53 protein-coding genes and 1 pseudogene (2 of these 54 cut by a window edge) are annotated in these 57,671 nt (G+C 37.9%); 16 read left to right on the forward strand and 38 right to left on the reverse strand.

The annotated features are described in order from the left end of the window. From G626_RS0109545 to G626_RS0109585, 9 genes and pseudogenes are all read left to right on the forward strand, one after another. Nucleotides 1–1,005: the 3' portion of a response regulator gene (locus G626_RS0109545; protein ID WP_022932562.1), read on the forward strand. It extends 561 nt beyond the left edge of the window; the window shows 1,005 of its 1,566 coding nt (coding positions 562–1,566); its start codon lies off the left edge, out of view; it ends in the stop codon at nucleotides 1,003–1,005. Further along, a complete protein-coding gene (locus G626_RS0109550; protein WP_022932563.1) occupies nucleotides 1,005–2,132 on the forward strand; it encodes a substrate-binding domain-containing protein in 1,128 nt (375 codons plus the stop codon). Before G626_RS0109545 ends, G626_RS0109550 begins: the two co-directional genes overlap by 1 nt. Before the next feature lie 289 nt (nucleotides 2,133–2,421). After that, nucleotides 2,422–3,486, forward strand: a pseudogene (locus tag G626_RS17035) (substrate-binding domain-containing protein). A gap of 93 nt (nucleotides 3,487–3,579) precedes the next feature. Next, nucleotides 3,580–5,127, forward strand: a complete 1,548-nt coding sequence (mmsA, locus tag G626_RS0109560) for a multiple monosaccharide ABC transporter ATP-binding protein (protein WP_022932564.1) — start codon at nucleotides 3,580–3,582, stop codon at nucleotides 5,125–5,127. A 2-nt stretch (nucleotides 5,128–5,129) separates the two neighbouring features. Further along, a complete protein-coding gene (mmsB, locus tag G626_RS0109565) occupies nucleotides 5,130–6,371 on the forward strand; it encodes a multiple monosaccharide ABC transporter permease (protein WP_022932565.1) in 1,242 nt (413 codons plus the stop codon). A 100-nt stretch (nucleotides 6,372–6,471) separates the two neighbouring features. Further along, a complete protein-coding gene (locus tag G626_RS0109570; RefSeq protein WP_022932566.1) occupies nucleotides 6,472–7,281 on the forward strand; it encodes a hypothetical protein in 810 nt (269 codons plus the stop codon). Nucleotides 7,282–7,376: 95 nt separating this feature from the next. Then, complete coding sequence (locus G626_RS0109575) at nucleotides 7,377–7,664, forward strand: hypothetical protein (RefSeq protein WP_022932567.1); 288 nt, start codon at nucleotides 7,377–7,379, stop codon at nucleotides 7,662–7,664. A 93-nt stretch (nucleotides 7,665–7,757) separates the two neighbouring features. Further along, a complete protein-coding gene (locus G626_RS0109580; protein ID WP_022932568.1) occupies nucleotides 7,758–8,210 on the forward strand; it encodes an ASCH domain-containing protein in 453 nt (150 codons plus the stop codon). Nucleotides 8,211–8,227: 17 nt separating this feature from the next. Further along, the gene (locus G626_RS0109585; RefSeq protein ID WP_022932569.1) at nucleotides 8,228–8,800 is read left to right on the forward strand and encodes a hypothetical protein; all 573 of its coding nucleotides are present in this window, start codon (nucleotides 8,228–8,230) and stop codon (nucleotides 8,798–8,800) included. An 85-nt stretch (nucleotides 8,801–8,885) separates the two neighbouring features. Here the strand turns inward: G626_RS0109585 and rny are convergent, their stop codons facing one another. From rny to G626_RS0109610, 5 genes are all read right to left on the reverse strand, one after another. Beyond that, the gene (rny, locus tag G626_RS0109590) at nucleotides 8,886–10,415 is read right to left on the reverse strand and encodes a ribonuclease Y (protein ID WP_022932570.1); all 1,530 of its coding nucleotides are present in this window, start codon (nucleotides 10,413–10,415) and stop codon (nucleotides 8,886–8,888) included. Nucleotides 10,416–10,579: 164 nt separating this feature from the next. Continuing rightward, nucleotides 10,580–11,326, reverse strand: coding sequence for an LPS export ABC transporter ATP-binding protein (gene lptB, locus G626_RS0109595; RefSeq protein ID WP_022932571.1), 747 nt, complete (start codon nucleotides 11,324–11,326; stop codon nucleotides 10,580–10,582). Then, nucleotides 11,323–12,099, reverse strand: coding sequence for an LptA/OstA family protein (locus tag G626_RS16110; protein WP_022932572.1), 777 nt, complete (start codon nucleotides 12,097–12,099; stop codon nucleotides 11,323–11,325). Before G626_RS16110 ends, lptB begins: the two co-directional genes overlap by 4 nt. Continuing rightward, nucleotides 12,089–12,712 carry an LPS export ABC transporter periplasmic protein LptC gene (gene lptC / locus G626_RS0109605; protein ID WP_022932573.1) on the reverse strand — a complete coding sequence of 208 codons (624 nt, stop codon included), beginning with the start codon at nucleotides 12,710–12,712 and terminating at the stop codon, nucleotides 12,089–12,091. Before lptC ends, G626_RS16110 begins: the two co-directional genes overlap by 11 nt. Nucleotides 12,713–12,752: 40 nt before the next feature. Further along, nucleotides 12,753–14,465 carry an AMP-binding protein gene (locus tag G626_RS0109610; RefSeq protein ID WP_022932574.1) on the reverse strand — a complete coding sequence of 571 codons (1,713 nt, stop codon included), beginning with the start codon at nucleotides 14,463–14,465 and terminating at the stop codon, nucleotides 12,753–12,755. Between the two features lie 83 nt (nucleotides 14,466–14,548). Between G626_RS0109610 and G626_RS16115 the strand changes: the two genes are divergently transcribed. Together G626_RS16115 and G626_RS0109620 are read left to right on the forward strand one after the other, a co-directional pair. After that, nucleotides 14,549–15,277, forward strand: coding sequence for an alpha/beta hydrolase (locus tag G626_RS16115; protein WP_022932575.1), 729 nt, complete (start codon nucleotides 14,549–14,551; stop codon nucleotides 15,275–15,277). Next, nucleotides 15,259–15,957, forward strand: coding sequence for a tRNA-uridine aminocarboxypropyltransferase (locus tag G626_RS0109620; protein WP_231365112.1), 699 nt, complete (start codon nucleotides 15,259–15,261; stop codon nucleotides 15,955–15,957). The genes G626_RS16115 and G626_RS0109620 overlap by 19 nt, the downstream gene beginning before the upstream one ends. Before the next feature lie 90 nt (nucleotides 15,958–16,047). On the opposite strand, the gene G626_RS0109625 is transcribed toward G626_RS0109620, so the two are convergent. Both G626_RS0109625 and trxB read right to left on the reverse strand, forming a co-directional pair. Further along, nucleotides 16,048–17,727, reverse strand: coding sequence for a glycoside hydrolase family 3 protein (locus G626_RS0109625; protein ID WP_022932577.1), 1,680 nt, complete (start codon nucleotides 17,725–17,727; stop codon nucleotides 16,048–16,050). Beyond that, nucleotides 17,720–18,646 (reverse strand): thioredoxin-disulfide reductase, encoded by a 927-nt coding sequence (gene trxB, locus G626_RS0109630; protein ID WP_022932578.1) that lies wholly within the window; start codon nucleotides 18,644–18,646, stop codon nucleotides 17,720–17,722. Before trxB ends, G626_RS0109625 begins: the two co-directional genes overlap by 8 nt. A gap of 182 nt (nucleotides 18,647–18,828) precedes the next feature. On the opposite strand from trxB, the gene G626_RS0109635 reads away from it, so the two are divergent. Further along, complete coding sequence (locus G626_RS0109635) at nucleotides 18,829–19,920, forward strand: GGDEF domain-containing protein (protein ID WP_022932579.1); 1,092 nt, start codon at nucleotides 18,829–18,831, stop codon at nucleotides 19,918–19,920. Nucleotides 19,921–20,024: 104 nt separating this feature from the next. Continuing rightward, nucleotides 20,025–23,849 carry a glycoside hydrolase family 2 TIM barrel-domain containing protein gene (locus tag G626_RS0109640; protein WP_022932580.1) on the forward strand — a complete coding sequence of 1,275 codons (3,825 nt, stop codon included), beginning with the start codon at nucleotides 20,025–20,027 and terminating at the stop codon, nucleotides 23,847–23,849. Here G626_RS0109640 and G626_RS0109645 read toward each other — a convergent pair. The 4 genes from G626_RS0109645 to G626_RS16125 all read right to left on the reverse strand — a co-directional run bounded on the left by G626_RS0109645 (nucleotide 23,830) and on the right by G626_RS16125 (nucleotide 27,709). Next, nucleotides 23,830–25,035 carry an SLC13 family permease gene (locus tag G626_RS0109645; protein WP_022932581.1) on the reverse strand — a complete coding sequence of 402 codons (1,206 nt, stop codon included), beginning with the start codon at nucleotides 25,033–25,035 and terminating at the stop codon, nucleotides 23,830–23,832. The two genes, G626_RS0109640 and G626_RS0109645, sit on opposite strands and share 20 nt — an antisense overlap. A 6-nt stretch (nucleotides 25,036–25,041) precedes the next feature. Then, the gene (locus G626_RS0109650) at nucleotides 25,042–26,067 is read right to left on the reverse strand and encodes a type II TA system antitoxin MqsA family protein (RefSeq protein WP_022932582.1); all 1,026 of its coding nucleotides are present in this window, start codon (nucleotides 26,065–26,067) and stop codon (nucleotides 25,042–25,044) included. Nucleotides 26,068–26,199: 132 nt separating this feature from the next. Beyond that, the gene (locus G626_RS16120; RefSeq protein WP_022932583.1) at nucleotides 26,200–27,312 is read right to left on the reverse strand and encodes a mannose-1-phosphate guanylyltransferase/mannose-6-phosphate isomerase; all 1,113 of its coding nucleotides are present in this window, start codon (nucleotides 27,310–27,312) and stop codon (nucleotides 26,200–26,202) included. Between the two features lie 100 nt (nucleotides 27,313–27,412). Further along, on the reverse strand, nucleotides 27,413–27,709 hold the full coding sequence (locus G626_RS16125) for an STAS-like domain-containing protein (protein WP_022932584.1): 297 nt from the start codon (nucleotides 27,707–27,709) through the stop codon (nucleotides 27,413–27,415). Nucleotides 27,710–27,822: 113 nt separating this feature from the next. On the opposite strand from G626_RS16125, the gene G626_RS0109665 reads away from it, so the two are divergent. Further along, nucleotides 27,823–28,716, forward strand: coding sequence for an aldose epimerase family protein (locus tag G626_RS0109665; protein ID WP_022932585.1), 894 nt, complete (start codon nucleotides 27,823–27,825; stop codon nucleotides 28,714–28,716). Between the two features lie 230 nt (nucleotides 28,717–28,946). On the opposite strand, the gene G626_RS0109670 is transcribed toward G626_RS0109665, so the two are convergent. Together G626_RS0109670 and istA are read right to left on the reverse strand one after the other, a co-directional pair. After that, nucleotides 28,947–29,759, reverse strand: coding sequence for an ATP-binding protein (locus tag G626_RS0109670; protein ID WP_022932586.1), 813 nt, complete (start codon nucleotides 29,757–29,759; stop codon nucleotides 28,947–28,949). Between the two features lie 4 nt (nucleotides 29,760–29,763). Then, a complete protein-coding gene (gene istA, locus G626_RS0109675) occupies nucleotides 29,764–31,059 on the reverse strand; it encodes an IS21 family transposase (protein WP_022932587.1) in 1,296 nt (431 codons plus the stop codon). A gap of 193 nt (nucleotides 31,060–31,252) precedes the next feature. Between istA and G626_RS0109680 the strand changes: the two genes are divergently transcribed. Both G626_RS0109680 and G626_RS0109685 read left to right on the forward strand, forming a co-directional pair. Next, nucleotides 31,253–31,462 (forward strand): type II toxin-antitoxin system HicA family toxin, encoded by a 210-nt coding sequence (locus tag G626_RS0109680; protein ID WP_027727100.1) that lies wholly within the window; start codon nucleotides 31,253–31,255, stop codon nucleotides 31,460–31,462. Nucleotide 31,463: 1 nt separating this feature from the next. Then, complete coding sequence (locus tag G626_RS0109685; protein WP_022932589.1) at nucleotides 31,464–31,865, forward strand: type II toxin-antitoxin system HicB family antitoxin; 402 nt, start codon at nucleotides 31,464–31,466, stop codon at nucleotides 31,863–31,865. 230 nt (nucleotides 31,866–32,095) lie between these two features. On the opposite strand, the gene G626_RS16130 is transcribed toward G626_RS0109685, so the two are convergent. The 25 genes from G626_RS16130 to G626_RS0109810 all read right to left on the reverse strand — a co-directional run. Further along, nucleotides 32,096–33,154, reverse strand: a complete 1,059-nt coding sequence (locus G626_RS16130) for a mannose-1-phosphate guanylyltransferase/mannose-6-phosphate isomerase (protein WP_022932590.1) — start codon at nucleotides 33,152–33,154, stop codon at nucleotides 32,096–32,098. A 166-nt stretch (nucleotides 33,155–33,320) separates the two neighbouring features. After that, nucleotides 33,321–34,316 carry a hypothetical protein gene (locus G626_RS0109695; protein ID WP_022932591.1) on the reverse strand — a complete coding sequence of 332 codons (996 nt, stop codon included), beginning with the start codon at nucleotides 34,314–34,316 and terminating at the stop codon, nucleotides 33,321–33,323. After that, nucleotides 34,313–35,446 (reverse strand): NAD-dependent epimerase/dehydratase family protein, encoded by a 1,134-nt coding sequence (locus tag G626_RS0109700; RefSeq protein ID WP_022932592.1) that lies wholly within the window; start codon nucleotides 35,444–35,446, stop codon nucleotides 34,313–34,315. The genes G626_RS0109695 and G626_RS0109700 overlap by 4 nt, the downstream gene beginning before the upstream one ends. Then, nucleotides 35,447–36,283 (reverse strand): NAD-dependent epimerase/dehydratase family protein, encoded by an 837-nt coding sequence (locus G626_RS0109705; protein ID WP_022932593.1) that lies wholly within the window; start codon nucleotides 36,281–36,283, stop codon nucleotides 35,447–35,449. 318 nt (nucleotides 36,284–36,601) lie between these two features. Next, entirely contained in the window at nucleotides 36,602–37,708 is a 1,107-nt protein-coding gene (locus G626_RS0109710; RefSeq protein WP_022932594.1) for a glycosyltransferase, read from the reverse strand. 17 nt (nucleotides 37,709–37,725) lie between these two features. Continuing rightward, nucleotides 37,726–38,667 carry an acyltransferase family protein gene (locus G626_RS0109715; protein WP_022932595.1) on the reverse strand — a complete coding sequence of 314 codons (942 nt, stop codon included), beginning with the start codon at nucleotides 38,665–38,667 and terminating at the stop codon, nucleotides 37,726–37,728. Then, entirely contained in the window at nucleotides 38,664–40,001 is a 1,338-nt protein-coding gene (gmhB, locus tag G626_RS0109720) for a D-glycero-beta-D-manno-heptose 1,7-bisphosphate 7-phosphatase (RefSeq protein ID WP_022932596.1), read from the reverse strand. Before gmhB ends, G626_RS0109715 begins: the two co-directional genes overlap by 4 nt. Before the next feature lie 18 nt (nucleotides 40,002–40,019). Further along, entirely contained in the window at nucleotides 40,020–40,652 is a 633-nt protein-coding gene (locus G626_RS0109725; protein WP_022932597.1) for a D-sedoheptulose-7-phosphate isomerase, read from the reverse strand. Next, nucleotides 40,652–41,635 carry a GHMP family kinase ATP-binding protein gene (locus G626_RS0109730; RefSeq protein ID WP_022932598.1) on the reverse strand — a complete coding sequence of 328 codons (984 nt, stop codon included), beginning with the start codon at nucleotides 41,633–41,635 and terminating at the stop codon, nucleotides 40,652–40,654. Before G626_RS0109730 ends, G626_RS0109725 begins: the two co-directional genes overlap by 1 nt. Further along, the gene (locus G626_RS0109735; RefSeq protein ID WP_022932599.1) at nucleotides 41,629–42,600 is read right to left on the reverse strand and encodes a GDP-mannose 4,6-dehydratase; all 972 of its coding nucleotides are present in this window, start codon (nucleotides 42,598–42,600) and stop codon (nucleotides 41,629–41,631) included. Before G626_RS0109735 ends, G626_RS0109730 begins: the two co-directional genes overlap by 7 nt. 2 nt (nucleotides 42,601–42,602) lie before the next feature. Continuing rightward, nucleotides 42,603–43,664, reverse strand: a complete 1,062-nt coding sequence (locus tag G626_RS0109740) for a glycosyltransferase (protein WP_022932600.1) — start codon at nucleotides 43,662–43,664, stop codon at nucleotides 42,603–42,605. 100 nt (nucleotides 43,665–43,764) lie between these two features. Next, nucleotides 43,765–45,000 (reverse strand): oligosaccharide repeat unit polymerase, encoded by a 1,236-nt coding sequence (gene wzy, locus G626_RS0109745; RefSeq protein WP_022932601.1) that lies wholly within the window; start codon nucleotides 44,998–45,000, stop codon nucleotides 43,765–43,767. 41 nt (nucleotides 45,001–45,041) lie between these two features. Beyond that, nucleotides 45,042–45,935 (reverse strand): glycosyltransferase family 2 protein, encoded by an 894-nt coding sequence (locus G626_RS0109750; RefSeq protein WP_022932602.1) that lies wholly within the window; start codon nucleotides 45,933–45,935, stop codon nucleotides 45,042–45,044. A 21-nt stretch (nucleotides 45,936–45,956) separates the two neighbouring features. Next, nucleotides 45,957–47,069, reverse strand: coding sequence for a glycosyltransferase WbsX family protein (locus G626_RS0109755; protein WP_022932603.1), 1,113 nt, complete (start codon nucleotides 47,067–47,069; stop codon nucleotides 45,957–45,959). Then, the gene (locus tag G626_RS0109760) at nucleotides 47,059–48,156 is read right to left on the reverse strand and encodes an acyltransferase family protein (protein WP_022932604.1); all 1,098 of its coding nucleotides are present in this window, start codon (nucleotides 48,154–48,156) and stop codon (nucleotides 47,059–47,061) included. Before G626_RS0109760 ends, G626_RS0109755 begins: the two co-directional genes overlap by 11 nt. 3 nt (nucleotides 48,157–48,159) lie before the next feature. Continuing rightward, nucleotides 48,160–48,777: a CatB-related O-acetyltransferase gene (locus G626_RS18350; protein WP_022932605.1), complete on the reverse strand. Its 618-nt coding sequence runs from the start codon at nucleotides 48,775–48,777 to the stop codon at nucleotides 48,160–48,162. A 1-nt stretch (nucleotide 48,778) separates the two neighbouring features. Continuing rightward, a complete protein-coding gene (locus G626_RS0109770; RefSeq protein WP_022932606.1) occupies nucleotides 48,779–49,672 on the reverse strand; it encodes an alpha-1,2-fucosyltransferase in 894 nt (297 codons plus the stop codon). Next, complete coding sequence (locus G626_RS0109775; protein ID WP_022932607.1) at nucleotides 49,669–51,231, reverse strand: lipopolysaccharide biosynthesis protein; 1,563 nt, start codon at nucleotides 51,229–51,231, stop codon at nucleotides 49,669–49,671. Before G626_RS0109775 ends, G626_RS0109770 begins: the two co-directional genes overlap by 4 nt. A gap of 9 nt (nucleotides 51,232–51,240) precedes the next feature. After that, nucleotides 51,241–52,434, reverse strand: a complete 1,194-nt coding sequence (locus tag G626_RS0109780) for a DegT/DnrJ/EryC1/StrS family aminotransferase (protein ID WP_022932608.1) — start codon at nucleotides 52,432–52,434, stop codon at nucleotides 51,241–51,243. Nucleotides 52,435–52,450: 16 nt separating this feature from the next. Further along, the gene (locus G626_RS0109785) at nucleotides 52,451–53,383 is read right to left on the reverse strand and encodes a GDP-L-fucose synthase family protein (RefSeq protein WP_022932609.1); all 933 of its coding nucleotides are present in this window, start codon (nucleotides 53,381–53,383) and stop codon (nucleotides 52,451–52,453) included. Nucleotides 53,384–53,388: 5 nt separating this feature from the next. After that, on the reverse strand, nucleotides 53,389–54,405 hold the full coding sequence (locus tag G626_RS17525) for an NAD-dependent epimerase/dehydratase family protein (RefSeq protein ID WP_022932610.1): 1,017 nt from the start codon (nucleotides 54,403–54,405) through the stop codon (nucleotides 53,389–53,391). Between the two features lie 20 nt (nucleotides 54,406–54,425). After that, nucleotides 54,426–55,310, reverse strand: coding sequence for a transketolase family protein (locus G626_RS0109795; protein WP_051142221.1), 885 nt, complete (start codon nucleotides 55,308–55,310; stop codon nucleotides 54,426–54,428). A 2-nt stretch (nucleotides 55,311–55,312) separates the two neighbouring features. Then, the gene (locus G626_RS16140) at nucleotides 55,313–56,113 is read right to left on the reverse strand and encodes a transketolase (RefSeq protein ID WP_022932611.1); all 801 of its coding nucleotides are present in this window, start codon (nucleotides 56,111–56,113) and stop codon (nucleotides 55,313–55,315) included. Then, the gene (gene gmd, locus G626_RS0109805; protein ID WP_022932612.1) at nucleotides 56,106–57,152 is read right to left on the reverse strand and encodes a GDP-mannose 4,6-dehydratase; all 1,047 of its coding nucleotides are present in this window, start codon (nucleotides 57,150–57,152) and stop codon (nucleotides 56,106–56,108) included. Before gmd ends, G626_RS16140 begins: the two co-directional genes overlap by 8 nt. 216 nt (nucleotides 57,153–57,368) lie before the next feature. Then, on the reverse strand, nucleotides 57,369–57,671 hold the end of the coding sequence (locus tag G626_RS0109810) for a CotH kinase family protein (RefSeq protein ID WP_022932613.1). 1,413 nt of this gene lie beyond the right edge of the window; 303 of the gene's 1,716 nt are visible here — the last part of the coding sequence; its start codon lies off the right edge, out of view; its stop codon occupies nucleotides 57,369–57,371.

Raw genomic sequence — 57,671 nt, forward strand, 5'->3', positions numbered from 1 at the left:
AACATCAATTCAGAAAATCAATACAGCACCTATCTTAAGATTCATGAGCTTTTGAATACCGAACACCGCTGCCTTGTAAGTTCCTTTATGATGAACCGAATTGCAGTATTCTTTCCTATATTTTCTGCTACCCCGGATTATAACGAAATTCAGGAACAGATAAAAAAGCTCTACACCAGTCTCTGCTATAATATCACCGCAGGAATAAGGGCCGGCGTAAGTACAATCTTCAGCGATAAAACTCAGCTGCAGGCTTCCTATGCAGAATCGCTTTCTGCCCTTAACAAGGCAGGTTCCAGTGGTGGCCTGATTTTCTCTGATGGAATGAGCTATTCGGAAGAAGCTGATGTGGCTGCTAAAAAATCCGGTAAAGCTGAATTCAAAAATCAGATTATAAATAAACTCAGCGCCGGCGATACAAATGGGGTAAAATCCTTCCTTGAACTTTTTGCCTCCGAGCTTATTACTCAAAAGCTTGCTGCAGATAAAGTAAAAAATTCTTTCTTTGATTTGATAGTTACCGCTAACAACGCAACACGTGAGCTCAATAAAAACTTTACAAGCGATACCTTTGACAACGCCTTTTCAATTCTGAGTTCAGAAAATGACATAAAGCTTATAAAAGAGTTTGCCCAGAAATTTCTTATGGAATGTACTCATGCTGTTGCCAGCGTAAAGAAGGCAGAAGAAAATCCTATCATCAAAAAGGTATGCAGCTATGTAGAAGAAAATCTCGCTGATGATATTTCTCTGGAAACCGCAGCTGATTTTGCAGGTGTAAGTTCTTTCTATTTAAGTAAACTCTTCAAAGAAGAAAAAGGCGAAACCTTTATCAATTATATTTCCGACAAGCGCCTGGAAAAATCCCGTCAGCTGCTGGAACAGACTGAACTTTCAATTAAAGAAATTACGGCAGAGGTAGGCTACAACGATCAGAACTACTTCAGCCGAATATTTAAAAATAAATATGGACTTTCTCCAAAGGAATACAGAAAGGTAAAATAATGTTAAAAAAGTATTTTCATTCTGAACTCAAAAACCGTCATCCTGAACTTGTTTCAGGATCTATTGCAAAAAGATTCCGAAACAAGTTCGGAATGACAGTTATCTTATCTCTTATTCTTCTGTGTAACCTTTCCTGCAAAAAACAGGAAAGCACCACACAAAACCGCCCTGCCCGTACAACTTCTGCTGCCGCAGCCCGCCCTCTTACGATCGGCTTTTCAATCGATACCCTGGCCATTGAACGCTGGCAGCGCGATATGGATGTTTTTATTAACAAAGCCAAGGAAATGGGAGCCGACGTAATTGTACAGAACGCCGGTAATAATATAGAAGAACAGAACCGCCAGCTTATGTATCTGCTGGAAAGAAATGTAGATGCCGTTGTAGTACTTCCAAAAGACGCCTCTTCAATAACCGAAAGTGTACAGAAGCTGCGGGCAAAGGGAATCCCGGTTATTTCCTATGACCGTCTTGCACTTAATGCAGACATCAATCTTTACCTCACAATAGACAGCGAAAAAGTTGGCGAACAGATGGCTCAGGAAATGCTGCGCCGAACAAAAGGAATTAACTGGTATTGTATTCTTGGCCCTGAAGAAGATTACAACATGACCCTGATTATGGAAGGCGTTACCCGTATTCTAAGAACCAGTTCTGTCCGCCTGAATCATATTTTTTATACTGATGGCTGGAACTACGACCTTTCTTACCAGGAAATGGTCCGCATTCTAAAGAGCGACACCTTCCCGGATGCCATTATCTGCGGAAATGATGCGGTTGCCGCCAGTGTAATTGATGCAATCAGCCGATACTATCCGGATACTCATATCCCTGTCTGCGGCCAGGATGCAGATATTTCTGCCTGCCAGTATATTGTACAGGGAAAACAGGAATTTACTATTTATAAACCTATTATTCAACTGGCAGAGGTTGCCGCCGAGTGCACCGTAAAGCTTGCAAAACATGAAGAAATCTCCGAAGACCGCTACCGCATCAGTCCGATTAAGAACGGCTTTGGTGATATTCCTACAATCTGGCTGGAGCCTACCTATGTTGATAAATATAATATCGACAGAGTGATTATAGATTCCGGCTTTCATTCTGCGGCCTCGGTGTATAAAGACTAAAACCCGGTGGTTGAGTGCCGCGAAGCGGTATATCGAAACCACCGGATCCACTTCACATGTGGTTTCGATACGGCTTCGCCTACTCAACCACCATAACTTTAGCACAAAATCCACCACAAAAAAATCTAGATTTTCACACATTTCCTAGGGTGAATTCCCTACTCAAAATAAGAAAATAGCAAATTTTTGAAGAATTCAGGCGAATTTAGACCACTCCTTTGAGTTATACTTCAAACTGTAAAAAGAGCCGTTGGCTCTGTATAAAAAAATTTTAGGAGTGTTTTTTTCTATGAAAAAAATTATCGCAATTCTTTTGGCAGTTGCTTGTCTTTCATCAACTGCAGTATTTGCAAAAGCAAAGGCAAAGATTGGTGTATCTATGCCAACAAAGGACCTTCAGCGCTGGAACCAGGACGGTGCTAACATGAAGTCTCAGCTTGAAAAAGCAGGCTATGATGTTGACCTCCAGTACGCTGCAAATGATATCAACACACAGGTATCACAGATTGAAAACATGATTACAGGTAAATGTAAGGTACTCGTAATCGCTGCTATCGATGGTTCTTCACTTTCTAACGTTCTTGCAACAGCAAAGAAAAAGAAGATCCAGGTTATCGCTTATGACCGCCTTATCATGGACACAGATGCAGTATCTTACTATGCTACATTCGATAACTACAAAGTAGGTACTCTCTAGGGTGACTACCTTGTTGACAAGCTCGGACTTAAGACACGTTCAGCTTCTGATCCAGTTTACATGGAATTCTTCACTGGTGACCCAGGTGACAACAACATCAACTTCTTCTTTGGTGGTGCTATGGATGTTCTTAAGCCATATCTCGACAAGGGAGTTATCGTTTGTAAGTCAGGACAGACTGCAAAAGCACAGGCTGCTACTCTTGAATGGTCAACAGAAAGAGCTCAGAGCCGTATGGAAAACCTCATTACATCTAACAAGTATGGTCCAAAGGGACAGAAGCTCGACGCTGTATACTGCTCTAACGACTCTACAGCACAGGGTGTAACAAACGCTCTTATCTCTGCTGGTTATACAGCAGCTAACTTCCCAGTAATCACTGGACAGGACTGTGATATCACATCTGTTAAGAACATGATTAAGGGAACTCAGTCTATGTCTATCTTCAAGGATACACGTACTCTTGCTGCACAGGTAGTAAAGATGGTAGAAGCTATCGCTTCTGGAAAATCTGCTCCTGTAAATGATACAAAGACATACAACAACAACGTAAAAGTTGTTCCATCATATCTTTGTGATCCAGTATTCGGTGATATCAACAACTACAAAGCATTGCTCGTTGATTCAGGATACTACAAGGAATCTGAACTTAAGTAGTCTGATTTGACCTAGTCAAAAAAGAACCTTTAGTTTCGGCTAAAGGTTCTTTTTTAATAACAAATATTTATTAGTATTAAAAGAGGGGTTCCAATGGCTAAAACATTATTGGAAATGAAAAATATTACCAAGTTGTTTCCTGGCGTTAAGGCGCTTGATAACGTAAATCTTACTGTTGAAGAAGGTGAGATTCACGCCATCTGTGGTGAAAACGGAGCCGGAAAATCAACTTTGATGAATGTTCTGAGCGGTATTTATCCATATGGAACATATACCGGCGACATTGTTTACGACGGCGAAGTTTGTAAATTTCAGACAATCAGAGACAGCGAAGCTAAAGGTATTGTAATCATTCATCAGGAGCTCGCACTCGTTCCACTTCTCACAATTGGTGAGAACATGTTCCTCGGAAATGAAAGAGGATCTAAAGCTAAAATCAACTGGTCAGAGACCTTTGATAAAGCAGATGAACTTTTAAGAATGGTTGGTCTTAAAGATTCATCTAAAACCTTAATTAAGGATATTGGTGTAGGTAAACAGCAGCTTGTAGAAATTGCAAAAGCACTTGGAAAGAATGTAAGACTTCTTATCCTCGATGAACCTACAGCATCTTTGAACGATACAGAAGCAAAGCATCTGCTTGACCTTCTCCTTGAGTTCAAAAAACAGGGAATGACTTCAATCATCATTTCACATAAATTGAATGAAGTTTCATACGTTGCAGATAAAATTACTGTTATCCGCGATGGTACATCTATTACTTCCCTTGATAAAGCTAAAGATAATTTCACTGAAGATACAATTATTTCTGCCATGGTAGGACGCAGCCTTACAGACCGCTTCCCTAAACGAGAACCACATGTTGGTGAAGTTTGTTTTGAGGTAAAGAACTGGTGTGTAGACCATCCTGTATTTGACGGAATTAAAGTTTGCGATAACATCAACTTCAACCTGCGCAAGGGTGAGGTTCTTGGTATTTCAGGACTTATGGGTGCCGGCCGAACTGAGCTCGCAATGAGTATTTTCGGACACTCTTACGGAACAAACATCCACGGTCAGATTTTTATGAACGGTAAGGAAGTTTCTTTCCCTAATGTAAAATCTGCCATTAAAGCAGGTCTTGCATACGTTACAGAAGACCGTAAAGGTAATGGTTTGATTCTCACTGAATCAATCTGTAAAAACACAACTGCAGCAAAACCGGAAAAGATTTCTAAAAACTGGGTACTCGACTTTGATAAAGAGCGAATGTATTCAGAAGAAATGGCAAAAGAAATGCATACTAAATGTGCTACCGTAATGGAAGACGTTGGTAACCTTTCTGGTGGTAACATGCAGAAGGTTTTGCTTGGAAAATGGCTTTTTGCAGAACCAGATATTCTGATTCTCGATGAGCCTACCCGCGGTATCGATGTTGGTGCTAAGTATGAAATCTACTGTATCATCAACAAGATGGTTGCAGAAGGTAAATCTGTTATCATGATTTCTTCTGAAATGCCTGAGATTCTTGGTATGTGCGACCGCATTTACGTAATGAACGAAGGTAGAATGATTGCAGAAATGAATGGTAAAGATGCAACTCAGGAAAAAATCATGACTGAGATTATCAACTCAGGTAAGAATGAGACCATAGGAGAATAGAAATGGAAAACAAAAATAAGCTTGGTAATAGCGTAAAATCAGTGTTAAAAGGCAACACAATGATTTTTATTCTTGTAGGAGTTATGCTCTTGTTTGAAATTCTTATTAGAATTTCTGGACACGGCTCTCTCTTTGCTCCTGCAAATATCACAAACATTGTCCGCCAGAATGCTTACGTTGCAATTCTTGCAACAGGTATGCTTCTTTGTATTCTTACTGGTGGTAACATCGATTTGTCTGTTGGTTCTGTAGTAGCCCTTGTTGGTGCTCTTGCAGGTGTATTCATTGTAAATCTTGGAATGCCTGTATGGCTGGCAATCTGTCTCTGTCTTCTTATGGGTACATTGATTGGTGCCTTCCACGGTTTCTTTATTGCTTACATTCACATTCCGCCGTTCATCACTACCCTTGCAGGTATGCTTTTGTGGCGTGGTGTTGCAACAATTATTCTTGATGGTAGACCTATTGCTCCATTCCCAGAAAAGTATCTTAAGCTCTTCGAAAGTTTTATTCCAAATCCTAGCGATGCAACTATGGAAAAATGGGGTGAACTGGATCTTTTTGATGAATGGGTTGATAAGTATACTTTGATGGTAACTCTTATCATTACTCTTATCTGTATCCTTGCATTTGTTGTTATGGAAATAATCAGCCGCCGCAAGAAGATTAAGAATAACTATACAGTTTCTTCTAAGGGCTCTTTCATTGCAAAGCTTGTAGTACTTTCAATCGTAATCCTTATTATGGGACAGTTCCTTGCACGCGACCGTGGTCTTCCAGTTGTACTTATCCTTATGGGTGTAATCATTGCTGTATATTCTTACTTTACACAGAATACAGTTCCTGGCCGCTACCTCTACGCAATTGGTGGTAACGCAAAGGCTGCAAAGCTTTCTGGTGTAAATACAGATAACGTAATGTTCTTTGCTTACACAAACATGGGCTTCATTTCTGCAGTTGCAGCTCTTGTTACAATTGCACGTTTGAACTCTGCTCAGCCAACAGCTGGTCAGAACTACGAAATGGATGCTATCGCTTCCTGCTTCATCGGTGGTGCTTCGGCATACGGTGGAACTGGTACAGTTTCTGGAGCCGTTATCGGTGCTATCTTCATGGGTGTATTGAACAATGGTATGTCAATCCTCGGTGTAGATATGAACTGGCAGCGTGCCGTTAAGGGTATGGTACTCCTTGGTGCTGTAATCTTTGATGTCGTTTCAAAGAGAAAGAAAACCAGCAAATAGATAATTGCCTAAATAAAGTTTCATTTAGTCCTTCTTGTAAACTTTACTGCCGCAGTGTTAGACATAAGACACTGCGGCAGTTTTTTGTTATAATAGAGTTATGAATAAGTCTGAGTTATTTACTGAACTATATAAACGCTATGGCGCAGTGACCCGCGCGCGGGGATGCTTTTTATATACAAAAAAAGGAGTGCGCGTAACAGATTTGTACCAGGAAGCTGGCCGTGCAATTCTAGGTTGGGAAGGCGGATCTGCCTTTACCCTCTTCAAAAATGTATTATCCCGTGGCCAGACAGGAAGTTTCATTTGCGAAGAAGCCCCTGTTTCCCGCCTTCAAAAGGCTGTAAGCGAGCTGCTTGCAGGCGACAGAATTATTTTCTGCTTTTCTTCTCACAAAGACGCCTTTGAAGCAGGCCTTTCCCTCTTTCCTGATGAAACAAGCTTCTACCGTCCATGGAATGCTCAGAACGAAAAAATCAAAATAAACCGGCAGGCAGCTTTAATTCTTACACCTCCCCTGCCTTGGGCTGAAAACATTTTTATCCTTGCTTTAGATACAAAAAGAATTGAAGAAAATCCGGATAAACTGCTTTTCATACGCAATGCCATAAAACTGCCTTTTGCCCTTGAGGTTGCAATGACCCGCAGCATTTATAATCTTATAAAAGCCCTGCAGGAACGCCAGGAAAAGGACTGGTTTATTTACGACCCGGTTCTTACAAAGTACTGGAATCGCGAAGGCCCTTATCTTTTTCCAAAAGTACCTAAAGATAATTACACAGATTTTGCCCTCCACTGTCTGGACTGCGGTATAGTCATAAGCCCGGATTATAACCAGCCTTCAATCGTACCTTTTGGCGCAGACCGGGGAGTCTTTACAAAATTAAAAAACTCACCTTTTGAGTATTAACAGTCGAAAATTACAATATAAGTGTCATCCCGAACTTGTTTCGGGATCTATAAAAAAGACCCTGAAACAAGTTCAGGGTGACATCATGAGGTAATATGGAGCCTAAAATATTATTATTCATAATAAAGTTAGTTACAGGTGGCATTGTAGCATTCCTTGCCATTCTACTTATGTCCAAAAAGCGAACTGTTGCCTGGTCATTTATGGTTTCAGGATTTCTGCTCAATTATGCAGCACTTGTTTACGAATTATTAATAGAACTTGGAGTACTTACCGCAACTAAATACGGACTCTGGGGCATTCCGGTTTCTACTTTGATTTGTGCAGCATTACCTGCGCTATGTTATATAATTGCTTTTATTATAATGCTGTGTAAAAGATAAAGTGGTCTCGATACACCGCTTTCGCGGCACTCGACCACCGGTGGTTGAGTAGACACGAAGTGTCGTATCGAAACCACAATTACAGGAACTAAAATGAGTAATATTGACGAATACTGGAACAAATTTATAAAAGAAACAGGCCGCAGCGAAGAAGACCGCTGTGCGGGAGACCTTAATTTTGAAGCAAAAGGCTTTGTAGGTGATGAATTAATTACCCTTGTCCTTACAGACCGCAAAACCGCCTTCTTTACAAGCTGGGCAACCTACACAATAGACCAGGAACCACTTCCTGTTTCGGGAGAGTTGTATGTTGTCCTGGACCGGGCAAATAACCCACGCTGTGTAATAGAAACCCAGAGCGTAGAAATTGTTCCATTCAATGAAGTTACCTGGGAAATGGCCCGCCTTGAAGGTGAAGATGAAAACCTTGGAGAGTGGAAAGAAAGAAAACAGGAATATCTGGAAGATGAAGGTGCCATTCTCGGCTTTGAGTTTACACCGGATATAAAGCTGGTATTCCAGACTTTTAAGGTTGTCTACAGATAACAGTTTTGGAGCATATTATGAAAAAATCTTTATCATTTGTTTTTGTTATACTTTTTACCTGCACAGCCCTCTCTGCAAAAGAACGCCTTTTCAGTTTTTCTGCAGGCCTTTCTTCCGGAGTACCCATTTACAGTTCCGGATCTGTTGCATCCACAGGAACAGAAATCTCAGGAGCCAACCGCATTATTCTTGGTTTGAATGCATATGTAAATATCAATCCCATTAAACAGGTTTCTTTTTATTTTGGAAACGACACTCTCTGGGATTTAACCTGGAATTCTTCTGAGCATTCACATAAGACCCACGTTTCATTTCCGCTGGGAATAAAGGTTTACCCGGGCCTCGGAGGACTTAATGTAGGACTTGCCTACACACTTGGCTTCCGCGCAGATGCAATTAAAACAGATGAAGTAGAATACAACGGAGTTTCTTCCTGGGGTAACGGATTTAAGTTTCAGGTAGAGTATAACTTTGCACATGAAGGCGGCTCGCAGTACTACCCTTCAGTCGGCGGTTACTGGAACCTTATGCCTCGCGGCAATGATGCTTATGATAATTTGATTGTGCTGTATGTAGCAGCGAACTTTTAGCGTTAAAAAAAGATTCCCGGGTCAAGCCCGGGAATGACATATTTACGTTAGTGTCATTGTCCGGCTTGACCGGACAATCTAGACATTAGCGTGCATATTCCACGATTCGTGTCTCGCGGATCATTGTAAGTCTGATTCTTCCAGGATATCGCAAATCAGTTTCAATCTGCTTTGCAATATTACGTGCAAGTTCTTTTACATCGCCATCGGCAATCTTCTCGTTATTAACAAGAATGCGGAGCTCACGACCTGCCTGAATAGCATAGGCCTTTTCAACACCATTAAAGCCTTCGGCAATTGCCTCAAGGTTTTCAAGACGCTTAACATAGTTGTCAATTGTCTCGCGGCGGGCACCTGGACGTGCCGCAGAAATAGCATCTGCAATCTGAACAACAACAGCTTCGAGTGATTCTGTTGGAACGTCGTTGTGGTGAGCGGCAATTGCATTAACAATAACCGGACTCTCACCCATCTTACGTGCCATTTCAGCACCAACCTCTGCGTGGTTCTGATCGCTGTCTGTTTCAGCTCCCTTACCAATATCATGAAGAATTGCAGCACGCTTTGCAACTTCGCGGTCTGCACCAATTTCTGCCGCAATCATGCTGGCAGCCATTGCAACTTCTTTTGAATGGTAAAGAACGTTCTGACCATAACTTGTACGGAAGTAAAGGCGTCCAAGAGCACGAATTCCGTCGGTATTCATGTTGTGGATTCCCAGGTCGAAAAGGGCTCTTTCACCTTCTTCGTAAATCTTGTTCTGAATTTCGTGGGTAACCTTCTGAACAATTTCCTCGATTCTGGCCGGATGAATACGTCCGTCAGAAATAAGGCGTTCGAGAGATTCCTTTGCAATTTCCTTGCGAACCGGGTCAAAACAAGAAATAACTACAGCTTCCGGAGTATCATCAATGATGATGTCTACGCCAGTGAGAGTTTCGAGGGTACGGATGTTGCGGCCTTCACGACCGATAATGCGTCCTTTCATTTCGTCACTTGGAAGAGAAACTGTGGCTACTGTAATGTCGCTTGTTGTTTCCGGAGCAATACGTTGAATTGTGGTAACAAGAATGTCTTTTGCTTTCTTTTCTGCAGTAAGCTGAGCTTCCTGCTCGATTTTGTTGATAAGAGCCTGAGCGTCATGACGTGCGTCATTTTCAAGGTTCTTGATAATCAAATCTTTTGCTTCCTGCTGAGAAAGACCAGAGATTTTTTCAAGTTCCTGACGATAAAGCTCTTCCTGTTTAGAAAGTTCTTCTTCTCTTTTTACCATTGCAGCTTTTTTATCTGCAAGTTCTTTTTCGTTTTTTTCAAATTCCGCTGCACGCTGATCAAGGAGTTCTTCTTTTTTGTTTACCCTTGCCTCAAAGCGCTGCACTTCGGCTCTGCGTTCACGGTTCTCCCGCTCCTGCTGATTTCGTTCACGAATGAGCTCATCTTTTGCATTTAACAAAATTTCTTTTTTCTGTGCTTCTGCCTCGCGAATAGCGTCCTGTTTAACGCGCTCGGCTTTCTGTTCAGAAGCTGTTAATTGAAATCTGGCATAAATCCAGCGAATAATCCATCCAAGAACAATTCCAGCAACAGGGAGAACTATGTACAACACGATGTTCATACTTCACTCCTATTGTAAAATTTTTAGAATAGTTCAGATTCCATTCTACTATAAGAAGAGAGTGATGTCAAATTGATTTTCTACTATAAAATGTGGTTTCGATACGCCAGCTTCGCAGGCTACTCAACCACCGGTGATTGAGTAGGCCGAAGGCCGTATCGAAATCACATACTGAAATCTTTACCCAGGTAGATCTCGCGGGCTACTTCACTGTCCAGAATCTCTTGTTTTGAGCCCTGAATCATGATTGTTCCCTGGTTTACAATAATGGCTCGGTCTGTAATTTCCAGAGTATCGCGTACGTTATGGTCTGTAATAAGGATTCCTATGCCTCTTTTTGCCAGCAGACGTATCATGCTTTTGATATCAGCTACGGCAATAGGGTCAATTCCGGCAAAAGGCTCGTCCAGAAGCAGGAATTTTGGCTCCATTGCAAGGGAACGGGCAATTTCTGTACGACGGCGCTCACCACCGGAAAGAGTAAAGGCCTTCTGCTTGCGGATGCGGCCGATAGAAAACTCTTCTATAAGAGATTCCAGACGATATTTTTTTTCTTCTTTTGTAAGGTCACGGCGGGTTTCCAGAATAGACCAGATATTTTCTTCTACAGTGAACTTGCGGAATACAGAAGGCTCCTGCGGCAGGTAAGCAATGCCAAGGCGGGCTCTTTTATACATAGGAAGGCCGGTTAAACACTGGTCATCAAGAAAAACATCACCGGCAGTAGGTTTATAAAAGCCTACAACCATATAGAAAGTAGTTGTTTTTCCGGCTCCGTTTGGTCCAAGAAGGCCCAGAACCTCACCCATCTGCATTGAAAATTCAACACCACGTACAACCTTTTTATGACCAAACTGTTTGTAGAGGCTGGTTACGCGGAGAGTGTGTCCTGTATCAGTATTTTCCATCATTCTGCTGCCCCCTCTTTCTCAGCCTCTGCTGCACCAGTTGAATCTGCTGAATCTGCGGCGCCATCTTCTGCAGCCGCATCTTCTGCCGGGCCCTCAGTGTCCGCAGCTTCTTCTCCTTCCGCAGCTTCTTCTTCAGGCTCTTTAGTTTCTGTTACCTTACCCTTCACGTTTCCGCCAAGAGTAATATCCTGAGTATTCATATCCAGAGTAATGTTCTGGGCACGGAATACATCTTCCTTCTGTCTAACCTGAGCGTTGCCCGAAAGCTCCAGCATCTGTGTGTTTTTATAGTAAATTGCGTAAGAGCCGGAACAAATATTGTCTTTTTGTGTAAGACGAATCTGAATCTGAAGAATTGCAATTTCAGTATCCTGATTATATTCGATAATCTGAGATTCAGCCCTTACATCATTATCCTTATCATCAAGTTTAACGTTGCCTTTGAGAATGGCAATTTTTGTCGTGCGGTCGTACTCAAGAGCGTCGCAGGTAAAATCCATGTTAGACTTTGTATTTTTACCGGTAATGCTGCCGCTGGCCTTTATGTAGCGGTAATTGTCTCCCGAAAGCTCAACTTCATCTGCCTGAATTTCCATAGATTCAGTTTTGATATAGGCATTGCCCGAAAGATTTGTTGTTGTGTTAGAGTTGCCGGCCTGACCCGTCATACGGTTTGCAGAAAAGACAATTTTTTCGGCAAAAAGAGAACTGGCCGCAAAAAGTACAAAAAAGAGAGAAGTAAAAACTGTTTTAATATATTTTTTATTCAACATTTTCTAAATTATCTTTTTCGCCGGTTTCGCCATTTTCATCAGGCTGATTTTCTACAGGGGCATCTTCTTTTTCATCGTTTGTTTCTATAGTACCTGTAATATTACCGCGGAAAGAAAACTTTTTACTTATTCCGCTTGCAGAAAAACCGCTGCCTCTCATTATTGTATCATCTTTTTCGATTTTTACCATATCGCTGCGGCCGCTTGTAAGCTGTTCTGTAGCACCATCCCACTTAAGGACATTTGCAAAAAAGCGCATCTTTTCCGGCACGTTGTAAACATTTATATCATCATAAAGTTCGTAAACCTTTTTTCCGCTGTCTGCAAAAATGATTCCGCAGGAACCTTCGGTTTCGGTCTTGCCTTCTTTATCATAGGAAATAAAGGAGATATCTTTGCCGTAGCTTTCGTTGGTATCTTTATACTGTTCCAGGGTTGCGGCAGTAACCTCAAGACTTGGCTGCATATCTTCGTAGCGGATCATTTTTGTGTCCTCAAAAACAAATTCCGGAACACGGTCTTCTGCTTTTACCGTTTCGGAATATTTTAAAGAACAGGATGTAAGGAGGATAAATGAAATGAGAAGTATAGGATGCTGAAACAAGTTCAGCATGACACGAAAACTGTCATCCCGAACTTGTTTCGGGATCTTCTTAGAAATCCTGTTTAATTTTTTCAAGATCTTTACCCTTGTCTTTTTCGCGGATTTCTACGCGGCGGATTTTTCCACTTATAGTCTTTGGAAGTTCATCTACAAATTCATAAATTCGAGGAATCTTATACATGGCAGTATTTTCTTTTGCGAATGTAGAAATTTCAACTTCCATCTCTTTTTTGTCTTTGTCTGCATAAGCCGGAACAAGAACAATAGTTGCCTTTACAATCTGGCCGCGTTTTGCATCTTCAACACCGGTAACGGCGCATTCCATTACAGCCGGATGCTTCTGCAAAATTGATTCAACCTCAAAAGGAGAGATTCTGTAGCCGGAAGATTTAATGATGTCATCCTTGCGGCCGACGAACCAGATGTAGCCGTCGTCGTCGCGGTAAACATTATCACCTGTATGATAGAAACCGCCGTCAAATGCTTCGGCAGTAAGAGAAATGTCTTTGTGATAGCCGGTGAGCAGACCAAAAGGATGGCCCTGATCAACGTGAATGCAAAGCTCACCCACTTCTCCGTTTGGAACAGGCTTATCGTTAGGATTCAAAATTTCAACATCGTAAGCAGGACTTGGGCGGCCCATAGAACCAGGCTTTACAGGAGAATCTGCAAAGTCCATAAAGTTTCCGCAGATTACAGCAGATTCAGACTGACCGTAGCCTTCGTAAATGCGCTTGCCTGTCTGCTCCAGCCACTTGTCGTAAACTTCATCATTCAAAGCTTCGCCGGCTGTAGAGAAGCGGCGGCACTTGCTCAAATCATACTTTGAAAGATCCTGACGAACCAGGAAGCGGTAAACTGTAGGAGGAGCACAGAAGGTTGTAAGACCGTACTTAGAAATCAGGGTCAGCATCTTATCCGGCTTGAGCATGTTCATATCGTAAACAAACTGAGCTGTACCGCAGATCCACTGACCGTAAATCTTACCCCAGCTGGCCTTAGCCCATCCGGTTTCTGCAATTGTAAGGTGAAGGCCGTCATCAACAACACCGTGCCAGTACTTGGCAGTAATAATGTGACCGATCGGATAAGTAAAATCATGCAGAACCATTTTAGGATAGCCCGAAGTACCTGATGTAAAATACATGAGCATAGGATCTGAATTATGAGTTGCAGCCTCTCCTACAGGGCGAGGGAACTCAGGATCAATCTGTTCGTATTCTTTATGGAAGTTAATCCAGCCGGTGCGGTCAGGACCTACAGTAACAAGATATTTTACAGTAGGAGACTTTACCATAGCCTTTTCAATTTCTTCCTGAACGTGTGGATTATCGTAAGAAATAATCATCTTAACGTCTGCAGCATTTGTTCGGTATTCAATATCAGATTTTAAAAGCTGGTCAGAAGCGGCAATTGCAACTGCACCAATTCTGTGAAGGGCAGGCAAAAGGAACCACCACTCGTAACGGCGGCGCAGCATAAGCATAACCATGTCGCCCTTTTTGATTCCCTTGAGGGTAAGCCAGTAAGCGGCACGCTTTGATTCGCGGGAAATATCAGCGAAGGTAAAAACCTTTGCCTCATTTGAATTATCATCAATCCATACAAGAGCGCGCTTATCCGGACATTCGCGGGCATAGCGGTCTACAATGTCATAGGCAAAGTTGAAGTTTTCTGGAGCCTGAAGGCGGCAATTAGCCTTAAGATCCTCATAAGAAGTATACTCTCTGTAATCCTTTATATATTCATGGGCAAAATTCATGTGCCACCCCTTTTTGTTCTCCGTGTGTTCAGTATATTATGACATTATAGAATTTTTTGTCAACATATACTATAATAGAAGAAATGAAACATTCGGCTCTGGCGGCTTTTTTTGCCGTCCTTTTTTTTACAATAACACTTTCCGCCTGCAAAAGTTACCCGGCTGCTTTTGAAGTTGCAAAATTCATAAATCAAAATGAAAATGGCGTTACTTATATAGAAGGAGATTCATTTTTTGTAGTAATGCCGGAAGAAATCACCGACACCCCCGGAATCATCTTTTATCCGGGCGGACTGGTTGAATATCAGGCCTACCTCCCCCTTATGGAAAAACTTGCCCGCAAGGGAGCCTTCTGCATTCTTGTAAAAATGCCTTTTGATTTTGCTTTTTTTGATTTTGGAGCAGCGGGAAGGTATATGAAGCTTTATCCGCAGATTGATAGATGGTACATGGCCGGCCACTCCCTGGGCGGTGCAATGGCAGCATCTTATATTTCTCGTCATGAGGAAGATTTTGAAGGACTGATTCTTCTGGCCGCTTATTCAACTCACGACATCTCCGAAGAAAAACTCAAGGTACTTTCGATTTACGGCAGCAATGACGGGGTTTTGAATAAATCACATTATCAGAAATACCGCAGAAACCTGCCTGCTGTTGGCAAGGGACTTACAGAAATTATAATCGAAGGCGGAAACCATGCTCAGTTTGCAAGCTACGGAGCTCAGAAGGGAGACTACATGTCGGAAATTACTCCGGACGAGCAGCAGGAAAAAACTGCAGAAGAAATTGCAGAATGGATTGGCTTAAAATGAGTGAAATGTGTTACAAATGCTTCAAGCCAAAATCAGCCTGCCTCTGCTCCTACACAAAGGAGATTGACCCGGGCATTAAGTTTGTGCTTTTGATGCACCATAAGGAAGCAAAAAGACAGAGAACTGGAACCGGTCACATTGCAAAGATTTCCCTTAAAGACGCAGAGATTCTTGTAGGCTTTGAGTTTGAACATAACAAAAGACTTCAGGAGCTTCTGGCAGACCCTCAGTATTTTCCGGTGATGATGTACCCCGGAGAAGATGCGTGGACGGCTAAACGGGAAGGCTTTGGCCAGGCACTGGCCGGCAAAAAACTGCTGGTTTTGATTTTGGACTCCACCTGGTTTTGTGCCCGAAAATTGATTGAGCATAATCCTTTTTTGCTTAAGCTGCCACGGTTGTCGTTTTACGGCGACTACCGTTCCATTTTTACCTTTAAGCACGAACCGCGCCCCGAATATATTTCTACAGTTGAATCCTGTTATTATCTGATTAAAGAGCTGCAGAGTGCCGGCCTGTGCGATGCCAGCGTAGATCCCGAGCCCATGATGAACGCCTTTAAGCAGATGATTAAGTTTCAGCTGCAGGCGGAAAACGAGCGGATTCTGGGGATTCGGCCTAATAGTCATAGCTACGACGCTAAGTATAATAAGATTAGAGAGATTCCAACTTTTGAATAACGGTGGTTTCGATACGATGCTTCGCATCACTCAACCACCGCATCGCAGTACGATGGTTGAGTAGCCCGAAGGGCGTATCGAAACCACCTGCTAATTATACGGCTTTGTGCCCTGCGGTACGAACTCGCCGTTAACGGCGCCTAACATTGCTTTAAGAGAATAGTCGCAGCGCCAGCTGTAGCCCAAAAGAATTGAGTCTGCCCACTGCAGGCGCTCGGTCAGGGTCGGTGTCATATTGCAGAGAATCACTACCCGCTTGCCAGACCCCTTAAAATATTCCGCAATCTTCACATGATTTTCACTGGAAACACAGATTATGATAGTGTCGTATCCCGGAGCAACAGACGGCAGGTTGTCTAAAACCCACTGGGTTTCGTTAGGACCCGTTTCGTAAGTGTAATGGAATTCGCCGGCGCCCGGATAGCGCTGGTGGCCCGCTTTGAAGAAACTGGTGAGCGAGCCCATCAGTAAGACGCGGCCGGCTTTATCAGCGGTCAGCGGCAGGCTGCCCTGCTTTTCTACAGTCACAGACCGGCAGGCCTGTTCCAGGAAAAATTTTTCGCCTTCGCGGTCCGGAATGTGAGAATCAATTGCATCAGCATCCGGATAAAGAGGAGCTGCATTGCCGCTCTTAAAATAATCAAGCTTTGCTTTAATAACACGGCGGGCCGCATCCTTAACACGGTCGCGGAAACTTCCATCAAGAGTCATCAGCTCAAGGTTTTTATACCAGAGAGCTTCGTTCAATTTTGCAGTAGTAGAAGAAAGAATAATGTCGTTACCGGCCTCAAGAGCCATCTTAAAGGAATTAGACATAGTGCCCGCATAAACGGTGGCACCAACCATCATCATATCATCAGTTATAATAAGGCCCTGATAACCAAGCTGATTCCTAAGCAGGTCTGTGAGAAAGTAATATGAAAGCGAAGCCGGAGCTCCTGAAGTTTCAATCAGAGGGAAGCTGAGATGGCCCGACATAATTGCCGGTACCTTTTCTTTTATGAGGTAGAGGTAAGGAGTAAGCTCGCGGTTCTTAAAAGTGTCAAAATCAATATTGATTACAGGAAGCTTGCCGTGAGAGTCCAGGCTGGTATCGCCATGGCCGGGAAAGTGCTTTGCGGTAGAAAGCACGCCTGCAGCCTCAGAACCCGAAACAAAGGCAGCCCCAAGCACACCGGTTTTATCAGGATCATCACCAAAAGAACGCGTACCTATAATAGAAGAATCGTGATCTGTAAAAAGGTCTACGGTAGGCGCAAAGTTCATGTTGATTCCAAGCGCCTTAATTTCGCGGCTGATGTAATAGGCAGTCTTCCAGGAATCTACCGGGTAGCCGCCGGCACCAATTGCCATGTTTCCCGGAGTAATGGAAGTGTCACCCTTAACGTGGCGAATCCAGCCACCTTCCTGGTCTGTTGCAACAAAAAGAGGAATCTGAAAACGTCCCTCGGCAGCCTGCTTCTGCAAGCCGGAAATAGATTTTGCAACAAGGTAAATATCGTCGGTATTCCAGCCAAAAACTTTTACGCTGCCAAGGCCCCGCTCTACCCACTGGTACAAAAGCTCGGGAGGTTCTGCACCGGCCCAGCCAAACATAAAGGTCTGGGAAAGGAGCTCGGCGTCTGTCATTTCGTCGCTAATGCGCTGGGCAAGCTCGTCGTTAGGAAGCTTGCTCCAGAAGTTAACAGTGTTCTGAGCCACCTGGGACCAGAGAAAAGAAGAGGCAGAAAGTGCAGCAGCAAGAAGTAAGGCAGGAAGACGTTTAAGCATTTCTGATTCTTTCGCTTGCTATGTGAGCAGCGATTGCTCCATCTGAAACTGCAGTAACAACCTGGCGGAAAGGCTTGCTGCGAACATCACCGGCGGCAAAAAGGCCTGGCACTGAAGTTTCCATATTTTCGTCTGTAAGAATATAGCCGGCAGGATCTTTAGGAAGCATATCAACAAGGTCTGTCTGAGGAAGCATTCCTGTAAAGATGAAAACTGCATCTGTAGTAAGCTCAGTCTGTTCGCCGGTTTTCACATTTTCTACGATAACTGATTCTACCTTTGCTCCACCCTTAATCTCTTTAACAACAGAGTCATATACAGGCTTAACACCGGCAGCCAGCATCTTATCAATTACGGCCTGCTGAGCACGGAACTTGTTGCGTCTGTGAATAATGCTTACATCACTTGAAAGGGTTGAAAGATAAATAGCTTCGCTGCAGGCAGAATCACCTCCACCTACAACTACAATTTTTTTGTTACGGAAGAAAGGACCATCGCAGGTAGCACAGTAAGAAACGCCGCGGCCGGAAAATTCCTTTTCGCCTGGAACTTCGAGGTTGCGGTGAATGGCACCTGTTGCAAGACAAAGGCAGGTTGCCTCATAAGCGGCTTTCTTAGTTTTAATCATAAAGCTGCCGCCAGTCTTATCTATAGAAAGAACCTGAGCCTGAATAACTTTTGCACCAAAGGCTTCTGCCTGCTTCTGCATAGTCATCATATATGTAGCGCCATCTACAGCAGGAAAAACTCCGGGATAATTTTCCAGTTCAGAAATCTGGAGTACCTGTCCGCCGGCACCTGCTACATCAAGCACGAGAACAGAAAGTCCGCCGCGGGCAGCATACTGAGCCGAAGCAAGGCCCGCACAACCCGCACCAATTACAACATAATCGAATTTTTCAGTTTCTAAGTTTTCCATAGGATACTCCAATTGTAACAAATTTTATGCTATTACTCTAGCATTTTTCTGACCAGTCGTTTTGGAGTATAGTGACAAGTTAGAAGAGTGTCAATAGATTGTATACAATTAAATTGTATTTACATTTTTCATAATTGAATAAAAACGTTTTACTTGAAAAAAAATCATGATATAATAGAAGAATGCGACAATTTTTCAGAATCATACACAATTACTTTTTCTACTGCGGCATTGAAAAGGAAGAATACAATGCTGTGAAAAAAAATGTGTATGTTTCGAATTTCGTAACCTGGCGCAGCCTGCATATTTTTATGGCTGTTGTTTTTGGACTTCTCTTCTTTGCCTCTATTCTCATTGATTTTATCAGCTTTAACCGGGCTCTGTATTTCGGTGTATTTTTTTATTCAATACTGGCAATTTCTTTTTTCTATTTTTTTGAAAAAGATTCCATCTGGCCTCAGATTTTAATTTATGTTTCAATTTCGCTGCTTTTTATTTTCAGCTGTCTTCTTACCAAGAACAATCCAACTGCACCGGGCACTACCTTTATTGTTCTCCTGCTGATTACCCCTATTTTTATGATAGACAAGCCCTTCTGGATGACGATTGAGCTTGTTATGGCAGCCCTGGTTTACCTGACCTGGATGCATGGAGTAAAACCACACAACATCTGGGCCACAGATCTGGTAAATGTAAGTATTTTTACGATTGTCGGAACTTTCCTCAACATCATTGCAAACTCTATCCGCATCCGCGAATTTATTCTGACCCGCGAAATCAATATCCAGAAAGATACAGATGATATGACCGGCCTCAAAAACAAGGGTGCTATTACACGTGAAATAAACAGCTTTCTCGCAGATAAGACCTGCAGCAAGGGCTTTATGTTTATGATGGATATTGACCGCTTTAAGGCTATTAACGATACCTGGGGACATGATGTAGGCGACTGCGTTATTATTCAACTGGGAAATTATCTTCACAGCAAAGTAAAGAGCGACGAGATTCTAGGCCGTTTTGGCGGCGACGAGTTTATTCTGGTTGTAAAAAATACTGATGATGAAAGGGCTGCAGTAAAGCTTGCTGATGAAATTGTCCGCGGTGCTTCAGAAAATATTAACATTGGCAAAACTGATGAAAAAGTGAGCCTTAGTATTGGCATTGCAATCTACCGGGGCGAAGAAAAAAATTATTCCGAACTTTTTAAAAAAGCTGATATTGCCCTCTACGAAGCCAAGGCAGATCCTGACAATCGCTTTTATATTTACGAATAATCAGTTGATTTAGCCTCGGCTTCATAGCATCGCCGTTTTGCCGCCCCGCCATCGGCTGTTTTTCTTATTCACAGACGCTGATTTCCATATTATACTTTTTGATTATGAGAACTCTTTTTAATGACGGCTGGACCTTTGCGGAGCTGGCTCTTGATGAAAACACAATGTTTAAAACTGGCGAGGATGGGGCTTCTAAGATGCCTGTTCTTTTTACTCCTGACCAGTTTTTGAAAGAAGCTGATGCCCAGGCTTACAGGCCGGTAAAGGTGCCACACGACTGGCAGATTTATCATGTGCAGGATTTGTACAAAAACAGCGTGGGCTTTTATAAGAAGAGTTTTGACATTAAAGATGGTGACATCGCCGAGGGGGGCGGCTCCGAGGTTTCCGGCCGCTACATCGCACTGGCCTTTGAAGGCGTTTACATGAATAGCGCCGTCTGGGTTAATGGCAAAAAAGCGGGAGAATGGAAATACGGATATTCGGCTTTTGAGTTTGATATAAGTTCGCTGGTAAAGGCGGGGCAGAACGAGGTTCTTGTGATTGCTGTTTACCAGCACTGTAATACAAGGTGGTATTCGGGAGCGGGAATCTTCCGCGATGTAAAGCTGATTAATTGCCCGGCCCAGCACCTGGTTAGCGATGGAGTTTACTTTAGCGCGGTGCCTTGTGACGAGAGTCGGCTTGATGGCGAGTGGAAGATTTCTTTGAGTTCTGAGGTGGTTTCGATACGTCCTTCGGACTACTCAACCACCGGCATCACAGACCACGCGGTGGTTGAGTGCTCGCGCAGCGAGTGTATCGAAACCACCGGCGACGCTGTGTCATTGTCGGGCTCGACCCGACAATCCAGACATACCAGTGATGCCAAGATCCCCGGGTCAAGCCCGAGGATGACAAGAGACGACATAACAGTAAAGCATACCCTTACCAGGCCCGACGGTACTGTCTTCGCCACCTTCTCCGGCGACGGCGAGTACACAGTAAAGGCCCCTACCCTCTGGGACATCAGCTCGCCAAATTATTATATTCTCACCACCAGATTGCTTGCGGCGGATGGCACCCTGCTCGACGAAATCAGCCAGCACTGCGGCTTTAAGCATGCCGTGTTCACAGCCAGCGAGGGCTTTTTCCTCAACGGCCGCCATGTAAAAATCCAGGGAGCCTGTCACCACCACGATCACGGAGCTCTGGGAGCCGCCTTTAATGCCGCAGCCCTGCGCCGTCAGTTTACAAAGCTTAAAGAGATGGGCGTAAATGCAGTACGGTGCTCACATAATCCGCCACCACAGGCCTGGCTGGACCTTTGCGACGAAATGGGGCTTCTCGTAGATGACGAGATTTTTGATATGTGGGAAAAGCCGAAAACTCAGTTTGATTACGGCAACTACTTTAACGACTGGTGCGAGCGGGATGTGGCCAACTGGGTACGCCGCGACAGGAATCATCCAAGCCTTATTATGTGGTCTGTTGGAAACGAGATTTACGACACCCACATGGGTAATGGTCTTGAAATTACAAAACGACTTTATGCGGCAGTGGAAAAGCACGACCCAAACAAGAACGCACAGATCACAATCGCTTCAAATTATATGATGACGGATGGGGCGCAGAAATGCGCAGAAAATATTGATGTGGTTGGCTACAATTATCTGGAGCGCCTTTACGATGAGCATCACAAAAAATATCCAACCTGGAAGATTTACGGAAGCGAAACCGGTTCAACAGTACAGAGCCGGGGAATCTATCACTTTCCGGATTCACTGCAGCTGGTAACCTTCAGCGACGGCCAGTGCTCTACACTCGGAAACTGCACTACCCCATGGGGCTGCAAGAACACACAGACCGTAATTGCAAACGACCGCGACTGTCCTTTCAGCGCAGGCCAGTTTATCTGGACCGGCTGGGACTACATCGGTGAGCCTACACCTTATCACACAAAGTCTTCTTTCTTTGGTCAGATTGATACAGCAGGATTTCCAAAGGACACATACTTTTTATATAAGTCTGAGTGGGCAGGAAAAAGCGTTGCGCCATTTGTACACCTGCTCCCTTACTGGGACTGGAATGAAGGTCAGCTGATTGATGTAAAGGCTTATACTAACGCAAATTCTGTGGAACTCTTTTTTAACGAACGTTCGTTAGGAAGACAGGAGATAAATCACAAGAACGGAGAGACGCCCTTTGGCCAGTGGCAGCTCGAATATCACAAAGGAGAGATTCGTGCCGTGGCTTATGATGCGGATGGAAATGTGATTGCAGAAGATGTGAAGAGGTCTTTTGGCGACCCTGCGCAGATACTTTTGAGACCTGAGATTGACTATAACAATGGATTGCCACGTCGCTCCGCTCCTCGCAATGACGGAGACGAAGCAATCCATTTCATCCAAGTCATGACTGCCGACGCCGCCGGCACCCTGGTAGAAAACGCCCGCAACTACATCACAATTAACGTAGCCGGCGACGCAGAATTGTTAGGCATGGATAACGGCGACTCAACCGATTACGAAGAATACAAACCAGAAGGAAGCCGCAGCCACACAAGAAGGCTTTTTGCAAACAGACTGATTGCGATTGTGCGTAGCAAGAAAAAGTCCTCTTCATTTGTAGTAACCGCGGCCAGCGCAGGCCTGCCGAATGTTTCAATTAAGTACAACGGCAGTACCCCAGAAGGCCAGGAAAAATGGAGCGAAGTTGCACCATATCTTGCAATCAGGCCGGAAAAAGATTTTGTTCCAACCCGCAAAATAGAACTGATTGCAAACGGCTCCACAAAGTTAGACGCCGCTAACCGCCAGATCCATGTTACCGCAAAGGTGCTGCCGGAAAACGCAAGCATAAAAGAAATCAGCTGGAACCCTGTTTTTAAGGAATGTATTTCCAGCGATAACATCACAGTAAGTCCGGTGGTTGCGGACGAACATGCGGTGGTTGAGTGCCCGCAAAGCGGGCGTATCGAAACCACCTCCGCTACCCGCACCATCACCGCCGCCGGCGACGGCGAATGCATTCTCCGCTGCACAGCCCAGAACGGCACAAAGTACGACGAAGTAATCAGCGACCTACCCTTTACTGTGAGCGGAATCGGCAGCTGCCGCCTTAATCCATATCAGCTGATAGAAGCCTGCCGCTTCACAGGCTGGGACCAGACGAGTGGCAAAGCAAAGCCTGAAATGTCACTCGAAAGCGGAATCTCTAACCGCAAATGCGGCCCTACCTGGGTAAGCTTTGATAAGGTTGATTTTGGGGTAGACGGAGCCGACACAATCCATCTGCCGATTTTCAGTTTTGCTACGAAACTGGAGATTAAGATATGGGACGGCGAAGGCATCGGGGAGGCTAACGGCAGCAAGGAGGCATCTGAAAATCTCGGCAGCTTCACCTACCGCCACGAATCAATTTATAACACCTACAGCGAAAATGTCTTTACGCTAAAGCACCGGCTTTTCGGAGTACATACAATCACAATCAGCTTTGAGACAGACCTCTACCTGCACGGCTTCTATTTTGACAAGACGCCAAAGGCTTATGCAAAGCTTCGTGCCCTGGACGCAAACCTGATTGCCGGCGACACCTTTACCCGCACAGCAGATGCAGTAGAAGGAATCGGCAATAACGTAAATCTTGATTTTTCGGACATGGATTTTAGCGCGGGAGCCGACGGGACAGCAGACGGGGTTCCAGGCAAGGCAACCTCCATCACAATCTGCGGCAAGTCCAACACAGAGAACAACACAATCAACATCAAGTTCTTTGCCGAGGACGGTTCAAGCACAACCCAGGTAATCGAGTTCGCCCACACAAACGGCTACGAAGAAAAGACCTTCGCGCTGGCCCCGATAACCGGCCGCCAGAAAATCAGCTTCGTCTTCCTGCCAGGCAGCAACTTCGACTTTAAGTGGTTCAGGTTTAAAGCAGATAAACAATAATGCCCAGCACCGCCAGCAGCACCACGTTGTAGGCGGTGAAGACGGCGAAGTAGCTATGGCCGTGCCGGCCGGTGGTTTCGATACGCCCGCCTTGCGGGCACTCAACCACCGCAGCCTCTGCGCTGTAGAGCTTAAAGGAAATCACACTTGCCATGCTTGCAATCAAAGTGCCAAGGCCGCCCACGTTCACGGCCAGCAGCAGCATGGCGCCGTTATCTGTAAAGCCACTGAGCAGCAGGGCGGCCGGCACGTTGCTTATAATCTGGCTGGCAGCAATGCCGGTAAGGTAAGTCTTAAGCGGCGACGACAGCAGGGATTTTATAAAATCAGAAAAGGCCGGCACCGTAGAAAGCGTCTTCGTAAAAATGAAAAAGCCCACAAAGGTCAAAAGCAGACTGTAATCAACTTTTTTAAAAAGGCGCCAGTTACAAAAAGCCATCACGACAACAGTTGCGCACAGCATAATCAGATAATTTACCGTGTGAAAAACCGCCAGCAGACAGAGGACAAAATCGGCAACATAAAAGACGGTACGAAAATCAACTTTAAGCCGCACAACCTGAGACTGCAGCACATTGCCCGCAAGAGTCTGAGGCTGCTCATAGCCACCATGGTCCGCAAGCCGCCGCCTTGTCAAAAAGAGGACAATAGCAGTCAAAAGCAAAAAGGCCGGAACTGCAATCTTAGCCGTCAAAGCAAAAAACTCAAGTGCCCCAAAACCATAGTAAGAAAAAAGGTAGAGATTCTGCGGATTCCCCATAGGAGTGATGCAGGAGCCAAGATTCGCCGCCAGAGTTTCCAGCACAACAATGTGCAGAGCCGGCAGATTAATCCGCTTAAAAATCAAAAGAGAGATTGGTACAAAGGTCAAAAGCGCCACATCGTTTGTAACAAACATAGAGCTGAAAAAGACCAGGTAAGTCAAAAGAAAATAAAGGGAGCGCCGGGTCTTGCAAAGCCTCAAAAGCCTGGCCGCCACAAAGTCCAGAAAGTTCTGACTCTGAAAAGCCTTAATCACAATCATCAGCGAAAACAAAATAGCCAGGGTCCGAAAATCAATCGCCTGCAGACAAAGCTCCACCCCAGGCCGCAGCAGGCACACCGCCCCCACCGCCAGCAGCAAAGCCGCAAACAATACAGGCTCACGTTTTATAAAGTTTTTAAAAGATACAAGAAGAGTTTTCATTTCAAATTACCACTCAATAAATTCTGCATAAGCATAGGAAATAATATCACCTTGTTTTGTTTCTTTATAGCCTCGCTCATTATGCGAATAGTCTGCAATCTGTTTAGATCCGAATAAAGCAAACTTTTTTAAGACCTCATCCAGAACAGCCAACTCCTGCGGAGTAAGCATAGACTCAATAGTAGATTTTCCAGCCTTAAGAACATGCTTCTCGTAACCATTCTCGAGCTGTTCAAACTCAGAAACAACAATTCCTCTTTTTTCCAGCATTCCATATAAAATTGAATATTGATCTGGAACCGGACCATACGGAAGATGCACATAACGCGTTCCTGTCAGCGAAACCCCGTTCTGCTTGAAAAAAAGCATATCTGTATAATTAAGGAGTTTATTTAATTTTACAATAAGCAGTTCAGGTAGCTTATCAATAAAATACAAGACACATGAGGCGAACTTGTCAAAATCGAACTCTTTATAACCATTATCCAATGACAATTCAGCAGGAAAGAGAGTAGAAATATAACCATAATCAAAATCGTCTGAATTATCATTATTCAGTAAGGCAATACGCTGCTTCAAGTTTTTTAATTGATTTTCATCAAGCATAATCTCGTTTTGTTTTAAAAACTCACTCATATTCTGAGGATGCTGCAGAAACAATAAAAGACTATTGTGTGCTCGACTTTGCACAGAACCAGCCTCGTATCGGCGAATAGTTTTATCTCCCCAGTCAAGAAGTTTTGCAAAGGCACGCTGACTTAAACCATATTGTTCTCGTATTTCAATTATTTGTTTAGCTGTCAGTAATTTATGTTTCTTTCTATACAGATTCTGAGCCATTAAAAGATTTTTAGAATCAAGTTCTTCATTAAATAACTCGGTTCCACAGTTTTTACATACAGCCACAGAAGCCTGTATTTCCACCTGCTCTCCATATACCGGGAATAATTCTGTTTTTTTTACAACATCATAGTCGGCCATTACATTACAATGTTCACAAAAGCATTTCAATGAATTGAGTTTACCAGGCACAAGTATTACTCCTTTTGCAAAGAAGATTATAAATCATAATATTACACTTGTCAAATATATGCGGTAATATTACCGCATATATTTAGTAAAAAAAAACTCTCGAAAAAAAACGAGAGTCTTTTATACAGGTAATTAATTATTCCGGCTTTTAATAATCTCAGCAATCTTCTTCACATCCTGGATTTTGCCTTTGGCTGCGACAAGAAGAGCGTCGTCGCTGTCTACGATTACAAGATCATCAAGGCCTATAGTGGCAATGGTGCGCTTGCCGCCTCTTATGTAGGAAGAGGTGGTATCGAGAGTAATTACATCGGCCCCTTTTATAACATTCTGATTTTCGTCTTTTTTGCTGATGTCATAAAGAGCAGACCAGGAACCAACGTCATCCCAGCCGGCGTTGAGTTTTACTACCCGGCCTTTTGTAGTTTTTTCCATAACGGCATAGTCGATTGAATCGCCTTTAATTTTTCCAAAGGCTTCTGCATTAAGACGGATAAAATCTGTATCAACAGCAGCCTTTTCAAAAGCTTCTATCGAGAGCGCTGCCATTTCAGGATTATATTTTTTCAGTTCTTCAAGGAAAGTTGAAGCCTTAAAAACAAACATACCGCTGTTCCAGGCATATTCGCCGCTGGCAAGATATTCCTGAGCCTTTTCAAGACAAGGTTTTTCTACAAACTTTTCAAGAGTAAAAGCACCGTCAACACAACCGGTCTCTGAGCCTGTCGAAGAGGCAGCCTTTACATAGCCATAACCAGTAGCAGGGAAAGTCGGTACAATACCAAAGGTAACAAGATAACCTTTTTCTGCATTAGCAGCCGCAGCCTTAACAGCATTTTGAAAAGCCTGTACATCAGCAATTACATGGTCACTAGGAAGGACAATTACTACCGCATCCGGATCCTGTTTCATCGCCGCACAGCAGGCAGCCGCAATAGCCGGCGCCGTATTCTTAGCCATAGGCTCAAGAAGAATGACCGGCTTTCCAGTGTCATTCTCCGGCTTGACCGGGGAATCCATCTCATCTAAAACCTCCCCAATCTGCTGAGCAACCATAAAGCGGTGCCCTTCTCCGCAGGAAATTACAGGAGAACCCAGCTCAAGCCCTTTAAGGCGCAGAAGAGTCTCCTGAATCATAGTTCTATCAGAAACCAAAGGCAAAAACTGTTTCGGATGATCGCCCCAGCTCAAAGGCCAGAGACGAGTTCCGGCTCCACCGGATAAAATAATTGGAATTAGTGTCATAATATAATCTCCATAAAGGGAGGAGCCCCTCCCTCGCTCGCACTACGTTGCTCGCTACCCACCCAACGGGGAGATCCCCGTAACGCCCCCGGGCAGTAAACTAGTCTCTTCTATACTTACTTACATCCACAGGTTCAAGGACCGTTTTTAGAGAAGCTTTAACGGATGGGTTTTCTGTATTGATAAAAGACAAAGAATTCTTATGCAGATTTTTGAAGCCACTTATAAACTCATCAGCCCAGGAAGGAGCCAGAACTTTTACATCTGCAAAATCAAAAATAACTTCTTCTGCCTCATTAAGAGAATTAAACAAATGCGACTCTGCAAGCAAGAATGCATCTTTACCAGCGGGCCGGCCCATTAACATATCACCAAATTTGATTATCTGAACAGTCATAGAATCATACTAACATTATTTAAGTAAATAATACAGTATTATTACTATGACAGCCTCTTTCCTTGCCCAACCCTCGCATACAAACTATAATATGTTCATCAGGAGTAAAACCAATGACCATAAAACTCGAAAATCCAACCTTCACAGCAGAAATAAACACAAAAGGCGCAGAGCTGCAGAACCTTGTGCGCAAGAGCGATAAGAAAGATATAATCTGGCAGGGAGATAAAAGTGTGTGGGGAAATCACGCGCCAATACTCTTTCCTTTTGTAGCAAGATGCCTTGGCGGCTACTTTATAATAGACGGGAAAAAGTGCGAATACAACCGCAACCACGGCTTTGCCCGCGACCTGGAATGGCAGTGTACAGCACAAAGCAAAGACAGCGCCACCTTCGAGCTTACACAAAGCGACGAAACACTTTACCGCTTTCCATATTCCTTCATTTTGAAAACAGAATACAAACTCACAGACAAAGGAATAGACTGGAAGATTAGCGTAAAAAACACAGACACAAAAGCCTTCAAATTCAGTACAGGTACCCACGCCGCATTCAGCCTCAACGGCAGCCCGGCAGAAGACTTTGTAATCGAGTTCGAAAAGAAAGAGCCACTAACAGCAGTAGTCTGCACACCGGAATGCTACCTGCAGACAGATAAAGAAGGAAAAGCCCCTCTAACAAAAAGCTACGGAGAAAAAGAAGCCGGCATCATCCCGGTAACAAGCGCAGGCTTTGGCAACGGCCACCTTTTTACAAATACAAACTCAGACTGGGTAGGCCTAAGAAATCTCAAAGACAATTCAATTATCAAAATCCAGACAAAAGGCTTCCCATATTGCATGATCTGGCAGAACACCTCCGGCAGCCCACAGTTCGTATGCCTCGAACCATGGCATGGCCTCACAGACGCAGAAAACACAGACCATAACTGGAATAACAAAATTGGACTGATCGATTTAGCAGCAGGAAAAGAATTCAGCTGCGAACAGAATATTTGGGTGGAATAGACAGAAAATAATTTTAAGGGAGGCGCCCCTCCCTACGCGCCCACTTCGTTGGTCGCTACCCACCCTGCGGGGGACACCCCCGCAACGCCCCCGAGACATATTTCGTTAAAAAAATTAGCTCCCGACGCTAACTCTTATTAGAGTTCACCGAAATTAGCCATCAAAAGTCCAGCAAAAATAACCAATAAAAAGTTCAAGAGAAAAGACCAGAAACTCAATCTCTCTAATACTTATTTTACTGCTGGCAGTTCAGCATTGGTAGCCTTTCCGCGAATAGTTGTTAGTGAATAAGATTCACATTCCTTTCCGCGGTAACTGTTTCCTCTCAAATTGAAAATCAGAGCATCATCAAAGATTCTGTCCAATGCACAAAGCAAGGAATCATCTTCACTAAAATTCTGTTTCCATTGAGAGGGCTGCTTGTTGCTAGTAAAAATCATTGTGTAAGGGCCTTCTTTGTTATACCTGCGGTCAATCAGGTCAAAGAACATTCTTGTGTTTTCTTTATCAAAAACACAATGGCCAACTTCATCAATAATCAAACAGGAAGGCTTTACAAGATTTGTTATAACTCTTCCGGTTCTACCATATGCACGAGCCTGGGTGAACATGTCATTCAACTCAGACATTTTTATAAAATACGTCTTGAGTTTATGCTGACAGCATTCATATCCATAAGCCATAGCTATATGAGTTTTACCAGTTCCGGCAGGTCCAATTAATGCAACATTCTTATGCGAGTACAATGTAGAAAGTGACTGCAGTCCTTCAAGCTGACTGACATTCTTCCCATGGACCTGTGAGAAATCAAAGTTAGCAAATGTCCTCGGAGATTTCAGAGGAAGTTTACTTAATCTTAGCATCATTTGAATTGAAGCTTCATTATTTCGCTTTTCAAGAAAAGCAAACATCCTTAATACGGCATCAATATCCTTGTTTGAGAATTCATTATCAAGCATATAAGCCGATAATTCTTCTTCTGTCATTTTTACTTTAAGACTGGTAAAGCAGTTCATAATTAAGTTAAGTTTAGTATCATTCATATCATCACTCGAAATTAAATTTATTGAATCCGTCAGCAGCTTCTTCTTCAATAGCCTGCTGAACAATTGCCTTTACAGGTGCTGTAGGGAACTCTTCCGGCTGCATATCTGTTACATACTGATCTTTACAGAAGGAATCCTTGCGGCTCCATGTAACATTGTGTGTAACAAGACATTTTGTCATATCATCAGAATAAATAGAAAGAATTCTGTCTGTCCTATTTACCCTTACAATACTTTGTCCGTAAGAATAAGGAACTCCGAATCTTCGTCCTTCATAAGTAACGAAGCCGTCAAAACTTATTCTGCGTTCCGGGAACAGATACAGAAGGATCGCCGGCTCTTTTTTCAAGGGCAAACAAACTTTCCGGCATTTATCCTGATGTGTTACCACAGGGAAACCTTCAATTTCCTTTCTGTAAATGCTGTTCTTATCATTACACCATTGCAGTGCCTGTTCATTAAGGTCTGTAACGTTTACAAACTGGCGGCCTGCTATAAAGTTTTCCTTTACAAATCTCACAAGCCTTTCCACTTTGCCTTTTGTAAATGGATGCCGCGGCTTGCAGAGTTTTGTTTCAAAACCGATAGCTTTCATAAATGATTCATAATCATGATTCCATACAGGCTTGCCTTCAAAATCCCTTTTTATAACTACAGATTTCATGTTATCTGTAAGGACTTTTTGAGGAATTCCCATATATTGAAATGCATGAATCATTCCAATGAAAAGATTTTCCTGTTTTGCATTAGGAAAGAACTCTATATATTTCATTCCACAGTGATGACAGATAATTGCAAAGCATGCAGTTTGGTATTCAAAGCCTGAATAATCCCGCACTTTTATAAATCCCCAATCCATTTGAAAAGATTCGCCAGGATTTGTAAAATACCTTAACCCACGACTTCCTTGCGGCTGAATAGCATACCTTACTGGTGGCAGAAGCGTTTTGTTTGCATTTATATAACGCTTTACTCCACTAAGGCTGCCTTTATAGCCGACTTCCTGAAGTCTTTCAAAAATGACTGATGAGTTTTTGACTCCCTGTCGTAACAGATTGTTTGCAACTGACTCATAACCTGTCATTACTGTTTTTACAGACTTTCGGCCGGTTAGTGCATGGGGCATGTCTTTGAAATTGTTTGATTTTAATCTTCGGAGTTTTGCCCGGCTGATTCCGGTTCTCCGTTGTAACTCTGCAAGATTTATAGCTGATGGATCAAATTCTTCACCTTGTTCCATCTTCATATCTTGCAGCGCTTGTGCTAAACTGACATGTAAGTCATTATCATTTTTCATATTCCTCCCTGACTGAGTTTCTGGTCGAATATCAGTTTAGAGAGTTTTCTTGAATTTGATAATGGCTTTTTTATTTGAACTAAATATTGGCGATTTTCACTGGACTTAGGTGTGGCTGAAATCAGCGAACTCTAACACTCTATTATTTTTCTTAAAATTTGACAACACAATATAAATGTTGTATATTTTTTTTATGGGATATACGGCAAAGCAAATAATGAAGATTCTTAAAGCTAACGGTTGGAAGAAGGTAAGAATCGAAAGTTCTCATCATATTTTTGAAAAGAGAGGCTTTGACCGTCCAGTTCCTGTTCCATTACATGGAAATAAAGATTTAGGTATTTTTGGAAATAAAATACTTAAAGAAGCAGGAATCAATCCTAAAACTCTTAAGGAGGAATAAAATGACTTATAACTGTACAATCGAAAAACAGGAAGATGGTATTTATGTTGCGCAGTTTCCTGATATGACTAATATTTTAACCTGTGGGTATTCTCATGAAGAAGCGTTAAAAATGGCTGAAGAAGCCTTGAATGGAGTGTTATCTGTTGATTTAGATCACGGGCACCCTATTGCCGAACCCAAATATACAGGCGGATACCCAATAGAAGTTTCTCCTAAAGTTGCATTTGCAATTGAACTCCGTAAGGCACGGGCAAATAAAACTCAAAAAGAGGTGGCTGAAAAAGCAGGAATGAGCTATCAGCAGTATCAACGTTTGGAGAATCCTCATAAAACAAATCCAACACTTGAAACACTTTATAAGCTGCAGAAAGTGTTTAACAGACCATTTTTGGCACTTTAAAATTGCAAAACTCCATCAGATAACCGATGGAGTTTGTTTTGATTTTGTCGAAAAACAACTTTTTGTTGGTCTTATATACTTGAAAAATTAATTTCCGCATACCCTTTGAAAACTGCTTTGCCATAATTATTCGGTAGAATAAAATGGTTACCTTTTGTAAAGGTATGATTATCAAGGTTAGAGTTCGACGATTTCAACCTGTGGCTAATTCAGGCGAGCTCTAATTCTACTTAGTTTGTTCGACTTTTAATAATCTCAGCCACCTTTTTTACATCCTGAATCTTGCCCTTTGCGGCAATAAGAAGTGAGTCATCGCTATCAACAATTACGACATCATCAAGACCAATAGTTACAATTGTGCGTTTACCGCCTCTGATGTAAGAGCTTGTTGTATCAAGTGTAATTACATCATCTCCCTTTATAACATTCTGATTTTCATCCTTCTTGCTGATATCGTAGAGTGCGCTCCAGGAACCTACATCATCCCAGCCGGCATTCAGTTTTACAACCTTACCCTTTGTGGTCTTTTCCATAACGGCATAGTCAATTGAGTCGCCTTTGATTTTTCCAAAGGCTTCCTTGTTTAGGCGGATAAAGTCAGTATCAACTACAGCTTTTTCAAAGGCTTCTATTGAAAGAGCGGCCATTTCAGGACTGTGAGTCTTAAGTTCATCAAGGAAAGTGCCTGCCTTAAACACAAACATACCACTGTTCCATGCATATTCACCGCTGGCAAGATATTCCTGAGCTTTTTCAAGACAAGGTTTTTCTACAAAGCGTTCCAAAGTATATGCTCCATCTGTTTCGGCACCAGCAGCCTTAACATAACCGTATCCTGTTGCCGGGAAAGTAGGAACAATACCAAATGTAACGAGCTCACCTTTTTCTGCATTGAAGGCAGCTGCTTTTACAGCATTCTGGAAGGCTGGAACATCTGCAATAACGTGGTCGCTTGGAAGAACTACAACAACAGCATCCTTATCCTGCTTCATTGCAGCACAACATGCAGCGGCAATTGCAGGAGCAGTATTTTTAGCCATCGGTTCAAGAATGATTGTCGGCTTTTTGTCACTAACTTCACCAATCTGCTGAGCGACCATAAAACGATGGCCCTCTCCACAAGAAATAATAGGACTTCCGAGATCAAGCCCCTTAAGACGAAGTAAAGTTTCCTGAATCATAGTACGCTCACTTACGAGCGGTAAAAACTGTTTTGGATGATCGCCCCAGGAAAGAGGCCAGAGACGAGTTCCAGCCCCGCCACTTAAAATAATTGGAATGATTGTCATAATAAAATCCTTACAAAAAAGGCTGTCCTATGAAACAGCCTAAATTCCTCTAAAAGTGAGATTTAATTCGTATAGGTTTGGTTCTTATCGTTTATCAAAAATTCACTTTTTCCGACTATCGCTGCCAAAAATGAGTATTTTTTACCAAACACTACCAACAGATACATTAAATATTATTAAACACCTCTTTTATCCATTCAGAAAGCATATACTTTTTATATATTTCTTCTGAAACTGGTTCAAAATTCTCATTTACAAGACTTTTATCAACACAAACCTTTTTTCTATCTATTATTATTTGATTTCTTGGATTATAGAAATCATATTCCTCTATATTTTCATTTGTTGTTAGTATTTTTTTATGAGCCCCTAACATTTCTATGGTTCTCATTGTTAAACCCCTTTGTTTTGGGTGATTGATATCTATTATATATTTTGAGTTTCCTACAATTGAAGTTATTTTTTCTTTAGTTAGTGATTCTGTATGTACTAATCCAAATTTTCGTAATCTTCGAAAATTAAAATCAGTAATTGTTCTAAGGAACAACATTAATTTCCCAGGAACATAAACATAATAATAGTATTTCAAATTCTTTAAATTAAACTCAACTCGTAGTTTATTTAAGATTTTAGCACGATCACTATGTGCAGTTCCAATAAATGTGAAATCAAATTCTTTTTTTTCTGGTGCAAGATTTTTTTCAAAAGACTTAATGAAAAAAAGAGGCCGAAAAATGAATCCATATTTTTTACAATCTACATGATCAAACGAAAGTTTTTTATCAAATAAATAAAGTATTGTTTTTATTTTTTTATTTTCTAAAGAATCCCACATATACAGGATTAATTTTGCCATTGGATATATCTTTCTCAAATAGAGAATGGCATTCTTTGTTACAGCTTCTGGATTTACAAATAAAATATAGTCTGGATAAAAGTTATTATTTTCTTTAGCAACATGTGTATAATAACGATAAATTCGATTTGCCATTAAAAAATGAGCTTTTCTGAGTAAGACTTTTTCTATAGAAGAAGGGTTATTACGTTCATCATATAAATGAACGATAGCCCCTTGCTTTTCCATTTCCTCTTTTATTGAAATTTCATAATTGAAGAATTTTGGAGCAAAGAAGAGAACTTTCTTTCCTTCTAATGAACTCATTTATATAACCCCTTCTTCTTCATTTCATCAAGAGATTTTTTATAATTATCCTCTTCTATCGGCTGTGTCAATACCCATTCACAGAATTTCTTCAACCCTTCCTCAAAACTAAACTTTGGCTCATATCCCAAAATGTTTTGAGCAAGAGAAATATCTGCGTAATTATGACGGATATCCCCTAACCTAAAGTTTCCTGAAACATTGATATTACTTTCAGAGTTATAAAACTCTTTTAAATATTTAGCAACAGTCATTACGTCAACAGCCTTACCAGTTCCTACATTAAAGGCTTTATATGCACATTTGTCATTTTCAATAGCAAGAATAGTTGCATCAGCGACATCGTCTATGTAAACGAAATCACGACTTTCAGTTCCGTCCTCAAAGATATTAATGTCATGATTCTGACGAAGACTGTTACTAAAAATTGAAAGAATTCCTGTATACGGATTCTTAAGACTTTGACCTGGTCCATATACATTCTGGTAACGGAAACTTACAGAAGGTATTCCAAGAGATTTACATACAGTATGAACAAGTTCTCCTTGTACCTGTTTTGTAATTCCATAAACAGAAGTAGGATGAATTAAACAATCTTCGCTTGTCTTTACAAGTTCTGCATTTGCACCACATTTCGGACACTTAACATTAAAGTCCCCTGAAAGCATATCTTTTTCTTCACGAGCAATAGGATATACAGTTCCACATTTAGGACAGTTATAAGTTCCTTCTCCATAAATTGCACGACTTTCAGCAACAATGACTTTCTTTATGTTATGCTTTTCATTTGCAAGGATATCAAGAAGCAGCGCTGTTCCCCCAATGTTTGTATTACAATATTTGTAAATCTCATACATCGACTGACCAGTCCCTGTTTCTGCAGCCAAATGAATAACAGCATCCTGTTCTAAAAGTGCTTTTTGCCAATCTTCTCGACTTGTTACTGTTCCACGTATAAAGTTTACTTTTCCCTTTATTCTATTATACAATTCTGATTCATCAGGATTTTTTCCGTGAATTTGTTCAGTAAGACAATCTAGAACAGTTACATTATAACCTTGTTCCAAAAGTTTCAACGCAATAGTACTACCGATAAAACCTGCACCACCAGTTATAAGAATATTTTTCATTTATTTACCTTCGTTTTGCTCTAAAATTTTCTGAATTTTTGAATTATCTCCCCAAACAGCAAGAGAATCATAAGGTCTATCAGGAAATGCTCCATAGTTCAGTTTAATCTTATAATTATTATCTTTTATAAAACGCTCTACTCGACTAGCCAAAGATTCTGGAATACCAGAGCAACAGTTAATAATACCAAGGACTTCATTGTTGATTATGACATTAGCAATCTGTTTACAGAACTCATCATAATCAATAAAATCATATTGGTTTCTACCAGTTGTAAATGGAAACTCTGTCTTCCCTTCTTTTTCCGCTGCTGTTATCTTTGAAAATATCGACGCACCTTTTTCAGAGTTTCCAACTATATAGTAACCACGGATCCACTGAAACATTGTGTTTTTCTGTTTACATACAAGTTCCAATGCTTCCCGAAGTGCATTCTTAGAAATACCATAAAGAGACATCGGATTACAAGGAGTATCTTCTCTTATTCGACCTTCCCAGAATCCAATTTCATGCATAGACCCAAGAGCAACAATTTTCTTTACACCAGATTCTGCCATTTTGGAAAGGAACTTATAATGATTTGGAAGATCTTCTAAATGTGTATCAGAGTTGTGCACAAAACCATTTCTCCATGCCAAATGAAGTACTACATCGGGCTCTTCAAAATATTCAAAAGGTTTTTCAAGTCCAAAAATATCTCCAGCGATTGTTTTTGATCTTGTATCAATACCATCAACAATAAAATCTGTGGCAATTACATCTTGTTTTAATTGCAATAATGCCTTTACCACACCTGTCCCAATATAGCCATTAGCTCCAGTTACAAGAATTTTCATTTTCAACTCTTTAAATAGATTTAATTATAATATACGTATATAACGTTATTTTTTTCTTACATAATAACGTCTGCATAGTTTATGTTTCTTATGATTTACAAAATTGAGTTTTTAAGCAAAACATTTTGAACCCATCTTATAAAACGCTACAATTATACATAAAAACATCGCTTTTAAATAAACAAATTTTTATTTAATACTTTCAATAGTTAAAAGCATATATATTTTTCCAGTGCAAAGAAGATCTATTTTCTTTTCCACTATACACTTTAACTTCGTAATATATGTGAATTTTTTTTCAGGTTTTATGAAATACAATTATAAAATTTTTTTGAATAATTCTTTCCATGAAGAACAAAAGGGCTCATCACATTCCAGTTTAGGAATTGCAGTAAAATGTTTTGAATTATCATTTCTAATAACAGATTCCATTATAGCTGCAAGTTGTTTTGAATCTCTAGGATCAAAAAAAATTACCTTTTCAGCCCCATTTGCCGCTTCACGAGCATATGGCAAGTCTGAAAGGATCATCTTCTTATTATATAGCTTGAATTCTGAAATTGGTAAGCCCCAAGTTTCTAAAAGACTTGGAAAAATAAGTACTTCTGAAGTTTGGTAGTATTCTTCACACTTTTCTCTGGAAATAAGTCCTATAAAATGTAAATGTGAATTATACCTAAACTTTTGAACAACTTTTTGACTATAAGAATTTTCCGTTCCATCTATTGTTAGATATATATTCCAGTTATTATCAGGTAATTTATTACTTAAAATCTCAGCAGCTTCACATATAACTTCAAAATTCTTAAATTCACGCGGAAATGCATTATAAAAAAATTGATTTTTTCTTAATTCATTCTCACTGAAAATTTCTTTTTTTTCGAATTCTGGATACGCAACAATAATTTTACTTTTACTTACTCTACATAGTTTTGAAATTTTTTCTCTAAACCAATACTGTTGTACAATTACAGCCGTATTTCTATGTACATTAATCTTATATATGTATTTATAAAACAGAACAAAAAGCTGAAACTTCAAACTTAATTGCATTCCTTCCTTTTTTTTTTGAAAAAATGGTGATGGATTATGCATATAAACATATTGTTTTTTTGTTATAACAAAAGGAGTCATATCTTGTAAAGAAATCCAAATACAAGGTTTCAATTTCAAAGAAATAAAATAAAAATAAAAATATTCATACATTATTCTGAATATCCAACTTTTCTTAGATAATGGATATGCTATATATTCAATATTACTATATTTAGGTAATAGGTCCATTGAATGCACTAATACTTTTATTTTATATTTTTCAGTAAAATTATTTAAAGAAAGTTCTTGTACACATTTCTTTAATATAGACAAAGTTCCTCCCTCGACAAGATTTATAGCGGATATAACTATTGTATTTGTATAATTCATATTTTTCCTTTTTTACCCTAATTTCCAAACAAAAATATATATACCATTATTATAGGGTAGTGAATTAGATATAACCAATAAGAAAAATCATAACATTCAGTAAAAATATATAACGGCCTAGCTTTCAAGGCTACCCACATAATAATAACACCAAGGGTTATTGGTTCAAAAATAGCACAACAATAGTTATTTCTTAAAAGATAACAAACACAAAAAATGGGAATCGCTATTATGACAACTTTATTAATAACACAAAGTATCTTCTCATAATAGAAAAAGAAAAGCATTCCTGTTGCAAAATAACTCATAAAAGCAGGAAGTTGATTTTCTATACTTGAGGGTAGATGATATTTGTCAACCAAGATTGGAATCAAAACAACATATGAAACTGAGAGTAAATACACAATGGATAAAATCATTAAACATCTATATTTTTCTAAATTAACTTCTTCAGTTTTACCAAAACATAAAAACAATATAAAAGGAAGAATAATATAAAAACCAAGTTCTATCTTTATGGTCCATAAGGAACCGTTTACAGGCGCCCCCTTAAATACACCAGGTAAATCTGGATGAATAAAATTCAATGTTGATATGTTTGCAATAAGATATTTAAGAAAACCAGAATCTGTAAAATAAGAAATTGTATCAAGAGAACTCATAAAAACCAACAATATTGCTGTTACAAAAACGACAGTCAAATAGGCTGGAAATATTTTTTTAATTCTTTTATTATAAAACTCAAAAATAGACTTTGATGTAAAAAAACTTCTGGTTACCCAAAAGCCACTAAGAAAGAAGAAAATATTTACTGCTATCCCCCTTAGTTCAAGACATGGCAAAGCATAATTTGTTAGAACAACAAAATGTTCATAAACAACAATTAGAGCAGAGATTATACGTATTGCAGTAAATGCGTTCTTTCTAGGAATGTTTGGTAACGATATATTATAATTCATTTTAAGATATTATTTACTACTTCATTCAAAGAAGTATTCTGATTTATAAGAATACTTCTTTTACAAGAAATATTTTCCCCTGCCTTCACATCATTCTCACTATCACCAATCATATAGCTCTGTGTAAGGTCAATATTAAAGTCTATCGATGCCTGTAAAAATAAGCCAGTCTTTGGCTTTCTACAGATACAGTCACATTTATATTCAGGGCGTTCTCCTGGAAAGCCTTTATCTGTATGATGAGGGCAGAAATAAAGACCATCTATAAAGGCTCCTTCTTTTCCAAGTTCTGTCTCCATTTTTGTATGAATTTCTGCAAGTTCTTCAAATGTACAATCACCGCGAGCAATTACAGGCTGGTTTGTAACAACAATTGCAAGATAGCCTGATTTATTAATTTTTTTTATCGCATCTGCAACACCAGGAATCAATTCAAATTGTTCTGGTTTTGTAATAAAACCATTTGACTTATTGATTGTACCATCTCGATCCAAGAAGATTGCCTTCTGTTTCTGGCTGAGGTTTCTTGCATGAACCTTACCGCTTTTAATGTCTGCTTCAGTTTCATAATAGCGATCTGGAGTTCCCATGTCCTTGATGTATTCAGGAGTTTCGTATGCAAAGATCTTTCCAGATTTGATATTGGGTTTTAGAACATCACGATCAAGATCGATTTTATCTGGAGTTTCAGGATGACGTGGAACAAAGTTTTTCATTGTTTCACGCAATAACTCTGGCGAGATAAGTTGAAGACCTGCATTTACTAGATTTTTGTAATAAAGTCGTTCATCTTCCTTTGCCATCCACTTTATAACACGATTTGTTTTTACAGGCATTCCCCCATTTTCCGCAGGTGGTAAAACTTCAGTTACTAAAACTGATGAGTCATAAGGATGTCCGTTAGGATGAGCCATAAGGCTTGCCCAAGATTTATGTTCTTTATGGAAGGCAATAAATCGATTAAAGTCTATGTCAAAAATTACATCACCGCACAAAAGAAGAAAGTCATCATCTAGTACAGTTGTAGTCTGGATATCATCGCAGGCACGCCCATCAAGCATTTTGAAAAGTGCGCCGGCAGTTCCAAGCGGATGATCTTCTGTAAAATAATTGATATTTACACCGAACCTTGAACCGTCACCAAAATATTCTTTGATTACATGTCCAAGGTGGCCGACACCAATTGTAATGTCGGTAAGTCCGCAGGCTTTGAGATTTTCAATCTGATACTGCAGAATCGGTTTTCCGCAAATTTCAATCATGGGCTTGGGAACATCGGCACGAACCGACTGAATACGAGTTCCCATTCCACCAGCCATTATTACTACTTTCATTGTAAAGATTCCACTAAATTATTCAGCCCAAAAGGCTTCTTCAATTTCAAGGCACAGTGCATGATACACAGGAAGGTGAAGTTCCTGAATCATAAAGGTTTCGTTCTGAGGAACGATGATACAGATATCTGCCAATCCCTTAAGTTTTCCGCCGGTCTTTCCTGTAAGGGCAATTGTTTTAAGGCCCTTTGCTTTTGCAACAACTGTAGGATAAACGATGTCCTTTGAGTTTCCTGAAGTTGAAATACCGAGGAACACATCGCCTTTTACACCGTAGCCGTTTACCTGTTGGGCAAACATAACGTTTCCGTCAACATCGTTCAAGCTTGCTGTCATAAGTGCAGTATTATTTGTAAGAGCAATGGCTGGAAGAGAGCCCTGAAGTTTGTCTGCAAGGTAGGCACCGGTATCTGCATCTATTGCTCTAAGCTGATTAATAAACTCTTCAGACGGAGTTCGTTTTTTACAGAAAGATTTCAAAAGCTCACCAGTTATGTGGTCGCTGTCTGCACAGGAACCACCGTTACCTGCAACTAAAAGTTTTCCGCCGTTTTTGAATGTTTCAATCATTGCTTTTGCAGCATCTTCGATATCTTTCTTACAAACGCTAAGACTTGGATAGCGTTCAATTAATTGATCAATATATTTCATTATTCTTCTCCATAATAAATTACTTTAGTACCTTCATTTTCAAACTTAAAAGGAACATATTTCTGACCTTCCAGAGCTTTACGTACATTATCCTGTTTTTCTTTTGGTACATAGAACAAGAGGAATCCACCGCCACCGGCACCTAAAAGTTTTCCGCCAAGAGCTCCGGCCCTAATTGCCTTGTCATACTGTTCATCAATTGAATCTGTAGAAATCCCTGACGAAATTCCTCTTTTAAGCTTCCATGTATAATCCAAAAGCTTTCCAAACTCGTCAAGAGACGTATTTTTGTCAGTCAAAATTTTTTCTGCATCATCAACAAGATGATACATTTCAAGCAATTGCTGAGTTTTATCTTTCATGGATTTTTCTGTACCTTTCTGAATATCAGAACTGAAACGGCTGAAACCTGTAAAGAAAAGCATAAGATGATCATTAAGTTCCTTTTTGCGTTCAGATGAAATAATTACGGGATTTACGCTGTAGCCATCGCGATTAAAATTAATTCTATTAAAGCCACCGAAAGAAGCCGCTATCTGGTCTTGGATACCACCAGCTTCTTTACAAAGTTCTCGCTCAAGATAAATTGCATCGTCTGCAAGCTTTCGTTTATCGGCATACTGGCCTTTTAACGCATAAAAAGCAGAAAGCATGCCGACTGCAAAAGAAGAAGAAGTCCCAAGCCCTGATCGAGCAGGCAGATCTGCTTCATAAGTCATACGAATTTCATGCATATCCAGCCATTCCATAGCATTACGGATAGCGGGATGCATAATTTCTGAATTCTCATTTACCTTTTCTTCTTTGGAATATGTAATCTGTGTTTTAAAATCAAAAAACTGCGGTAAATGACGTACTGTTACATATGCATATTTATCAAATGTAGTGCTGAGTACAGCTCCGCCATATTCATTAAAAAATACATTAAAATCTGTTCCACCGCCAAAAAAACTCATTCTAAAAGGAGTTTGTGTTATTACCATTTTTGTCTCCAATAGTTTAACATATCAGCTATTGTTTGCTCCATAGATATTTCTTGTTTCCAACCAGTATCTCTTTTTAGTTTTGTTATATCACCCACAATTATTTTTTCATCTGTAGGTCTTAACAATTTAGGGTCGACAATCAATTTCAATTCATGTTTAATATTTTTTTCGATTAATTTTATTAAATCACTTATTTCATAAATAAATTCAGAAGAAATGTTATATACATCTCCTGGAGTACCTTTATCCGACAATAATATAAGAGCATTGACTAAATCTCTCTGATCCATTATTGCTCTTTTTGTTTTGATATTTCCAACTGTCAACTCATAGCAATTTGTTCGTTCCGCAATTACAGCTCGATGAGTAAAATCTGATGTTACATCATTAACTTTTCTTGTACCAGTAGAATTAAAAATTCTTGCTCTAATACATTTTATATTATCATTCATAAAATATTGGAAAGAAATCAAATCTTGTCCAACCTTACTTACTCCATAAGGATGCAAAGGCTTTAATTCGGCTGTTTCCTTTACATATATATCATCATCCTCTAGATGATTCAATGTTTCACCATATTCTGCACTTGAGCAAGCCACTACTACCATAGGATCATACGATTCATCAAAATTTCGACGTATATATTTTACTGCTTCAAATATTGCAATTGTTCCGTTTATATTTATATCAACTGTTTCATATGGTCTTTCCCATGACACAGTAGGATAACTCTGTGCTGCTAAATGAAAAATCTTATACGGCTTGTATTCTTGAATTATTTTTTGTACAGTACTTTCATAACGAACATCACATTCAATCATTTTTATTTCTTTTGGAATCTCAGTGATATCTGTTGTTGGTTTATAATAGGTCCCAATAACATTTTCACCCTTAGAATGTAAAAACTCAACCATATGAGATCCAACCATTCCACCTGCACCTGTAACAAGAATTGTTTTCATATTTATACTCCTAATATCTTTTTCATTTCTAAGAATAATTGTTTTGAACTTTCCACGCTATAATATTTTTCGAAAAGTTCTCTATTTCTCTTATCAAATTTATTTGAATTACTATCAATAAATGTATTGATTGCGTCTACAAAATCAGTTGCAGTATTACAACACATATTATTATTAACAACATCTTGATTAAAACCTGAGAATGCTTCATCTGTTCCTATAATTTTTTTTCCAAACATCAGTGCTTCAACAGTCTTAACCTTCATCCCTCCCCCAGAAAATAAAGGAATACCTACAATAGCAGCATTAGAATATAACTTAGAAAAATCATCTACAAACCCAAAAACTTTAACATTTTGGCTTTCAAAATCATCCTTAAATTTTTCAAAACCTCTGCCTGCTATAATTGTATTACATTTAATAAATGGGGAAACTTTTTTTACAAACCAACTATAACCTTCTATATTTGCTTCGCATACTGCACCGAAAAGAAGACAATACTTTTCTACTGTGTCTTCAGTTTGAACAACGTTTGTTGAATATTTATCTTCCATTCCTAAAGGAATTATTAAATCAACTGTTTTATTATACAAAGACTCTATTCTCTTTTTATCTCGTTCAGAAAATACTATTCGGCAATTAGCTTTTTGTGTTATTTTTTTTTCATTGTGTGTAACAATTATCTTATATATAAACTTTTTAATATTCCTTTTATTTCCAAACCTGACAGAAATAAAATCTTTTTCGCAATTATGGTAAAAAACTACAGTTTTTATATTCTTGCATAATGAAACAAGGTTCCCGTTTACAGAACCATCAAAAAAAACTAAATCTATTTTTTTAGTCTTTAAGATTTTTTTTATTTTTTTTATGTCCGAATAATCTAATGGGGGATAAAACCCCTGTAACAAAGATAAAAGACTTCTGATATTTGATTTTTTTGAAATTGTATAATCAATTACTGTACCAAAATCTTTTAAGCATAGATAATTCCTAATACTTCCTTTAGGGCCCCCATAAGAAGTATCTTTTATTCCATTTGTTGAAATAAAAAGTGTATTCATTATATCTTCCTTTCAGTTTTTGATTTTAAATGCATATTGTTCAAATAATTTGCACAGGTTAAACTTAAAACATTATTTATTTTATTATCATAAAATATTTTTAGTTTTTTATTTTATGAACCCGAATTACGCCTACAAGAAAGAGAAACATATATGTCCATATTAATGACTGCCACCCATATGAAATATTTTCAAGACTTCCAACTGCAAAGATACTACAAAAATATACAAACATCATATAATTACTACTATACGATTTGTTTTCTTTTTTATTTGGTTTAACCATATCCATAAAAAACTTATAAAAAAATGTATTAGCAAATAATATTATAAAATACAAAATAAAATCGTAAATCCCAATTTTAAACAAGTTATACAAGTAAATTAATTGCCCAAAATTAGAAGAGGTATTTCCTGACAAATCTGGATAAACTGTAGTCATTAATAAATTATTTAGAGATCTAAAATCTTTGTTAGGGAACAAAAATGATGGTATAACAGTTCGAAAATATCCTTTAATTTCAGTAAAAGAATACCCATAGTCTTTATACAACGAAACAATCTTATCAGAATTTTGATATCCAACACATGAATGACTAAACCAAGAAAGTCTTTCAAATAATTTTATAATTGCATCACTATAGGATATATGTACTGAAGCTCCAAGGCGTATGTAATATTTTAGAGGATAAAGAAATTGATATGCTAAAGCTCCAACAAAGAAACATATAGGTAAATAAAATATATACTTTTTTACGAATTTTGAATTTATACGATAAAAAAGCTCTAACATAAAAAAAACAAGAACAAATCCTGTCCAACCTGCCATTATTTCCAAACAACAATATAGTAAAACTAAAATAATAAAAGCCTTATTGATTTTATTTCTAAATGATAAATAATAAATTGTAAATAATTGAGAAATATTAAAAAAATTGACGAGAAAAGAAAATTTATTAATGGTCCAATCAGTAGCAGCTTTTCCTCTACCAGTTTTAAGATTAAATACTAGTCTTATCAACATTATCAAAAAAAGAAAAACTTCCAAACCTCTTCTTTTAAAATAACAATCAATTTTATTAGAAATAATTAACCTTTTATTTTGCAATCGAAAAAAAATATATGTAATAAGAATATAAAGAATTGCTGTATAAAAGAATAAAGACCATAATATAAAATTTGATAAATCTACAGTAATAGCAGTGCTAGGAAATTCTGATTTATATTGATGTGTTTTAAGAATCCAAATAAAATTAATTATCAATGGTAATATTGAAATAATAAAATATGCATATAAATAACGTCTATTAACAGTATAGGTATTCATTTTATTCATAAACTATATAATCTTCCTTCACCAGTCAAATTTATAATATGTTACTCACAAAATTTAGTATGATTCTTTTTTTCCCATAATTTAATAAAAGAACTATTACCTATTATGTTTTTTACAATTTCACCAAAACCTTTTATAGGTTCATAATAAATTTTTAATTTTTTCGAGATATATAGAGTACCTTTTTTTCCTGCCTCAATATTTATAGATATATGCTCACATAAAACTTCAATTACTGAACTTCTATTATTTTGCATCAAATGATAATACTTATCTTTTATTGCATCATACTTATAAATTCCTAATCCTCCAAATGCAGAATTACACGGAATATACGCTGAATTTTTAAGTAATCTTGAAAGTTTTTCATTTTCAATATAAATTTCTTTGTATGTTAAATCTACATTTTGAGATTTAAAAGGTAAATAAGCATAAGCATCATAATAATTACCTGTAATACCTAAAAACTTAGGTTTCCAATAAAAACGACCATTGGCAAAAATTGCACTCCAATCAGAAGGAGCTTCTTTTATTACACCTTCAATCCTATTAACGGCAACACCGTTAATATCACTATCAAAAACAATTACATAATCAAGATTGGTATTGTGTGAATTAACATACTCCAAATATTTATTACGACAGCTTATCATTTTCTGTATCCTACAAGCTGACATACCCTTAAAAAATTTAGAATCATAATTAACATCATTAGTTACTATTACATTATCTTCTGAAATAAGAATAATATTATTGGATGTTTGCTGCCAATCTTTTAAGATTTTTTTTGTGTTATCTTTGCTATCATTTTCAATAATTACAACATAACTACTAGTAAATATATTTCGTAATTCTTCAATTTTTGAAATATTTCTTTTTAATTCTTGCTCACAATCCCTTGCAAGTAGACAAATAGCAACTTTCTTATCAATCATTTAGCACACCTTTATCCTAAATTATTTGAGAATATTCTTTATACTATTTAAATATTCAAAACCATTTTCTTTATCTGGTTCTAAAAAAGCGCCTTCCCCCCACTCATTCCACGCAGTCAAAAATATAATTTCTTTATTATGTTTTTTACTAATATCTACTAACTTTTCAATTCCTTTTTTAAATATTCTAGCATTTTTACCATTAAGAATCTTTCCATTTGCACCTCTTCGAGGAGTATCATCATAGCTAACAAATGCACCATAGAAAACATTCTTATCTTTTGATTTTTTTGCTCTTCTAATTAAGTCTTGCCAAGTACGTCTATAACTATATACTCTTGGATAACAAGCTTTTGTTAATATTCGCTGGGATTTTACTAAAGCTTTTGAAAAAAAAGAGTTTTCTTCCCAAGCACTTAATGCTGGTTCATAATAAAACTCAGAATTGAAAATTGGAGTTAAATTCTTTTTATTATATTTTCCTATAAAAAAGATTCCATCAAAACCATTATCAATAGCCAGTTTATTCCAATAAGCTAACATTTTTGTTTGAGTTTCAATTTGATATTTATTCCAAAAAAGGAAAACTGGTTTATTTTGAATCTTTATATATCTTTCATCCTTAAAAAATTGAAGTAAATAGTAAAAGTGTTTTTCCCAAGCGTCTTCATCTTCATAATCAAATTGAATTAATATCTTTTTCCCTTTGTCAAGATTTTTATTATCATAAAGAGGTGCCCAATCATTTCCAAAATCTTTACTCCAAGTTCTTTTCCAAGAAGCATTATCCCATGCAAAACAGAAACTAACATCCAATGATTTGTCTGCTAAAAATAATTCTGCTGGTTTTTGTAATATATTTTTTTTAGAAGAAAACCAATAGTGATAAAAGCAAAAACCATCAATACCATATTCTTTTGCAATCTTGACTTGCCACTTTATGTTTTCAATTTTTGAAAGATCATAATAATTATCATTCATAGGTTCTTTAGGTTGCAAATTTTTATGAAAATATTGTTTTGCAGCCTTAACTGTTGTCCAATCAGTAAACCCCTGTCCCCAGAATTCATTATTCTCGGGTATTTCATGATACTGAGGAAGATACATAGCCATTAATTTTACTTTATCTATCATTAATTTCACCTTCTATAAGATTTTCATACATAATATAATAATATGAATTGACTTTGTTATTCAAAAATATAAATACTTTTGATTTTTTCCAAATAGGATCTAAAATACATTGTCTAAATAAATCAAAGACTATAAAACACATAAACATAATTAGCACATATGCAAGAGTATAAATGAGAATATACCAATTTGATTTTTGAATTAAACTGTATACAAAATTCTGATTAATAGTTTTAGACCATAGGTATGGATAAAAATATGGAACCTGATGAATTAGATAAACTCCAAAACACCCTTTTGCTAACTTATTTACTACTTTACTTTTGAATTCAAGTTTTTCAAAAAAAACAAAAATAGAGAATGTAATAAATAAGTTAGGGAATGATTTAAAATCTGCAAGATACTGAGCAGCAATTCTTCCAACACCAAATATATCAAAAACTTTAATCAAACATAACAGGCAATAAATAATCAACCCTGAAAAAAAATATAAATTCCGAAAAAAGTTATTTAAATGTATATATTTTTTATAATAACCTATAAAAAGATATGAAAAACAGAACCATACAAATGAATCAGATCCAGAATCCATAAGTCCATGTAGTGAAAATCTAAAAGGAATAAGAATCAATAATATCAAAATAATAAATCTTATTTTATTTTCACTTAATTCTAAAATCACATTTAATATAGGATGCATCAATAAAAGAAGAATATATACGTTGGGAAACCACCAAATTTGCCCCCAAAAAGGAATAAAAGATGATATTAAATATCTAAAAGTTATATTCTGTTTAAATACAAATTTATATAAAATCATAATTAAAACAGAATAAAACCACATTGTACCATAAATCGTAAGAATTCTTGAAAAACTGAATTTTTTATCAACAAGAAAAAAAACACCAATAAATAAAAATATGCCAACTCCGATTCTTGGTGCATTAGTAAATAACGAAAATAATAAATATATATGCGATTGTACTTCTGATTGGTTTAAGCACAAACCTTGACCTGAAAAATGCCCAGCAAAAATCAAAATACACGAGATAATTCTTAATAATTCAAAATTTGATTGCCGTTCCATTACTTAATACCCTAATTCGTTTAACAATTTATTTAAAACTTCTGTTGAAAGGTCGGCATATAACAATGCTAAATCTTTTTCTTTAATTTTATCTAACAATTCCGTAATATTTATTTCGCAAAGCTTTTTGCGATAACACTCATCAATTCGCCACTTTATAAACTTTGCAGGATTTCCACCTACAATTGAATAAGGTTCTACATCTTTTGTAACAACAGCACCTGCTGCAACAACGGCACCTTGACCAATAGTTATACCACTACAAATTATTGCATTTGTTCCAATCCAAACATCATCTTTTACAATTATATTACCTTTACTACCAGCTTCACGGTCATATCCAAATTCCCAAACCTTAAAAGGATATGTTGAAATACTTTTTGTTTGATGTTCACCTCCCAGTAAAAACTGCACCCCAGGTGCTATTGAACAATAACTTCCAATAATTAATTTTGTAGCTTCTGAACTCCAATCTGTTATATTTATTTCCCCATACGTTTTTTTGCCTACAACTATTTTTGATAAATCACAAAAATTCTTGAGTATTGTATGATTATGTTGATTCAGACTGCGATATTTCTTAAAAAAACATTTTCTTTTTATTCTATCAATTAAAAACATATTAAAGTATTATCCAATCGGGACATATATATGGGCACGAACAATCCTTAAATGCAATATTTGGTGCAATTACTATTTTTTCTGAATTTTTATTCAGAAATGCCCCCCAAAAACTAAATGTACTATTAGCTATTATATTATGCTTACATAAAGACATTAATTGCATATCTCTGAAACTATTTGCTCCCGTATTACCTTCAACTATTGTAAAATTTTGATTATCAGAGAATAAACTTTTACAATAATCCTTGTCATCAGTAAAAACAAAAAAATGAGGATCTTCTATTTTTTTATTTATATACACTAATGCTTCCCTATAATATGCATCAGGGACAAGCGGTACACCTTCTGTTATATAATCCCCCCTACGGATATGAATTGATATAGAATGAGAACTCTCTATCTTTCTTTTGTATTCTATGTTAGTTACATCCGTTATTTCAGGAAATGTATATAAGTCCATTATTTCATTATGAATTGCCGCAAAATAATTATAATTTACAAAAGGTCCGTATAAATAAAAAGATTTATTTTGAGGTAATTCAAAAAATGAATTATAAAATTCTGTAAAGTCTTTTTGTTTACAAAATGAAGTAGGTTCTCTTTCTACTAAATTTGCCTTTCTCAAAATTCTATATAAAAAAAATTTTATAAAATGAGCTTTATTACCTTCTATAGGATATGTTTTTACAAGAGAATGAACTTCTTTCCAATTTGCTTCAGGAGGATTAAGTCCAAAAATCTTGAATACTTCAATTCCATTGTGGCTATATGGGAAGGCATATTTCGTATCTACTTTAATTTCCGATTTAGGATATAAATGTTTTAGTTGAGTATAAAAAGCATACTCAAACATTTGATTACCTAATCCCCCCCCCATACTTATAACAATCATTTTCTTCTCCCTAGTATTGTTTTATTTACGCTCTCTTTTACATAAACGATTAAACTCTTAAAATCCTTACTTGGTAAGAATGTGACAATTTGCATAAATAACATACAGAACGATGCAATTATGAAACGAATAAATAACCACATCCATGATTCTTTTGGTAATTTAGACATCACATAAACAACCAGTATCATTTGAAGACAAAATAGTAATGTCCATAAAAAATGCTTAAGAAAATACTTTGACACAGAAGCATTCGTTAAAATATTCTTAAATACAAATTGAATTCTACCAAATGCAATAAACACAAATGCCACAATAGTCCCGGTAATAATACCAACAATGCCAAAATACTTTACAAGTAAAACTGAAAAAACTATGTTAGCCACTGCAGAAAATACCCACCACTTTCTATCTTGCTCAAACTTACCTAAAGCTGAACGAAAATTATAGGCATTTTCAAACTGCATTCCTATATGTTTATCTATAGCAATTCCAATAACATAACCAAAAGGCAACAGATAATTCTCTCCAAAAAATAATTGAATGAAAGGCTGCATACAAACTATAATATCACATGCAACTACAGACCCAAAAATAAAATAAAAAATATCTAACTTATTATATACAGATAAAACCCTTTCTTTGCTCTCAGTATGAACTAAATTTCCTACACTAGGAACAACACCTTTTAAACAAGAATACATTAACTGTTGAATTGCAGTAGTCACAAGCACATAATTCGCTACAACTCCAGTTGTTTTTAGACCTAAAAGTTTAGTTATAATTATATTATCAGTATTAGTATAAACAAGAAGTGAAATCTTTTGAACTAGTAAATTTTTTACATCCTTAAATATATTTCTATCTGTAATTTCTTTTTTACTGATTTTTACACTCTTTAAATAACTATACCTTCGTTTACATACAATATAAATAACACAATTTGCTACAATATTTTGTAGTAATGTTACAAAAGAATATAATACAAAACTATGAAATATAATAATAACTGTTATTCTCAGTAATGCCGCAATGAAAGCAACTATTATATCAATTCTAATACATGTATATTCTTTTTGATCGCATATAAATAACGTTCTTCGATAAGCCAAAAAATATGAACTGACATTACCTGTTAGTTGTATTAGATATATAATTCTAGAATAACCAAGTGAAACCTCATTATCTTTTATTAATATAGGAAGAAACAGTAATAAAATTGCGCCAATACTTGTAATAGCACAACCTATTACTGCATAAATAACTTTGTAAATTGACATTAATACATTGATCTCATCAATATTATTATTGCCAAGTTCTTTATAAAGATTATAACTAATTACACTTGCGATACCCAATTCAGCAAGAGAAAACCAGCCCAAAACATTTGAAAAAAGCCCATTTAACCCTAAATATTCAACTTGAAGAAATTGTACAAATACTTTTCGTGTTATTAAACTTAAAAATCCTGTTACTAAGAAGTTAAATAAAGCCCAAGCACTATTGTGAATGACATTTTCACTTCTTGATTTTTTTATTTGTAAAGATTCATTATTCATAAATAATAATCAATTGCTTAAATATGCATTTATATTCTCTGCTATATATTTCAAATCTTCTTCTGTCATACCATGGTGACAACCAATATAGAAACCATTACTGTTTATAAACTTTGCAACAGGATAATTATCTTCAAAATGTTCACCAAAAATCTTTTTATAGATTGGTTGATTTAATAAAGGTAACATTGGTCTTGTTTCAATATTTGCTTTTTCAAGGAATTGAATAAAATCTTTTCTTTCAATACAAGAATCCTTTTTTATAAGGATTGGATACATCATATATGTATGCGTAACCCCCTCTGGTTCTCTTGGTAATTGTAGTTTATCCTCATAAGGTGTAAGAAGTTCTGTCAAGATTTCTGCATTCTTATGTCTTGCATTCATAATCTCGTCTTTTCGTTCAATTTGTGCAAGTCCTAAAGCACCTTCAAGTTCACCAACTCGATAACTAAACCCCAAACGTTCAAAAGTAAAGCGTCTATCCAGATCAGTCTTCATTCGTTTAGGACAAACATTTTTTCCATCAGAAGCTACACACACTTCACAAGTACAAGCACGCCCGTGGGCTACCAATGAACGCATTATTTCAGCCAGATGGACATCATTTGTGCAAGAAATTCCACCAACTCCAGTTGTAATAGTATGAGCAACATAAGTTGAAAAAGCTGATATATCACTAAAACTTCCAATTGGTTTTTCACCAATTTTTGCAAAATGAGATTCAGCACAATCTTCAACAATTCGAAGATTATGCTTTTTTGCAATTTCCGTGATTTTTCTCATATCACAAGGCATACCAAATGCATGCACAGGAACAATACATTTTGTATTCCTAGTAATATGTTTTTCAATCTCATTCGGATTCATGTTATAAGTAATTGGATCTACGTCAACAAAAACAACTTTAAGACCAGAATGAATTACAGCATTTGAAGTCGCAATAAAAGTAATTGCGGGAACAAGTACTTCTGTAGACTCATCCCAATTATCAACTTCTTTTAAAGCTTCAAAAGCAATATGAAGTGCGTTTGTTCCGCTGTTATTCATTACACCATATTTATTTCCATGCATAGCAGAAAATTTTTTTTCAAATAGTGCAACATATTTTCCTTGCGAAAGTCTCTGTGATTCCAAAGCATCCATTACATATTTTTTTTCAAGTTCAGTTACCGAAGCATAGCCTACACCTATTTTATTCATTTTTTTCTCCAATATTTTAAGACAATACAAAAGTTAAATAATTTTCAATGGTAGTTCTTAAACCTTCATCAAGACTTATTTTGTGTTTCCACCCCAAAGAATGAATAAAAGAACTATCTACAAATTTCCGAGGAGTTCCATCTGGTTTTGAAACATCAAAGACAAGTCTCCCGGTATAATGTGTAAAGTCTTTAATTTTTTCAGTAAGTTCTTTAATTGTAATTTCTTCACCAGTCCCAATATTTACATGCTCATTGCCATCATAATTATTCATAAGAAAAACAATTGCATCTGCTGCATCATCTACATATAAGAATTCACGAAGAGGGCTCCCTGTTCCCCAAGCTACAACTTCATCAAGATTGTTTTCTTTGGCACTATGAAATTTTCTTATAAGTGCCGGTATTACATGTGAACCATTTTCAGAAAAATCATCATTTATACCATATATATTAGTTGGCATACAGCTTATAAAATTATCACCATACTGCTTTTTGTAAAATTTACACATTTCAATTGCAGCAATTTTTCCTATTGAATATGCTTCATTTGTTGGCTCAAGAAATCCTGTCAACAATGAAGATTCCTTAATTGGTTGATCAGCCATTTTTGGATAAATACAGGAACTTCCTAATGCCATTAATTTCTTGCATGAATTATTATGAGCTGCATTGATAATGTTCATATTTATCATTGCATTTGTATAAATAAACTCTGCAGGATAAGTATTATTCTCTCTAATTCCACCAACACGTGCCGCAGCAATTATCACATATTCAGGCTTTTCCTTTTTAAAAAACGAATTAACTGCAGATTGATTAGTTAAATCGAGCTCCGCATGAGTTCTTAATACAAGATTGTTATATCCGTCTGCTTTTAACCTACGAACAATTGCAGACCCAACCATTCCAGTATGCCCTGCAATATAAATTTTTCCATTCTTTTCCATAATTATTATTTAATAACAGCTTTATACCAGTTTATAGTTCTTTCAATACCTACATCTAAAGAAACAAAATTAGATTTATTAAATTCTGTTTTTGCTTTTTCCATATTTGTAAATACATCTGTAGGAGCACCTTTCAAGCCGTTATCATCTTTAGGAGCTGAAACGACTGCTCCCATTTTTTCACCAACAAGTTTTGCAAGTTCATAAATTGTGGTATGAGATTCACCACCTACATTATAAACAAAGTCATTTCCTTTTATTAAAATATCCCATAGGATTTCAACAGTATCTGAAACATAGCAATAAGTTCTTTTTGCTACACCAGAATCCTGCAATTCAATTTTACCGGCTTTTCCTTTTTGAATAAAATTATACAAAACTCTCTTATCATCAGCACGAACACCAGGTCCATAAGCGAGTGAAACACGTGCAACTTTTACATTTACACCATTTTCTCTATATGCTGCGCAAATTGCTTCACCACATCTTTTACCTTCTATATAACAAGCTCTTGGATGTTGAGGTGTAGTACAACCATAATCTGTTTCTTTATAAGGTATAGCATCTGAACCGCTATAGATTTCAGAAGAACTTACAAACAAAGCTTTACCATTCTTTTTTAATCTGGATAGTAAAACATCTGTTGTAATTGTATTCATACGTATTGTTTTTGTTTTATTATCAAGAAATCTTCCAGGCTGTCCATAGCCAGCTGCATGAATTACATAGTCAACCTCTGGTAATGCTTCACAAAATGAAACATCAGAAAGATCTCCACGTATTATGTTAACCCAAGAATAACTTTCAAACTCAGAAAGATGTTCTGGCAAATTATTATGAACAATAAGATTTACTGTAACTTTATTTTCAGAAACTTCATTAAACCTCTTAAATAAAAACAAAAAATATGTACCTATAAGTCCAGTACCACCTGTAAGTGTAATCGATTTTTCTTCAATTTCTGATACGTCAAGTCTATCCCAAATTTCTAAGATATCATTTTCAATAATAGTATTATCCATAAATTTTTAATCCTTAATATTTATTTGAACAATAAATTCGCTTTCTGCTTTATTCCTTCCGCTGTCAAACCATATACTTCATCAATCTCAGTTTTTGAACCATAAGTTTTTGGAACTTCATGACCTACACCTGCAAAATCAATTTGTACAGCATGTCCCTCAAAAGTTTTTAAAACTTCATTAGTTAATGCTCCATAGTAATATGGTTCACAAAGAAGAATTTTTTTAGTACTTGTTGTTGTACGAAGAGTATCGCTGTCAAAAGGACGAACTGTTGTGTAATACAATAGAGTCACATCTAAACCGGCAACAGCTTTTATACAAATATCGAGAATAGGGCCAACAGCAATTACAGTTCCCATGTTCCCCTTCTTAATAACAATAGCCTTTCCAAATTCCACATCATTATCATTTTCATTAGAAAATTCACTAAGTCTATAGTAAGTTGGGCTTCCATTGTCATATTGAGTTTTTAGGAGTGTATCAAATTCTTTTGCAGTTCCAGGAACTGTAATTTGCATATTTGGAATCTGCATAAGAGCACCAACATCACCTGGACAGTAATGTGTCATACCAAGGCCACTGTAATCATACGAGGCACCCACTGTAACAAAATTACCATTAATATTTTGATATCCAAAATCATCTTTTAATTGTTCATAACCGCGCTCAACAATAAATGGAGCAATAGTATGAAACACAGGAACATATCCCGTAAGAGAAAGACCAGCTGCAATACCGATAGAAGCCTGCTCCATTATTCCTAAATTATGCATTCTGTTTGGGTACTTTGCTTTAATATTTCTAAATGCAAATACACCAATATCATTGAGCAATGTTATAACTCTTTCATCTTTATCAGAAAGATATTGCATTGTTTCTGTAAACTGCTGTCTCATTCCCATAATTACACCTCCAGTTCCTTAATCAACATCTCTAATTCTTCATCATTTGGAGCGCGATGATGCCAGGCCGGATTGTTTTCAATTGAAGGACAGCCTTTACCCTTAATTGTATTTGCTATAATTGCAAATGGTTTTTCATGATTCTTTGAAGAAAGTTTTTCACGCAATTCTTTATGATTATGTCCATCTATAGAACATGTTTCCCAGCCAAATGCACTGAACTTTTCTTCCAAATCTCCCCATGCAATAGAACGTTCCAAAGAATGATTATAATCAACAATACAAGTAAGATTTTTTAATTTATGCTGACCTGCTAAAGTTATAGCTTCCCAAACACTTCCTTCATTAGCTTCTCCATCGCCAATTATACAAAAAACACGTTGAGTATCATTTTTGTAACTAAGCCCCATTGCCATTCCTACGGCAATAGGTAAGCCATGTCCTAATGAACCAGTGGAAGCTTCTACGCCAGGAACTTTATTACGATCTGGGTGTCCACCTAAGATACTATGAAATTTTGCAAATGTTGAAAGCTCACTTTTAGGAAAGAAACCAGCATCTGCAAGAATTGCATAAATACCAACAGCAGCATGACCTTTTCCAACAATCAGATAGTCCCTATCTTCTTTATATGGATTTTTTGGATCCACATTCAATATTCCATGATATAAAACATAAAGAATATCAAGAATTGAAAAAGCAGAAGGAATGTGACCTTCATGAGTATCATGACCAACTTGAAGAATTAATCTCTTCAAATCTTTTACATTTTGCAAATCAGAAGCAAAATCTTCATTAGCCATTCTTCTTAATCTCCGCAATATCAGATTTAATCATCATTGAAACCAATTCTTTCAAAGTTACTTTAGCTTTCCAACCAAGTTCTTTTTCTGCTTTTGCAGGATTTCCCCAAAGAAGATCTACTTCTGCTGGTCTGAAGAATTTTTTATCTACAGATACAAGAACTTTTCCAGTTTTTGCATCTATTCCTTTTTCATCTATACCAGAACCTTCCCAACGGATTTCAATTCCAACTTCTGCAAATGCAAGTTCAACAAACTCTCGTACTGTATGTGTTTCTCCAGAAGCAAGTACCCAATCACCAGGCTTATCCTGCTGAAGCATACGCCACATACCCTCAACATAATCACCAGCAAATCCCCAGTCACGCTTTGCATTCAAATTACCAAGAGTAAGTCTGTCAGATTTTCCTAAATAAATCTGCGCAACTTCATGTGTAATTTTACGAGTAACGAAGTTACGTCCACGACGCGGGCTTTCATGATTAAACAAAATACCATTACATGCAAACATTCCATATGATTCACGGTAGTTTACGGTTACCCAATATGAATATAGTTTTGCAGCTCCATATGGACTCTTAGGATAAAATGGAGTCTTTTCACTCTGAGGTGCAGTTTCTGGTAAACCACCAAAAAGTTCAGATGTTGAAGCCTGATAGAATTTTGTTTTCAAACCACTCTGCAAAATTGCGTCCAAAAGGCGGACAGTACCGGTTCCTGTACATTCAGCAGTATACTCAGGCACTTCAAATGAAATTGCAACATGTGACTGTGCTGCAAGATTGTAAACTTCATCAGGTTTAATTTCATTAATAAGACGAAGAAGACTATTAGAGTCTGTCATATCACCATAGTGAAGAAAGAATCTCTTACTCCATTCTGGATTATTTCTAATATGATCTATACGTTCTGTATTAATTGTACTCTGGCGTCTTTTAATACCATGAACTTCATAACCTTTCTCAAGTAATAATTCAGCAAGGTAAGACCCATCTTGCCCCGTAATACCCGTAATCAGGGCACATTTTTTTTCTCCCATATGAAAATATTCCTCCAAAAAAAACAGAGTTAAAATAATACTAAAAGCGGACTTTTTCCGTTTAAGAAACAGAAGAGGCGCAAAAGGATGGTGCTACGCATACTGCCGAAACAAGTTATACGCCTCAATCATCCGCTGTAGGCTGCAATATAGCAGTATCGTATATTATAGAGTATTTATATAGTAAAAACAATTAGGTTTTAAGAAAATTATTATTTAGTTAAAATAGTTTATCGCATTATCAAGCCACATATATCTCAGATTACACCAGTCAATAAGATATTGAACTTCACTTTGATATGTAGCTCGAGTTTCACACCCCGCAGCATTAGGCCATACATAAGTTCCTAAAATTGGCCACTTTTTATAATTATATTCTGCCGAGGTTGCATTAACATCTGCGAGATTCTGAAGGCCTGTATTAATTGATGTATACAAGTCTGATTTTTTCGTATTCCACCGGGATTTTACGTTTGCGACAAAATCTTCATCTTCAAACATACGTGAAATCCAATTTGT

The organism is Treponema bryantii NK4A124 (assembly GCF_000421345.1).
In the GTDB taxonomy this organism is placed as follows: domain Bacteria; phylum Spirochaetota; class Spirochaetia; order Treponematales; family Treponemataceae; genus Treponema_D; species Treponema_D bryantii_B.

Bases quoted from the DNA above. Each gene is read 5' to 3' on its own strand.
- G626_RS0109620 (WP_231365112.1), top strand. From the start codon at position 15,259: ATGGATTGGCTTAAAATGAGTGAAATGTGTTACAAATGCTTCAAGCCA.
- G626_RS0109550 (WP_022932563.1), top strand. From the start codon at position 1,005: ATGTTAAAAAAGTATTTTCATTCTGAACTCAAAAACCGTCATCCTGAA.
- G626_RS16110 (WP_022932572.1), bottom strand. From the start codon at position 12,099: ATGTTGAATAAAAAATATATTAAAACAGTTTTTACTTCTCTCTTTTTT.
- G626_RS16125 (WP_022932584.1), bottom strand. From the start codon at position 27,709: ATGACTGTTCAGATAATCAAATTTGGTGATATGTTAATGGGCCGGCCC.
- G626_RS0109730 (WP_022932598.1), bottom strand. From the start codon at position 41,635: ATGGTAATAACACAAACTCCTTTTAGAATGAGTTTTTTTGGCGGTGGA.
- G626_RS18350 (WP_022932605.1), bottom strand. From the start codon at position 48,777: ATGTTTTTAATTGATAGAATAAAAAGAAAATGTTTTTTTAAGAAATAT.
- G626_RS0109685 (WP_022932589.1), top strand. From the start codon at position 31,464: ATGACTTATAACTGTACAATCGAAAAACAGGAAGATGGTATTTATGTT.
- G626_RS0109680 (WP_027727100.1), top strand. From the start codon at position 31,253: ATGGGATATACGGCAAAGCAAATAATGAAGATTCTTAAAGCTAACGGT.
- G626_RS0109735 (WP_022932599.1), bottom strand. From the start codon at position 42,600: ATGAAAACAATTCTTGTTACAGGTGCAGGTGGAATGGTTGGATCTCAT.
- gmd (WP_022932612.1), bottom strand. From the start codon at position 57,152: ATGGGAGAAAAAAAATGTGCCCTGATTACGGGTATTACGGGGCAAGAT.
- G626_RS0109665 (WP_022932585.1), top strand. From the start codon at position 27,823: ATGACCATAAAACTCGAAAATCCAACCTTCACAGCAGAAATAAACACA.
- G626_RS0109645 (WP_022932581.1), bottom strand. From the start codon at position 25,035: ATGAAAACTCTTCTTGTATCTTTTAAAAACTTTATAAAACGTGAGCCT.
- G626_RS0109705 (WP_022932593.1), bottom strand. From the start codon at position 36,283: ATGAAAATTCTTGTAACTGGAGCTAATGGCTATATTGGGACAGGTGTG.
- G626_RS0109750 (WP_022932602.1), bottom strand. From the start codon at position 45,935: ATGATTGATAAGAAAGTTGCTATTTGTCTACTTGCAAGGGATTGTGAG.
- mmsB (WP_022932565.1), top strand. From the start codon at position 5,130: ATGGAAAACAAAAATAAGCTTGGTAATAGCGTAAAATCAGTGTTAAAA.
- G626_RS0109670 (WP_022932586.1), bottom strand. From the start codon at position 29,759: ATGAATGATACTAAACTTAACTTAATTATGAACTGCTTTACCAGTCTT.
- G626_RS0109570 (WP_022932566.1), top strand. From the start codon at position 6,472: ATGAATAAGTCTGAGTTATTTACTGAACTATATAAACGCTATGGCGCA.
- G626_RS0109795 (WP_051142221.1), bottom strand. From the start codon at position 55,310: ATGGGAATGAGACAGCAGTTTACAGAAACAATGCAATATCTTTCTGAT.
- lptB (WP_022932571.1), bottom strand. From the start codon at position 11,326: ATGATGGAAAATACTGATACAGGACACACTCTCCGCGTAACCAGCCTC.
- mmsA (WP_022932564.1), top strand. From the start codon at position 3,580: ATGGCTAAAACATTATTGGAAATGAAAAATATTACCAAGTTGTTTCCT.
- G626_RS0109625 (WP_022932577.1), bottom strand. From the start codon at position 17,727: ATGCTTAAACGTCTTCCTGCCTTACTTCTTGCTGCTGCACTTTCTGCC.
- trxB (WP_022932578.1), bottom strand. From the start codon at position 18,646: ATGGAAAACTTAGAAACTGAAAAATTCGATTATGTTGTAATTGGTGCG.
- G626_RS0109640 (WP_022932580.1), top strand. From the start codon at position 20,025: ATGAGAACTCTTTTTAATGACGGCTGGACCTTTGCGGAGCTGGCTCTT.
- G626_RS0109755 (WP_022932603.1), bottom strand. From the start codon at position 47,069: ATGATAGATAAAGTAAAATTAATGGCTATGTATCTTCCTCAGTATCAT.
- G626_RS0109740 (WP_022932600.1), bottom strand. From the start codon at position 43,664: ATGAATACACTTTTTATTTCAACAAATGGAATAAAAGATACTTCTTAT.
- G626_RS0109785 (WP_022932609.1), bottom strand. From the start codon at position 53,383: ATGGAAAAGAATGGAAAAATTTATATTGCAGGGCATACTGGAATGGTT.
- G626_RS16115 (WP_022932575.1), top strand. From the start codon at position 14,549: ATGAAACATTCGGCTCTGGCGGCTTTTTTTGCCGTCCTTTTTTTTACA.
- G626_RS0109580 (WP_022932568.1), top strand. From the start codon at position 7,758: ATGAGTAATATTGACGAATACTGGAACAAATTTATAAAAGAAACAGGC.
- G626_RS16130 (WP_022932590.1), bottom strand. From the start codon at position 33,154: ATGACAATCATTCCAATTATTTTAAGTGGCGGGGCTGGAACTCGTCTC.
- G626_RS0109715 (WP_022932595.1), bottom strand. From the start codon at position 38,667: ATGAATTATAATATATCGTTACCAAACATTCCTAGAAAGAACGCATTT.
- istA (WP_022932587.1), bottom strand. From the start codon at position 31,059: ATGAAAAATGATAATGACTTACATGTCAGTTTAGCACAAGCGCTGCAA.
- G626_RS0109610 (WP_022932574.1), bottom strand. From the start codon at position 14,465: ATGAATTTTGCCCATGAATATATAAAGGATTACAGAGAGTATACTTCT.
- G626_RS0109760 (WP_022932604.1), bottom strand. From the start codon at position 48,156: ATGGAACGGCAATCAAATTTTGAATTATTAAGAATTATCTCGTGTATT.
- G626_RS0109780 (WP_022932608.1), bottom strand. From the start codon at position 52,434: ATGAATAAAATAGGTGTAGGCTATGCTTCGGTAACTGAACTTGAAAAA.
- wzy (WP_022932601.1), bottom strand. From the start codon at position 45,000: ATGAATAAAATGAATACCTATACTGTTAATAGACGTTATTTATATGCA.
- G626_RS0109700 (WP_022932592.1), bottom strand. From the start codon at position 35,446: ATGAAAAATATTCTTATAACTGGTGGTGCAGGTTTTATCGGTAGTACT.
- G626_RS0109635 (WP_022932579.1), top strand. From the start codon at position 18,829: ATGCGACAATTTTTCAGAATCATACACAATTACTTTTTCTACTGCGGC.
- G626_RS0109585 (WP_022932569.1), top strand. From the start codon at position 8,228: ATGAAAAAATCTTTATCATTTGTTTTTGTTATACTTTTTACCTGCACA.
- G626_RS16140 (WP_022932611.1), bottom strand. From the start codon at position 56,113: ATGGCTAATGAAGATTTTGCTTCTGATTTGCAAAATGTAAAAGATTTG.
- G626_RS0109695 (WP_022932591.1), bottom strand. From the start codon at position 34,316: ATGAGTTCATTAGAAGGAAAGAAAGTTCTCTTCTTTGCTCCAAAATTC.
- G626_RS0109725 (WP_022932597.1), bottom strand. From the start codon at position 40,652: ATGAAATATATTGATCAATTAATTGAACGCTATCCAAGTCTTAGCGTT.
- G626_RS17525 (WP_022932610.1), bottom strand. From the start codon at position 54,405: ATGGATAATACTATTATTGAAAATGATATCTTAGAAATTTGGGATAGA.
- G626_RS0109775 (WP_022932607.1), bottom strand. From the start codon at position 51,231: ATGAATAATGAATCTTTACAAATAAAAAAATCAAGAAGTGAAAATGTC.
- G626_RS0109710 (WP_022932594.1), bottom strand. From the start codon at position 37,708: ATGAATTATACAAATACAATAGTTATATCCGCTATAAATCTTGTCGAG.
- G626_RS16120 (WP_022932583.1), bottom strand. From the start codon at position 27,312: ATGACACTAATTCCAATTATTTTATCCGGTGGAGCCGGAACTCGTCTC.
- rny (WP_022932570.1), bottom strand. From the start codon at position 10,415: ATGAACATCGTGTTGTACATAGTTCTCCCTGTTGCTGGAATTGTTCTT.
- G626_RS0109575 (WP_022932567.1), top strand. From the start codon at position 7,377: ATGGAGCCTAAAATATTATTATTCATAATAAAGTTAGTTACAGGTGGC.
- gmhB (WP_022932596.1), bottom strand. From the start codon at position 40,001: ATGAAAGTAGTAATAATGGCTGGTGGAATGGGAACTCGTATTCAGTCG.
- G626_RS0109770 (WP_022932606.1), bottom strand. From the start codon at position 49,672: ATGATTGTTATAAGTATGGGGGGGGGATTAGGTAATCAAATGTTTGAG.
- lptC (WP_022932573.1), bottom strand. From the start codon at position 12,712: ATGCTGAACTTGTTTCAGCATCCTATACTTCTCATTTCATTTATCCTC.